Below are 47750 nucleotides of genomic sequence, written 5' to 3' on the forward strand. Positions count from 1 at the left end.
CGGGGGTGGGGGCGTGGGTGGTGAGGGTCATGGCGTCCAGCTCCCGTGCTGGTGGTAGGTGATGTTCCAGGCGATCGCGATCCGCAGCCGGGAGCGGGTCGTGGTCGCCTTCATCCAGTGGGCCTGCCAACCGGGGAAGGCGATCATCCGGCCGGGGACCGGGCAGTAGTGGACGGCTCCGGGGGACGCGGCGCGAGTGACCGCGGCAGGTCGGGGATCGAGCATGTGCAGGTATCCGGCGTCGCTGTCGCCGTCGGGGTGGGGGTCGGGGTCGGTGGCGATGGACAGCAGGCCCGACCAGGCCGAGTCATGACGGGTGTGCGGGCGCAGTGGTCGGCCAGGTCGACAGATCACCGCCCACGCCTCCGTGACGATGTCGTGGTCGTCGATCTCGTCGGCGGCCTCGCCCAGCACCGCGCGGGCCAGCGCCCGGCCCGCGACGGAGATCTGATGGCCCAGCCAGTCGATCGAGGGATGCTTCCAGGTCAGCATGGTCGGGGCTGACTTGATCACGTTGACGGCGCCGGACTGGGCGCCGTTCTTGTCCGCGTCGAGGACCAACTCCCGCAGGGCTGGGAGGTGCTGGGCGGCGCCGGTGCAGTCGGCCTGGTAGACGGGGGTTCGCCACATCTGCAGCACCAGCCGTTCTCCAGGGGGGTCGGCACGGGTACCCGTGTCGTCGGCGGGGAGGGTCTTGGTCACGATCGTGCTCCTTCTTGATGGGGTCCGCTGTGGGGCGACCGGTAACCGGCGGTCAGTCGTTCGTCCAGCTCAGGCTTCAAGGCGCCGCGGCGGGTCTGCACGTGCCCAGCCACGTCGGCCGGTATGGAGGTGGGGGCGGCCGATGTGGCGGGCATGTGCGGGATGCCCACGGTCTCGCCACAACTTCATCGCTCCGTCCCCGCACGAGCAGCGGCACCTTCCGTATGGGAGGCGACGGGGCGTCGCCGAGGACCGGCACCGGGCCCAGCCGGCTCACGGAACCGCGGACTCCGGTGCTCCGTCGAGCGGCCGGGCGGTGCGTACCAGAGTCGTCCGGGCCTCGCCGCGGTCGCCGTCGTCCTCACAGGCGGGTCGGGTCGAGACGGGGTAGGTGGACGTGCACCCGGCCGCCAAGGTCATCCCGTCCCCGGCCTGAAAGCGGGTCAGGTCGGAAATCAAGCTGATCCTCGGCGCCCGGGTGCGAGCGGGGGACGGCCGCGACACCCGCGTCGGCGCGGGCCCGTCGGTCGTCGCAGGGCTTAGACGGGCTCGGTGAAGTCCTCTCCGGGCGCGTCGGTGAGGCGCTGCAAGTAGTTGAGCTCGCCGAGGGACTCGACGAGGCCCAGTTCGGTCTCCAGGTAGTCGACGTGCTCTTCTTCGTCCGCGAGGATCTCCTCGAAGATCCGGGCGGAGGTGACGTCGCCGCGCTCGCGCATCAGCGCGATGCCGGGTCGCAGCCGGGTCACGGTCTCCATCTCCAGGGCCAGGTCGTTCCGGAGTTGCTCGGGGACGTCCTGCCCGATCCGCAGTGCGTTGAGTTTCTGGTAGTTCGGGGTTCCCTCCAGGAAAAGGATTCGTTCGGTGATGCGCTCGGCGTGCTCCAGCTCCTCATGGGCTTCCTTGCGCGAGTGCTTGGCGAGTCGCACGTAGCCCCAGTCCTGCTGCATCTTGGCATGCAGGAAGAACTGGTTGATCGCCGTCAGTTCCGCTGTGAGCTGCTCGTTGAGCAGCCCGATGATCTGGCTGTCACCTTCCATGCAACTGATGCTGGCACGGCCGACAGGTCCTCACCAGCTCTGAAATTTCGAGTTGAATATCCGTCGCCGGACGAATTCATTGCTTGGACTGCACCATCGGAGGCTTCGGCGCCTCCATCTCAGCCAGAAAAGATAGGGCTGAGATTCTCAAAGAGAAGGCCCCAAGATGCGTCGACGGAGCAGCGAAGGCTGCATGAAGACACAGGTCATGACACTGAACGTGCGATCGGCCGCGTGACGATCTCCGGCCGTCCAGTAGATGGACAACTGCCACAACCCCGTTTCACATCGCGACCGACTTTCTAATCTTCTTGGAAGAAGCAAGCCGCGCACCTGCGGTGCAGAACGTTGTATGAGGTCACGGTGTTAGAAACATAGATGATCATGTAAATGGCGACCACCGAGCTATGTGAAAGGATCTCCAAGGCACCTCAATTGCTTAGGTCGACCTTATTTAGGATAGCCTGTCCTTGGCAAGGATAGGCTATCCTAAATTGTTAGAATAATCGAGTTCGCAAGCTCACTAATACGATTCGCTTCGGGTCTTCGTGAAGAACACAATGCAGATTTATGCGCATCTATCCTCCTGTCGGGATCGCGCAGGTCCGGGGTGCCGGAGTACAGAGATCTGATCCGGCTCGTTCATCGGCCGTACCGAACGGCGCGATGCCCCCGGCACACCAGGGACCCCGGAACCGATAGCGGGACGAGGGCGTCTCCCCGAACGGTTGGTCACCTGCTCGCCGGGATGCTCCCGTGGTCACGATGAGGTCAGCCGCGTGTCTCCTCGACGGCCCGGATACCGGTGACCTTGTCGGCGCGGACGGGGATGACGTGGTCCGACTCGTCGCCGATTAAGGGGCGCAGCAGCAGCCGGTGGCGGGCAATGGCGGCGGGTTCCCTGCTCAGGTTCGGTACTGGCGACGATGACGCTTCAGCCGAGATGGCGGACGCTGTCGAAGTCGTCGGCCTCGTAGGCGACCACCGTCCCGCCTGCGGGACGGCATGGGAGAGGAACCGCGCCCAAGCGGTTGCGGATGATGACGGCGTCCTCCTCGACGAGGCCCGGGTGTGACGGGGTCGGATGACACCTCTGCCCCGGTTCCTCCCCTGAAAGTCCACGGCGGGTCCTCATCCGGCTCGGCAGGGTCACCCAGCGGCGTCAGCAGATGCGTGGGAGTTGTTCGCCTACGAGCATGTCGACGACGCGGACGCCGCCGAGCATGGTGCGCATGTGGACGCGGCCGGGGTGCTCATCGGTGAGGCTGCCTATCACGCGGGCGCCGGCGCCTTCGGGGCGGGTGTGCATCGCGTGCAGGACGGCTTCGGCCGCGGTCGGTGCGACGAAGGCGACCAGGCAGCCCTCGTTGGCCACATGCAGGGGGTCCAGGCCGAGCAGTTCGCAGGCGGCGGCCGCCAGGGGCGGTACGGGGACGGCGTCTTCGGTGATGTCGACGCCGATCGATGAGGTCTCGGCGAGTTCGTTGAGTGCGGAGGCGAGTCCGCCGCGGGTGGGATCGCGCAGTGTGTGTACGTCCGGTCCGCCCGCGTCGAGCATGGCGGCGACCAGGGCGTGCAGCGGTCTGCTGTCGGAGGCGATCTCGGATTCGAAGCCGAGGCTCTCCCTGGCGCTGAGGATCGCGGTGCCGTGCAGCGCGATCGGTCCCGACAGCAGGACCAGGTCGCCGGGGCGTCCGTGCGCCGCCGAGGGCGTTGCGTCCGGGTGGCGGACGCCGATGCCGGTGGTGGTGACGTACACGCCGTCGGCGGCGCCGCGTTGGACGACCTTGGTGTCGCCGGTGACGATCGGGACGCCGGCGGTGGCCGCCGCGCGTGCCGCCGACGCGGTGATCGCGCGCAGTTCGTCCAGGGGGAGGCCCTCCTCGACGATGTAGGCGAGGGTGAGCGCGACCGGGCGGGCGCCGCGCATGGCCAGGTCGTTGATGGTGCCGTGCACGGCCAGGGAGCCGATGTCGCCGCCGGGGAAGAACCGGGGCGTGACGACGAAGGAGTCGGTGCTGGTCACCACTTCGGCGGTGCCGGTGTCGACGACCGCGGCGTCCTCGGCGATCGGGTCCGTGCCCAGTTCGGTCGCGATCACGTCGCGGAGCAGCTCGGCCATCAGGCGGCCGCCGGAGCCGTGGCCGAGCAGGACCCGTTCGGTCTCGGCCGCCGGTGCGGGGCAGCTCAGGGCGGTCGGGTCGGTCATCGTGTTCTCCCGGCGTTGTGGAAGGCGGCGCAGGTGCCCTCGCTGGACACCATCGGCGCACCCAGCGGGTGGCGCGGCGTGCACGTCGTGCCGTACGCGGCGCAGTCGGTGGGCAGGCTGGTCCCCCGGAGGATCGCCCCGGCGATGCAGTCGGCGTTCTCAAGGGAGCCGAGCCCGTCGGTGTCGAGCACGGCGGCGCTGAAGCGGCGTTCGGCGTCGTATTCCGCGAACTCGGGGGCGAGCGTCAGGCCGCCGGCGGTGATGGGGCCGATGCCGCGCCAGGTTCGGGTGGTCACCTGGAACACACGGCGCACCGCGTCCTGGGCGGCGGTGTTGCCGGAGCGGCGCACGGCACGGGTGTACTGGTTCTCGACCTGGTGGCGGCCGTCCTCCAGTTGCCGGACGGCCAGCAGGATCCCTTCGAGCAGGTCGAGCGGCTCGAATCCGGTGACCACGATGGGCACCCGGTATCGGGCTGCGATCGGCTCGTACTGGGTCCAGCCCATCACGGCGCAGACGTGGCCCGCGGCCAGGAACGCCTGCACCTGGTTGTCGGGCGAGTCGAGGATGGCGGTGATCGCGGGCGGCACCAGCACGTGGCTGACGAGCATCGAGAAGTTGTCCAGGCCCAGAGCGTGGGCGCGCAGCACGGCCATCGCGTTGGCCGGGGCGGTGGTCTCGAATCCGACCGCGAAAAAGACCACGTGCCGGTCGGGGGCGGCGGCGGCCAGGCGGACGGCGTCGAGCGGCGAGTAGACCACGCGCACGTCCGCGCCCCTGGCCCGCAGTTTGAGTAGATCGCCGCGGCTGCCGGGGACGCGGAGCATGTCGCCGAAGCTGGTGAAGGTCACCTCCGGGCGGGCGGCGATGGCCAGCGCGTGGTCCAGGGTCTCCAGCGGCGTGACGCAGACCGGGCAGCCCGGGCCGTGGATCATGCGCACGTCCTCGGGCAACAGCTCGTCGATGCCCTGCCGGACGATGGTGTGCGTCTGCCCACCGCACACCTCCATGATCGTCCAGGGCCGGGTGGCGGTGGCGTGGACATCGGCGAGCAGCCGCCTGGCCAGGACCGGGTCCCGATACTCGTCGAGGTACTTCATACCGCCCTCCCGGCGTCCCGTGGCGGCTCTTCGCCGCCGGCGAGCTCGGCGCTCAGCACGTCGGGGATGGCGTTGAGCACCGCCATGGTGCGGGCGGCCTCCTCCTCGTCCACCGTGCTGATCGCGAAGCCGACATGGACGATGACGAAGTCACCGACGTCCGCCTCCGGGGTGTAGGCGAGGCAGACCTCCCGGCGGACGCCGTCGAAGTCGATCACACCCATCCGCAGGTCGGCGTCGTCCGCCTCGACGATCCGTCCGGGAATGCCCAGGCACATGCCGTTCAACTCCTCTCCGTTGCGTCCGCGAGCCGCGCCGCCGCGATCGCCGCCTGCCCGTAGCTGATGCCCCCATCGTTCACCGGTACCCGTTCGCCGAGGAAGGCCTCGAACCCTGCCTCGTCCAGTGCGCTCAGGACGGCCGTGGCGAGCGTGCGGTTCTGGAAGACGCCTCCGGACAGGCAGACGGTGCCCACCCCGGCGTCGGCGGCGGCGCGGTCGCACAGTTCGACGGTGACGATGGCGAGGGTCTGGTGGAAGGCGGCGGCGATCCGAGCGGGCGGCTCCCCGTCGGCGCGGGCCGTGAGCGCGTCGCGCAGCGTGGCCGCGCCGTCGTACACCCACAGCCCGCCGCGCCGCACCAGCCGCCAGCCGAGTGGTTCCGTGGTGCCCTGCCCGCCCGCGGCCGCCTCCAGCCGCATCGCGGCCTCGCCTTCGTAGCGGTTGTCATCGCATATCCCCAGCAGGGCCGCAAGGGCGTCGAAGAGCCGCCCCGCGCTGGAGGCCAGAGGGGAGTTCACGCCCCGGTCGATCATGCGGCGCGCGACGGCGACCTCCCGTTCGGGCAGTCGCGCCAGCAGGTCCGCGGCCGGCTTTGTGCCCGGGGCGCGGTCGCCCAGGGGTTCGGCGCCGAACAGGTAACCGAGCGCCATGCGGGCCGGACGCCGTACGGCCGCGGCACCACCGCACAGGGGCGCGTGGGAGAACCGGCCGAGCCGTTTGAACCCCGAGTAGGTGGCCAGCAGGATCTCCCCGCCCCAGAAGGTGCCGTCGTCGCCCAGCCCGAGCCCGTCGTAGGCGACACCGAGGAACGGGCCAGTGACACCGTGCTCGGCGGCGGTCGCCACGACATGGGCGTGGTGATGCTGGACCGGAATCCGGCGCCCTGCGGGCCACCGCGCCGCGTGCTTGCTGGACAGGTACTCCGGATGCAGGTCGTGCGCCACGTACGCCGGTTCGACGTTCTCGACGCGCAGGCAGCGGTCCAGCGACTCCTCGAAGGCCGCGAAGGTCTCGGCGTCCTCAAGGTCCCCGGTGTGCGGGCCGATGATCGCCCGCCGCCCGTTGGCGACGGTGAAGGTGTGCTTGAGCTGCGCGCCCAGCGCCAGGATCGGTTCGGCGGCGGCGACCGGCAGCGGCAGCGGAGCCGGGGCGATACCGCGGGCTCGGCGCACGATGGACGGCCGCCCCGCCACCACGCGGACGACGGAGTCGTCGTAGCGGGCCAGGATCGGCCGATCATGGGAGAGGACGCCGTCGGCGACCGGGCCGAGCCGGCGGCGCGCCGCGTCGTCCTCGGTCACCATGGGCCCGCCGGCATGGTTTCCGCTGGTCACGACCAGTGGCCGGACGAGGTCGCGCAGCAGAAGGTGGTGCAGCGGGCTGTAGGGCAGGAACACCCCCACATCCGGCAGGCCGTCGCACACCTGCGGGGCCAGCGGCCCGCGCGCCCTTGGTGCCAGCACGATGGGGCGAGCGGGCGAGGTCAGCACGCCGACGACGGCGGCGGTCAGGTCGGCGAGCGTGCACGCCGCCGCCATGTCCGGCACCATGACGGCCAGCGGTTTGGCCTCCCTGCCCTTGGCGGCGCGGAGACGTCCGACCGCTTCGGTGTCGGTCGCGTCGCAGATCAGCTGGTAGCCGCCGATGCCCTTGATCGCGACCACCCCGCCTTCGCGGATCGCTTCCGTGGCGGCGGCCAGCGCTTCCTCTCCCTGCCGCCCGCCGGGCTCCCAGGAGAGCCGGGGGCCGCACGCCGGGCACGCGACCGGCTCGGCAAGGAAACGACGGTCCGCCGGGTCGCGGTACTCGGCCTCGCACGCCGGGCACATCGCGAAGGCACCCATCGTCGTGCGTGCCCGGTCATAGGGCAGCGCCTCGATGATCGTCGCGCGCGGGCCGCAGGCGGTGCAGTTCACGAACGGATACCGATATCTCCGGTCGCCCGGATCGAACAACTCCCGCAGACATGCCTCGCAGGTGGCGAGGTCGGGTGGTATGTCGCGGGTGGCCGATCCCGCGGCGGCGCTGCCGAGGACCGCGAACCCCGCCTGGGCGGACGAGCCGTCCAGCCGCGTCGCCGTCACCCCGGTCACCGACGCCGCTTCCGGCGCCTCGGCGACGAGACGGGACGCGAAGTCGTCCAGCACCGGCCCCTCCCCCACCGCCGTGATCACCACGACGCCGCCGCTGTTGCGCACATCGCCGCGGACCCCGCAGGCCACGGCGAGCCGGTACACGAACGGCCGGAACCCCACCCCCTGCACGGTTCCGCGCACCTCGAACCGCCGCGCCTCGGTCATCCCGCCATCCTCGCGAGTCCGCACACCGGTCATGCCTGTCAGCCTTACCCACCGCCGTGGCCCCGGTCAGGGGCGCACGGCACCGAAGCCGGGGACGAAGGTCCCTCGCATCGGCCCGCCCACGCTGCATTCCCACCCGTTTCCCATAGCCGGTCGGCCCCGGCTTCAGAACTCGAAGACCAGCCGGGCGGGCACCCGGCCGCCCAGTACGTCGTCGAAGCAGGCGTTGACGTCGTCGAGGGCGCGAGGCTCAGCGATCATCTCGGTCCGGCCGGCGGCGGCCAGTGCGAACACCTCGGTCAGCTCTTGGCGGGTGCCGGCGACAGACCCGATGACCGACCGGCCGCCGACCACGGTCTCGAAGAAGGGAACGCCGAGGGCGGCGCCGCCCGGGGGAAGTCCCACGCACACCAGGCGCCCGCCCCGGCGCAGCGAACGGTACGCCTGCTCGAACGCCGTGGGCGCGGCCGTGAGGACGACCGCCACATCGGCGCCGCCGGCCTCCCGGAGGGCCTCGACGGGATCGTCGGCGCGTGCGTTGACCACGTGGTCAGCGCCCAGCTTCGCGGCGAGGTGGAGCTTGTTCCATTCGATGTCGACGGCGGTGACGAGAGCGCCCGCGATCCGCGCGTACTGCAGCGCCATGTGCCCGAGGCCGCCGGCGCCGAACACCGCGACCCGCTCCGCGGGCGTGACCCCGGCTACCTTGATCGCCTTGTAGGCGGCCGAACCCGCGCAGCTCAGCGGCGCCGCCTCGAACGCCGGCAGCGCCTCGGGCACCTCGACGATCCCGGCCTCGTGGACGGCGGCGTACTCGGCGTAGGCGCCGTCGACGGAGTAGCCGTTGTTCTCTTGACGCTCGCACAGCGTCTCCCAGCCGGTCAGGCAGGATCGGCAGTGCCCGCACGTCCGCGCGAGCCACGGGATCGCGACGCGCTTGCCGATCCGGGCGGTGGAGACGTCGGCCGCGGCCTCCTCGATGACGCCGACTCCCTCATGGCCGGGGATGAAGGGCGGGTTCGGCTTGAGGGGCCAGTCTCCGCAGGCCGCGTGGATGTCGGTGCGGCACAGCCCAGAGGCCTCCATCCGCACCAGCACCTGTCCCGGTCCGGGCCTCGGGACGAGCAGGTCCCGGATCACCAGTGGTTTGTCGAAGCCGGTGACCACTGCTGCCTTCATGAGCCCTCTTACATCGGTGTGCGCCACGTGATCGCGGTCACATCCGATGATCGGCACACCGGTGGACCGTCCAAAGTGCCCAACGACCCCGGAGAACGGCCCAAAGGTCCCATGGCTCTGCCCGGACCCCACCGGCTCCCAGTATCCCCGGGCTCCGGCATCCCCCTGATCGTCGGCGCGGGGGCCCACGCCCACGGACGACGTGGCGCCACCACGCCCAGCGCGTGTTCGAGGCGGGAGAAGTCCTCCGCCGCTTAGGCAGCGTTTCGAGCTGGACGGTGCGTGGTCGCCCACTTCTCCGTCCCTTTCTGGGCTTCTCCCGCCCTGATGTCATTTCACCGCAGAGGACCTGATGCCGCCAGGGACGAAAGTCCTCGGCATCGGGGGCGCCCCGCCGCGTGTCGGACCGCCGGCGCCTCCAACCCCCGTACCGGTCGAGGTCCTGGTCAGACGCCGCCGGCGCGAGGTCCTCAAAATACCCCCGGGGGTATGTGTCAATCGCTCGATCCGTTGGGTATCGTGCCAGACATATACCCCCCGGGGTATCAACAGGGCCGGTCGGGTCCAGTGCTCGGACGCTCACCGCCGCACATGCGGATGGTGCGCCTGATCCCGCGAGACAGCGCCACCTGACGGATTCGAAGGAGGAAGCCCGATGATCGACGTCCTTGCGATCGACACCCCTTCGCTGGGGGACCGCAGCTACTTGGTGACCGACGGCGAGGTCGCGTTCGTCGTCGATCCGCAGCGCGACATCGACCGCGTGCTGGCACTGGCCGAGGACCACGGGGTAGACGTCGTCGACGTGTTCGAGACCCACGTCCACAACGACTATGTGACCGGCGGGCTCGCGCTGGCGCGGACCACCGGGGCCGCCTATCACCTCAACACCGCCGACCCGGTGACGTTCGAGCGGGCACCGGTGAGCGACGGCGACGTGATCGAGGTCGGTGCCCGGATGCGGGTGCGGGCGCTGGCCACACCGGGGCACACCTTCACCCACCTCGCCTACGTTCTGGAGGCGCCCGGCCGGGTGCCCGCGGTGTTCACCGGCGGTTCGCTGCTCTACGGGTCGACAGGCCGCCCGGACCTGCTGGGCCCCGCCCACACCAGCGCGCTGGTGAGCGCTCAGTACGGTTCGGCGCACCGGCTGGCCCGCGAACTGCCCGACGACGCCGAGGTCTTCCCCACGCACGGATTCGGGAGCTTCTGCTCGGCCACGCAGTCACAGCGACAGGCGTCGACCATCGGAGGGGAGAAGCGCGCCAATCCCGTTCTGACGCTGGACGAGCGGGCGTACGCGGAGTCGCTTCTGGCCGGGCTGGACTCCTATCCGGCCTACTACACCCACATGGCGCCGTCCAACAGCGCTGGTCCGCAGGCGCCCGACCTGTCGGCGCCGCGCCGAGCAGACGCCGCCGAACTGCGCCGTCGCATCGACGCCGGGGAATGGGTGGTGGACTTGCGTTCCCGGACGGCGTTCGCGGCCGGGCACATGGCGGGGACGCTCAACTTCGGGCTGGACGGCGCCTTCGTGACCTACCTCGGCTGGCTGATCCCGTGGGGTACGCCGCTGACACTGCTCGGCCAGACCTCGCGGGAGGTGGCGCAGGCCCAGCGAGAACTGGTGCGCATCGGCATCGACCGGCCGGCCGCGTCCGCCGTCGGCGGCCCGGAGCGATGGGCGGGTCGCGAGCGCGTGGCGAGCGTCCCGGCCGGGTCCTTCGCGGATCTGGCGGCGGTGCGGCACCGCCGCCCGGTCACGGTGCTGGACGTCCGCCGCGACCTGGAATGGCGGGACTCGCACATAGACGGTGCAGTGCATATCCCGCTGCACAAACTGCCCGGGCGCCTGGCCGAGGTGCCGGACGGCGAGGTGTGGGTGCACTGCCAGGCCGGCTACCGCGCCTCCGTCGCGGCCTCGCTGCTGGCCAGCGAGGGCCGGCACGTGGTCGCCGTCGACGACGAGTACGGCTCCACGGCCTGCACCGGACTGCCGCTCGTCACCAAGGCCGCGTGAGGCCGGGCGACCCAAATGACCGCTGGTCCGGGGACCTGCCCGCAACGGACCCCGGACCAGCCTCCCCGCGACCACTCCTGTCCTCTGCGAGGTGAACCCAGATGAGCCCTCTGCCCGCGACACTCGAGGCGGCGGACCTGCGCGCGCTTCTCACCGCCCCCAACCCCCCGCGGATGCTGGACGTGCGCACCCCGGCCGAGTTCACGGCGGCGCACATCCCCGGCTCCTACAACGTCCCCCTGGACCTGCTGCGCGAGCACCGCGCCGAGCTGAGCGCCCATCTGGACGACGTCGTGCTGGTCTGCCGGACCGGCAACCGAGCCGCCCACGCCGAACACGCGCTCGCCGAGGTCGGGATGGCGAACGTGCACGTCCTGGCCGGCGGCATCCTCGCCTGGGAGGCGGCAGGCGCGCCTCTCAGCCGCGGCCGCGCACGCTGGGACCTGGAACGGCAGGTCCGGCTGGTCGCCGGTGCCCTCGTCCTGCTCGGCGTACTCGGCGGCCTGGTCGCGCCGGCGCTGGTGTGGCTGGCGGGCGTCATCGGAGCCGGGCTCACCGTCGCCGCGCTGACCAACACCTGCCTGATGGGGACCATGCTGGCGCGGCTCCCCTTCAACCGCGCCCCGGCCTGCGACGCCGTCGACGTCGTTGAGCTGCTGCGGGACGGGCGGTCGTGATGACGCTCGCGCTGACCCTGGCCGCAGCGCTGACCGTCGGCTTCTCGCTCGGCCTGCTCGGCGGCGGGGGCTCCATCCTCACCGTTCCGATCCTGGTCTACGTCGCCGGGGTCCAGACCAAGCAGGCCATCGCCATGTCCCTGTTCGTCGTGGGCGCGACCGCGCTGGCGGGCGTCCTGCCGCACGCCCGCGCCGGACGCGTCCGCTGGCGGACCGGCCTGCTGTTCGGCGTCGCGGGGATGGCGGGCGCCTACGCCGGAGGACGGCTCGCCGCCTACGTTCCCGGCTCGGTGCTGCTGGCGGTCTTCGGCGTGATGATGGTGGTGACCGCGCTGGCCATGCTGCGCCGCCGCCCCGGCCCGCCCGACCCCGCCCCGGCCGAGCCCGGCTGCCGGGCCGACCTCGTCGACTTGGGTGCGACGGAGCGTCCCGTACTGCGGATCCTCGGAGAGGGCGTCGCGGTCGGGCTGGTCACCGGCCTGGTCGGGGCGGGCGGCGGTTTCCTCGTGGTGCCCGCCCTGGTGCTGCTCGGCGGCCTCTCGATGCCCACCGCAGTCGGCACGTCGCTGCTGGTCATCGCGATGAAGTCGGGCGCGGGCCTGGCGGGCTACCTGCACGCCGTGGAGCTGGACTGGCCGCTCACCCTGTCGGTCACCGGTGCGGCCGTCCTCGGCGGGGTCGCCGGGTCCCAGCTCGCCGGGCGGGTCGCGCCGCAACGGCTCCGGCGCGTCTTCGGATGGTTCGTCCTGGCCATGGCCGCGTGGGTGCTCGCGGCTCAGACCCCGGCCGGAGCGCGCGACGCGCTGTTCACCACGCCCGGCGGCTGGACGGCGCTCGCGGTGATCCTCATGGCGATGACCCTGACCTCGCTCGGACGTTTCCGAAACCGGAGTCGGATCTCGGATCAGCGGACGATCGCGCCGGAGCCGAACCGGCTCCCGTGAACGGCCGCCGCCACGGCCCCGGCTCGGGATCGGCTCACGGCGCGGGCCGGGCGCGGGAATACTGGCTGCCCAGCGCGTGTCTGGATACCGGCAGGGGTATAGCCGCAGTGGAGGCGGTGACGGCCGTTCCCGTCCCCACCTCGGCGATCATCCACGATCATGTGGTGTGCCCGGGCCTGCTGCGCGAGCCGGAAGGATTGGCGGACATGGAACTGGACAAGGACGCGCTGGCCGATGTCGCGGTACGGCTGAGACGCGCACAGGGGCAGATCGGCGGCATCGTCAAGATGATCGAGGAAGGACGCGACTGCGCCGATGTGATCACTCAGCTCGCCGCGGTCTCGCGCGCCCTCGACCGGGCCGGCTTCAAGATCATCGCTACGGGTCTCGAGCAGTGCCTCACACGCGAGAACGCCGGAACCGAACAGGGTGAGATCGACCGCGCTCAACTGGAGAAGCTGTTCCTGGCACTGGCCTGAGATCCCGGTCTTTTTGGCAATAGCTCTCAGTCGTCAGTTGCCGCCGTTGCCGTTGGCAGGTCCTCGCCGGGCCACCGGCTCGCGTTGACTCTCCTTCTCCGCCGAAGGCGGGACGAAAGACCCTTTCTGCCGTGGATGCGCGCCTCGGATAGTCGCTATCAAGAACGCCCTCCAGCCGGGACGGCGGCCTACGTCCGGCCACACCGCCGGGCGAACGGAGAGGGACCATGAGCGACATCGGTGAGCGGGTCCGAGGCGGCGAGGCGCGGGACGTCCTCGCGGTCCGGGCGGTGGGGGTCAGCAAGGTCTACGGTCACGGGGACAATGCGGTGCGAGCCCTGGACGATGTCACGGTCGGGTTCGCGTCCGGGCAGTTCACCGCGGTGATGGGGCCGAGCGGTTCGGGCAAGTCGACCCTGCTGCACTGCCTGGCGGGCCTGGACCGGATGACATCCGGTCAGATCTGGATCGCGGACACCGAGTTGAGCGGGCTGTCCGACCGGCGGCTCACCCTGCTGCGGCGGGAACGGGTCGGCTTCGTGTTCCAGGCGTTCAACCTGATACCGACCCTGACCGCCGCCGAGAACGTCGAGCTGCCGCTGGCCATCGCGGGCAGGCGGCCCGAGCGGGCCTGGTACGACCGGGTGATCGACGCGGTCGGGCTGCGGGGCCGGCTGGGGCATCGTCCAGCGCAGCTGTCCGGCGGCGAGCAGCAGCGCGTCGCCGGCGCCCGCGCGCTGGTCTCCAGGCCGACGATCATTTTCGCCGACGAGCCCACCGGCAACCTCGATTCCCGGTCGAGTGCGGAGATGCTGCGCTTCATGCGCCGTTCGGTGGACGAGTTCGGGCAGACGATCGTGATGGTGACCCACGACCCGAGCGCGGCCGCCTTTTCCGACCGGGTGCTGTTCCTCGCCGACGGCCGCGTCGTCGACGAGATGGCCGATCCGACCGCCGAGAAGGTGCTCGACCTGATGAAGCGGCTGGGCGGCTGATCCCGATGTGGAAATTGACCTTGAAGGGGCTGCTGTCCCACAAGCTGCGGCTCATGCTGACGGCGCTGGCGATCGTGCTCGGGGTGGGGTTCGTCACCGGCACCTACGTGCTCACCGACACCATCAACAAGACCTTCGATGAGCTGTTCACCCAGGTGACCAAGGGTGTCGACGTCGCTGTGCGCACCAAGGCGTCCTTCACCGGCCAGGCCGGCGAGCAGCGGGCGCCGATGCCGGCGCCGCTGCGTGACCGGATCGCCGGGATCCCCGGGGTCAAGGCCGCCGAGGGGTCGGTGAGCGGCTACGCCCAGTTCGTCGGCAAGGACGGCAAGCCGGTGACCACAGGCGGCGCGCCCACCTTCGGCACCTCGCTCGGCACGGTTCCGGAGTTCCAGGCGGCCGGCACGATCCGCGCCGGGCACCGGCCGAGCGGTCCCGGCGAGGTCGCCGTGGACGCCCGCACCGCCGAGCGGGAGGGCTTCCGCATCGGCGACCGGGTGACGATCCTTTTCCAGGGGCGGCCGGGCGAGTTCACCGTGGGGGCGATCATCGGCTACGGCAAGGCCGACAATCTCGCCGGCGCCACCATGGCCGGCTTCGATCTTGCCACCGCGCAGAAGGTGCTCAACCGTCCGGGCGTCTACGACGAGATCGACGTGGTCGCCGCCCCGGGGATCAGCGACCAGGCCCTGCGCGACCGCGTCCAGGCCGCGGTGGGCGGGACGTACCAGGTGCTCACCGGCGAGCAGCTCGCTGAGGAGTACAGCACGCTCATCGCCCAGTTCACCAAGTTCATCAACTACGCGCTGCTGGCGTTCGCGTTCACGGCGCTGTTCGTCGGCTCGTTCATCATCGTCAACACCTTCTCGATCATCCTCGCCCAGCGGACGCGGGAGCTGGCGCTGCTGCGCTGCCTCGGCGCGTCACGGCGTCAGCTGCTGGCCTCCGTCCTCGGCGAGGCGTCCATCGTGGGGCTGCTGGCCTCGGTCGTCGGCCTGGGGGTGGGCGTGCTGATCGCCGTCGCGTTGAACGCCGCTTTCACCGCGCTCGGCGTCGACCTGCCCTCGACCACGCTGGAGGTCCGGCCGCGGACGATCCTGGTGTCGCTGCTTCTCGGCCTGGTCGTGACCGTGGCCGCGTCCGTGCTGCCGGCGGTCCGGGCCACGCGGGTGCCGCCGATGGCGGCCCTCCAGCAGCACATCGTGACGGCGCTCCCGCACAGCGTCCGCCGCCGCGCCCTGGCGGGCGGCCTGATCACCGTGACCGGCGTGGCGCTCCTGCTGAACGGGCTGTTCGCCGGGCAGGGCGACCGGCTGCTGAACGTTTCGGTCGGCGCGCTGGTGGTCTTCCTCGGCATCGCGGTGCTCAGCCCGCTCATCGTCCGGCCGCTGGCCAGGCTGCTCGGCTGGCCGTTCGCTCGCTGGGCGGGCGAACCGGGCAAGCTCGCCCGCCAGAACGCGATGCGCAGCCCGCGGCGGACCGCGTCGACCGCCGCCGCGCTGATGATCGGCCTCGCGCTGGTCAGCTTCGTCGCCATCTTCGCCTCGTCGATCAAGGCGTCGGTCAACAGCACCCTGGACGAGTCGGTGAGCGCGGACTACATCCTCACCGGCCCGTCCGGCGGGCTCGGGTTCAGTCCAGAGGTGGTGAAGCGCCTGGCGGCGCAGCCCGAGATCGAGTCCGCCAGCGGCCTGCGCCTCGGCATGTTCAAGCTCGACGGCCGCACGCAGCAGCTCGCGGGCGTCGACCCGATCGCCTACGGCAGGACCGTCCGGACCGAGACCACCTCCGGTGACCTCGCGGACATGGTCGGCGGCGACATCGCGGTGCGCGAGAACACCGCAGAGGAGCACGGCTGGAAAGTGGGCGACACCGTCGCGATGGAGTTCCCGGTCGGCGGCGTCCAGCGCAAGCAGATCAAGGCGATCTTCAAGGACAACCGGCTCAACAACGCCTACCTGCTGGCGATGACCGACTACACCCGGCACTACACCGACCAACTCGACTTCCTGGCGTTCGTCAAAGCCAAGGAAGGGGTCACCGCGGCCGCCTCCCGCGCCGCGGTCGAGCGGGCCGTACGGGACTTCCCCGTCGTCCAGGTCAAGGACCAGGCCGAGTACAAGCAGGACCAGGCGCGGCAGGTCGACCAGATCCTGGCGCTGTTCTACGTCCTGCTCGTCCTGGCCGTGGTCATCGCCTTCATCGGGATCGTCAACACGCTGGCGCTGTCGGTGCTCGAACGGATCCGCGAGCTGGGGCTGCTGCGCGCGGTCGGCATGACCAGGGGCCAGCTGCGCGCGATGGTCCGCTGGGAAGCCGTGATCATCGCTGTGTTCGGCGCCGTCCTCGGGCTGGCCGTCGGCGTCGTGTTCGGCTGGACGCTCGTGCGCGCGTTGCACGAGCAGGGCATCACGGAGTTCGCCGTCCCGATGGGCACGTTGTTCGGTTTCCTGGTCGCCGCCGCCCTGGCCGGCGTTCTGGCCGCGGTGTTCCCCGGCCGCCGCGCCGCCAGGATCGACATCCTCCGCGCCATCACCACCGAATGACCTGTCCGCGCGGCGCTGGCGGCATTAAGGCGTGACAACGAGAGCATGGACACTGGAGTGGAGAACCCCACGGCAAGGCCCGTCCCTACTTGGAGGTCCAGTGGTCGATCGGCGCGTGCGGCCGCTCAGGCAGCGGTCCCTCCGGCGCGGGGAGCCGGGACGCGAGGAGCAGATCGCCCCCGAGCACATGATGCATCCCCGCCCGGCGAAACCGTACTGGGCCGGCACCGACGGCCCAGTGGACAGCGGCATCTACGTGGAGGGCGTCCGGCGCCGGTCCCCGGCGAGCCTGACCGACACCTACCGCGAGCTGGCGGCGATGGGCGACGGGGCCATGGCCTGGATCGGACTCGACCGCCCGTCGCAGGCCCAGCTGTGGTCGTTGGCCGAGCAGTTCGGCCTGCACGGGCTGGCGATCGAGGACGCGATCGTGGCGCACCAGCGTCCCAAGCTGGAACGGTACGGCGACACCCTGTTCGTGGTGCTGCGCACCGCCCGGTACCTGGAGCGGACTGAGGAAGTCGACTTCGGAGAGGTGCACGCGTTCATCGGCGGGAACTTCGTGCTGACGGTACGGCATAGTGAGTCGCCCGACCTGGCTGCGGTGCGCAGGGAACTGGAAGCCGAGCCCGAACTGCTGGCCCTGGGCCCCCAGGCCGTGCTGTACGCGATCCTCGACGCCGCCGTGGACGGCTACGCACCCGTCATCGCCGGGCTGCAGAACGCGATCGACGAGATCGAGACCGACGTGTTCGACGGCGACCCGGCCGTGTCCCGGCGCATCTACGAGCTCTCCCGCGAGGTCATCGAGTTCCAGCGCGCCGCCCGGCCGCTGATCCCGATGCTGGCCGACGTATCGGCCGAGTTCGAGAGGCACGGCATCGACGAGGAGATGCACCGGTATCTGCGCGACGTCGGCGACCATGCCACCATCGTGGTGGAACGCGTGGACGGCTTCCGGCAGAACCTCCAGAACATCCTGACGGTCAACGCCACCCTCGTCGGCCAGGCGCAGAACGAGGAGATGAAGCGCCTGTCCGAGGCCGGCTACGCGCAGAACGAGCAGGTCAAGAGGATCTCCGCGTGGGCGGCCATCCTGTTCGCGCCGACCCTGATCGGCACGATCTACGGGATGAACTTCCGCCACATGCCCGAACTGCACTGGCTGTTCGGCTACCCGTTCGCGGTGGTCCTCATGGCCGTCGTCTGCGGCGTCCTGTACACGGTGTTCAAGCACCGCGGCTGGCTCTGACGGCACGACCGTCACCATCACCGCCTTGATCCGGGCGGAGCCGACGGCATAACTCACCGCGTACAGCGCCAACGTGGCCGGTCCGCGCCCTACCGAACGGTAAGAGTCTTTCGGCCCTGTGCCGCCGCGCGCCCGGCCGCCACCCTGGAACGAGTACAGGGTCGGGACCCATCCGCAGACAGAGCGGAGCGTGTTGGCGGCGATCCCGGTCCGGTCGGTCGGCCGGGCATCCTGTGCGCCTTAGCGGCCTGCTCACTCCCCTTGGGTGCGCGGGGTCGCACGGACGCCCCGGCCAAGCCGATCCGCAGGAAACCCGCAGTCGCGCCCCCGCACGCCGGAGGACATCGCCCGGTTCGCCGGCCCTCGCGTGAGCACCGGCCCGGACAGGTCCCGGTCTTCGGGTCCGGCACCCACCGCCCTGCGATAGCGCTTCGGTACGCCCAGGGCGTATGCCTGGCGACTATAGATACCTCTCGGGGTATTTGAGGTCAGCGATGGCACGGCTTTCGCCCGACGGCGCGACGCGCCGAGATGTCCCGTCCGGGAGGAAATGCATGCGAGCCGAGTCTGTAGACGCCGCCCGCCCGGCGATGTGAGCGCAGCGCCCGCCCATCCTGTACCGCCAGGGCGTCTCGGTGTCTGGGCGGCTACTCACGTCCGGCTAGTCCTGCTGGCATGGGTGGCGGTCGTGGCCGTGCGGTGCCTTCGCCCCGCAGTTCAACTCCGCGCTGTGCGGCGCCGGGCGGCAGGCGAACGGGTCGCAGTCGGTGGCGGTCCGCGAACTCGCCCAGCGGCACTTCGGCGGATCCGAGCCCGGCGACCAGATCAACCCGGCCGCGGTGGAGGCGATGCGCGAGCGCGGCATCGACATCACCGGCGAGTTCCCCAAACCCTGGACCACCGAGGTCGCCCAGGCCGCCGACGTCATCGTCACGATGGGCTGCGGCGATGCCTGCCCCGTCTTTCCCGGCAAGCGGTACCTGGACTGGACCCTCGACGACCCCGCCGATCAAGACCTGGCCGCCGTCCGCACCATCCGCGACGAGATCGAACAGCGCGTCCGCGGCCTGCTCACCGACCTGGACGTCCCCCTCCGCGCCTAACCCGACCATGACCTGCACACCTGTGGGCCGCCCTGCTGTCGGCGTGGGGCCCGCCACTCGTCCACTAGGCCTTCTCACCAGCAAGGGCTGCCGTCCGTGACCGGCACCCAGTCCGCCAAAGATCCGTCCTGCCACTCGCTGGGAGGAACGATTCGGTGTCGTTGCCGCGCCGGGCCCTGGCCGAGGCGGTGGGCACCGCACTGCTAGTCACCGCGTCCCAGGAGCTCGCGCTCCTGCGCCGCGGCGGCCTGCCCATCTCGCAAATAGGGCAGATAAGTGCACTACCGCATCGACGCCACCGTGGAACGCTCACTCACCGAACTGCATACGGCGTCCACCGCTCCGAGAAGTCAGCGGCTTTTGACGCCGTGGGCGCGGAATCGGGTGTGGACGTGTTCGAGGAGTTCCGCGGAGGGCGGCGGGGTGTCGGCGAGCGGGAAGGGGATGCCGAGGCGTTCGTACTTGGGGGCGCCGAGGCGGTGGAAGGGCAGGACGTCGACGTGTTCGACGTTGGGCAGGGTAGCGACGAAGGATGCGACGGCGTCGACTTCGTCGTCGCCGTCGTTGTGGCCGGGGACGAGCACGTACCGCACCCAGGTGGAACGTCCCAGGTCGGCCAGGCGCCGGGCGAACCGCAGCGTCGGGGCCACGTCGCCGCCGGTCAGGGCGCGGTAGGTGCGGGGGTCCCATGCCTTGATGTCCAGGAGGACGAGGTCGGTGTCGGCGAGCAGGGTGTCGGTGGCGCGGTCGCCGAGGTTCCCGGAGGTGTCGAGTGCGGTGTGCAGGCCGAGGCGGCGGCAGCGGTGCAGCAGTTCGCCGGTGAAGGCGGGCTGGAGCAGCGGTTCGCCGCCGCTGATCGTGACGCCGCCGCCGGCGACCTCGATGAAGCGGCGGTACTTGCCGATCTCGGTCATCAGCTCGTCCACGGTGACCCGGCGGCTGTCGCGCATCCGCCAGGTCTCGGGGTTCTGGCAGTACAGGCAGCGCAGCGGGCAGCCGCCGGTAAAGACGACGAATCGGGTTCCGGGGCCGTCCACTCCGGTGGAGATGTCCCAGGAGGGCACCGCCCCGGTGCTGTTGTCCGTCTCGCAGGGACGGGCGCGGGTCTGCGTGGTCATCGATGCCTCACAGTGATGCGTGGAAGGTGCGGTTGACGACGTCGCGCTGCTGCTCGGGCGTCAGGCGGACGAAGTTCACCGCGTATCCCGACACCCGGATGGTCAGCTGCGGGTACCGCTCGGGGTGCGCCATCGCGTCCAGGAGCGTGGCGCGGTCGAGGACGTTGACGTTCATGTGGAAGCCGCCCGCGTCCACATATCCGTCGAGGATTCCGACGAGGTTGCCGATCCGTTCGCCGGGCGTGCGGCCGAGGCCGGCCGGGGTGATGGTCTCGGTGAGGGAGATGCCGTCACGGGACTGGTCGTAGGGGATCTTCGCGACCGACAGCGCGGCGGCGACCATGCCGTGCCGGTCACGGCCGTTCATGGGGTTGGCGCCGGGCGCGAACGGCTCGCCGGCCCGGCGGCCGTCCGGGGTGTTGCCGGTGTGCTTGCCGTACACCACGTTGGAAGTGATGGTGAGCACCGAGAGCGTGTGCTCGGCGTCCCGGTACGCCGGACGGCTGCGCACCTTGGCCATGAACGCGGTGACCAGGTCCACGGCGATGCCGTCGGCGCGATCGTCGTTGTTGCCGTAGGCGGGGAACTCGCCCTCGATGACGTAGTCGGTCGCGAGCCCTGTCGCGTCACGGATCACGCGGACCCGCGCGTACCTGACGGCCGACAGGCTGTCGGCGGCCACCGACAACCCCGCGACCCCGCAGGCGAGCGTGCGCATGACCGGGTGGTCGTGCAACGCCATCTCGACGCGCTCGTAGGCGTACTTGTCGTGCATGTAGTGGATGACGTTGAGCGCGTCGACGTAGGTGGCGGCCAGCCAGTCCAGCATCCGGTCGTAGGCGGACCGCACCTGCTCGTAGTCGAGGAAGTCGCCGTCCAGCGGGGGGAACGCCGGGGCGACCTGCTCGCCGGTCATCTCGTCGCGGCCGCCGTTGATCGCGTACAGCAGCGCCTTGGCCAGGTTGACCCGGGCGCCGAAGAACTGCATCTTCTTGCCGACCTCCATCGCCGACACGCAGCAGGCGATCGCGGCGTCGTCACCGAGGCGCGGCCGGATCAGGTCGTCGCTCTCGTACTGCACCGAACTGGTATCGATGGAGACCTTGGCGCAGAACCGCTTGAACGACTCCGGCAGCCGGGGCGACCACAGGACGGTCAGGTTCGGCTCCGGCGCGGGGCCGAGGTTGTAGAGCGTCTGCAGGAAGCGGTACGAGGTGCGGGTGACCAGCGTGCGCCCGTCACTGCCCATGCCGCCGATGGCCTCGGTCACCCAGGTCGGGTCACCGGAGAACAGCTCGTCGTACTCGGGTGTGCGCAGAAACCGGACGATCCGCAGCTTGACCACGAAGTCGTCGACCAGCTCCTGTGCGGCCGTCTCGTCCAGGCGGCCTTCATCGAGGTCGCGCTGCAGATAGATGTCGCAGAACGTGGAGGTGCGGCCGAGCGACATGGCGGCGCCGTTCTGCTCCTTGATGGCGGCCAGGTAGCCGAAGTACAGCCATTGGAGCGCCTCGCGTCCGGTGCGTGCGGGGCCTGAGATGTCGTATCCGTAGGAGGCCGCCATGTGTTTCAGCTCGTCCAGTGCACGGATCTGCTCGGCGAGCTCCTCGCGGTCGCGAATCACCTCGGCGCTGGAGGGCAGGTCGTCCAGCGCACGCCGTTCGGCGCGCTTGGCCTCGATCAGACGGTCCACGCCGTACAGCGCGACCCGCCGGTAGTCGCCGATGATGCGCCCGCGCCCGTACGCGTCCGGCAGGCCGGTGATGATGTGCGAGCGCCGGGCCCGCATGATCTCGGCCGTGTACGCGTCGAACACGCCGTCGTTGTGGGTCTTGCGGTAGGCGTTGAAGATCGTCCGTACGGACGGGTCCAGTTCGTAGCCGTAGGCTTCAAGGCCCTTCTCCACCATGCGCAGGCCGCCGTTCGGCATGATGGCGCGCTTGAGCGGCGCGTCGGTCTGCAGGCCCACGATCAGCTCGCGGTCACGATCGATGTAGCCGGGCGCGTGCGAGGTGATCGACGACGGTGTCGAGGCGTCCACGTCGAAGATGCCGCGGCGGCGCTCCTCACCGAACATCGCGGCGATCCGTCCCCAGACCTCGCGCGTACGCTCCGTCGGGCCTTGCAGGAATGAGGCGTCGCCTTCGTACGGCGTGTAGTTCGCTTGCACGAAATCGCGTACGTCGATGTGCTCCCGCCAGGTCGTACCGTGAAACCCGCGCCATGCGGATATGTCGTGCTGGACGTCGTCTAGCCCGATCGCCGTCATCCCCTGCCTCCGATGGTCTCGCTCACTTCGACTATCCCCGAGAGAGGTCTAGACCACCCAGGGCCGGAGGTCCTTGATCGGGTGACCAACGCCCCTTACGGAGGAGTGAACAGCCCTACCCCCTGCTTCCGCTTCCGCGCCGCGACCCCGTCCAGGCGGCACTCCGGTGGTCCGCGTTGGATTCGCCGCCGCGCTCGTCGTCTCCAGGGCGGCTCCAGATGGTGCGCCCGGCCGACGCGTCCACGGCGATCATGAACTTCGTCACCAGGAGGACAGCCGTCACCGCGGTCGTGCACACCAGTCCGAGGCGGGTGGGCAGGCCGAGCCACAGAGCGCCGGTCATCAGCACGAAACCGATGGCCAGCAACGTGCGGTACCGCGGACGCAGGGACCGGGCCGAGACGGCTCCGGCCGGCGATCCGGAACCGTCCCGTTGACCGCTCATGCCGGGCCCGCGAGCTGCGCGATGTCCTCGCTGGCGGCATGGTGGATACGGTCGGCGAGGTCCGCCAGAGCCCGGCTGACGGCGAGCTCGTCGCCGATCTCCGGAACTTCGCGGTCGGCCGGGTTGCGGCGCGCGCGGCCGCGTCCGGTGGACTTCTTCTCGCTGCCGCTGAAAAGGACGGCGTGCGCGACGGTGTCCGTGCCGTCCTCGGTGATGTAGAGCTCCACGCTCCATTCCTTGGCCTTCATGACGGGCCTCCTTCAAATGGCGGTTCACCTCCATCGTCCGAGGCCGGTCGAGCGTCTGGAAGGGCCGGAGGTCCCACGCGCGAAAGGCCAATGACCTGCAATGACGACGTGCCGGGCGACCGCGGTCGTGACCAGGACGGCCCTCCGCGTGCGGGCGGCGGGTGAGGCGCTGGTCATCGACTTCTCCTTCTGCCCACGTCACAGCATCCCCGCAGTCGGGACCATGGCCCACGCGGCGGGTGCGGGTGGCCATTGATCAGGCGAGGACATCGTCCCCCTCCTCTCTCGCGGCCGTCGCTTCCGGGGCCGCGCACACTCCGATCCGGGGCGTCAGCCCGGCGGGTGGGTCACCGGGTGCGCCTGGATGACGGCGTCCGCGGCCGGGAAGTACGTGCTGATGTGCCCGTCGTCCCATTCCACGACGTAAGGAGGCGCGCCGTCACTGCCATGAATTTCGAGGATCAGCGCCTTGCGGGCCGGTTCTCCCACTTGGTGGCCTCGCACGATCACCCAATCGCCGACGTTCGCCTTCATTGGATTCCTCCTGCCATTTTGCGACGTTTACAGCATGCTCGTGCGGCATTTCTTAAACGCCGGGCCGAACGTCCGCGCCAACGTCTTCGGTGACCCGACGGCGGAGGTTGCGGAATTGCCGGTGCTGCATGATGAAATGTGCGGGCTCGCCGAAGAGCCGGGCGACGACGCGGTCGGCCATTGCCGGACTTCCCCGTCCGCGCGTCCGGACGACCAGTCGCGTGCCGCCATCCGGCAGCGGCCGCAGGTGGAACGCCCAGATCCCGTCGGTGTACGCCTTGGGCCTTGGGCCGCGTGGGTCGAACGGCTTACCGGACGGCAGTTCCAGGTCGGCCCGCAGTATCAGCGTCCGGGGCGGATCGAGCATCTCGACCAGGAAGTAGGACGCGCCGCTGGGCACTGTGGGCAGTTGATCGCCGACCGCCGTCTCCTGCCATTCGGAGTGGATGCGGTCGGCGCTCGGCCGCCCGCCGTGGTCGAGCAGGTCCCAGCTGTACCACCCGCCTCGCCCGCAGCCCATCTGCACCAGCCACGGCCAGACCTGCTCCGGCGGGGCGGGCAGCGAGACCGCCATGGTCGACTGGGCTGTCGCGTCCTTCACGAGGTCGTCGCCTGGATACACGGCTGCCGACTCCTCCGCGGTCGCACCCCAGCGCAACAGACGAGGACGAATCAGAGCGGCGTAGGCGCCGGCGGCGAGAACGGGTAGTGCGGCTCTGCGAACGACAGTGCTCATCATCTTCTCCTCCGCAGCATCGGTGTCCGCTTCCACGGTTTCTCCGGCTCCGGCCTCTGCACAGGGGCTTTCGAACCCGGCGGTGAAGGACGTTCGTCCTCTCTACCGCGGCGACTCCGCTCGGGACCTTTGGCGGAACCGGCCGGGACGTCGGTCCGTTGTGGCGGACGTCACCTCGAGTAACGCTGAAAGCAACGCTCTATTTGCCGCACATTGCTGCGCGTCGGAAAGGTAGAGGGGACGCATCCATGAAGTCGCCGAAAGCATGGTCACAGGTAAATCGTTGGCGCCGTCGCTGCGGTTTCGACGACAACGACCTGCGCCGCCCGGTGGATCGGATCCAATGGCTTTCCGGCCTGCTTTTGGTCGTGGCATTTCTGGTCGTCACCCCGGGCCTCTGCGTCCAGGCCGTCCAGCACGCCCGCGATTCGGGGGCACGGGCCGAACGGCAGGAGGCCGCGACGCGGCACCGTGTCGACGCCACGGTGGTGAACGTCGGGCGGTCGCGCAGCGGGCGCGAGGTCACCGTGACGTGGATCGACCGGGATGGAACCCTGCGGTCCGGGCACTACAGAAGCTGGCGCGGCGCCCAGATAGGCGATCACCCTGAGGTCTGGGCCGGGCCTGGTCACCGCGTGAACGACTCGCCGCCGCGCACGCACGCGCGGACGGTCGGCGACATGGCGTCGGCCGGAGCGGCAACCGCCACGGCGGCCGGGCTGCCGCTGCTCGGCCTGTACATGTTGCTCCGCCGCCGATTGGACCACCGCCGCTACCGTGCCTGGGACGAAGCCTGGGCCTCGCTCGACCGCCGCCACCGCCCAGCCTGACAGCCGCCGTCCGGTTGCGGGCGGCCTACCCGGTCCGCCCTATGACGGCGACCGCGCATTCGGCGTGATGGATCACTCCGTGGCTGACAGAGCCGAGCCGGGCCAGACCGAGCGGGCGGCGATGCGCGCCGACCACGACCAGACCGGCCGTCCGCGACGCCTTGGACAAGGCGGACACCGGGTGCCCGACGAGCACCTCGTTCACCACCTCGACCAGCGGATATCGCTCGTGCAGCGGTGCGCAGGCCGCGATGATCCGTGCACGTCGCTCGTCGTTCATCCATTCCTCTTCGACGAGGCATTCAGAGTCGGCCAGGGCCGCGGAGACTTGCCAAGAGTGCACGACCCTCGGGCGACGCGCCCCGACACGTTTCTCGGCTTCCAGCAGGGCGGCGCGACCGGCACGTGTGGCGCTTTCCGGCTCGTCGGGCGGGACGAACCGGCACACCTGGTAGGGCCAGATCTCCGCCGCGTCGACGATGTGCAGCGGTCGGCGCCGCAGCGCTGCTTCCTCGGCCGCCCAGTCGACGGCCCGATCTGCGGCGCCGGACCCGTCCGTTCCCACGACGATCGGTGCGGACATCGGATCCTCCGACGGTCAGGCTTCCCCTGCTTCCTCCTCCAGACTCATGAGGATGGTTCGGCGCGGGCCAGGGACGAAAGGTCCACCCGGGGTGGGACCTTCGGCGGCCGCGATCCCTCGTTTGACCTCCATGTTCTCCGGACCGTCCGCCCGCATCCCGCGGAGCGCCTTATCGCGTGGGCGCCCGAACGCGGGACTTTAAGCCTTTTCGGAGGCGACCTCCGCCCCTGCGGCACCGGGTCCCCGTTGGGCTGCACTGGTAGCGGAAACGCCCCGGACCACAGCCTGCCTCCCAGACGGCGGCGCGCAGGAGGTGCACCATGTTGCCGCTCAACGCCCTGGCCATCGCCCCCGTGCTCGCCGCCACACTGGGCCTCAGCCCCGTTCGAGCCGACCCCGACCCCCTCGACGACCAACCCGACCATCCCGACGACGACACCCGCGGCCACTGTCACCGTCACGCCGTCCTCTGTCGGCGTCGGCGGCGCGGCGGTGAGGGTCGCCGCCGTCTGCAAAGACGGGACCGGCAAGGCCGTCGTCAAGTCCGACGCCTTCACCGAGAACGGCGTGTTCAACGGCACCCCCAAGATCACGGTGAAGACTTCGGCGACCGCCGAGCCCGGCAAGTACACCGTCAGCCTGTTGTGCGGCGGCACCACCGTCAGCGCCGCAACCACGCTGCAGATCACCCAGGGGCGCCCACCACTCCTCCGGTGAGCCCGGCACCGACCGGCCCGATCCCGTCCGGCCCGCCGCAGACCGGCGGCGGTTCGACCTCGAGTCCGAGCCCGCTGCTGTTCGGCGGCGTGATCCTGATCGGCGCCGGGGCCGCGGCCGCCGGCACGGTCACGCTGCGCCGACGCCGCGAGGGCGGTGTCTGAGATGCGCCGATGGGGCGGCGTGTGGCTGCCGATCGCGGCCGCCGCCGTCATCATCGGGGTTGTCCTGGTCGTCTTTGGACTCGATCGCGGCGACGGTCCGCCGGACGTGCCCGGAGACGGCCGGAACGGCCCCACCGGCACCGAGCCAGCCCTGGCTCACCAGCTGGTACAACGGCGGCGCCGCGCCGGGCGAGCGCGGCCCGGCCGCGTTCTACGGCCACGTCGACACCCGCGCCTCCGGCCCCGCCGTGTTCTACGACCTCGGACGGCTCAAGCCGGGCGCCCAGGTCAGAGTCCTGCGCCAGGACGGCCGCACCGCGATCTTCCAGATCACCTCGATCGAACAGGTCCCCAAATCCCGGTTCCCTACCGAGCGGGTCTACGGCCGCACCAACGCGCCGACCATCCGGGTCATGACCTGCGGCGGCGAATTCGACCCGGTCAAGCGCAGCTACAAGGACAACGTCATCGCCTACGGCGTCCTCACCGATTCCACGGACTGAAGGTCTTTGGTCCCGGCATGTAGGTCACTTCGGCCCTGCTTCGGTGGGCGCGCACACGAAACGCTGAGGACATGGCCACCAAGTTTCCGCACCAGAACCTTGCCCGGGTCACCACGAAGAGCAAGACGACCCAGCGGCCCCCAGGCGAACACGAGCACTCTCCGCCTCCGGTGCCGAGCCTCGCGGACCGGGCGTGCTGCTGCCCGGCCATGCCGGTCATGGTCGCGGTCATGCCGATCACCGACCCCGACCCGCGCCGGTTGCTGCGGACCGCTCGCTGACGCGTGCCGCCGGTGGACGAAGGCATAAGGCGGCCGAAGGTGGCTAGAAGGGACTTTGGTCCCTTGGTGCCATTGGCGTGGCGGGGTCTTATGAGGTTGTCGGTCGGCACGACCACCGTTGGAGGTCTTCATGTGCCTGGAGCATGTGAGCCAAGTCGTCCGGATCGGAGACGGCACCGCCATCGTTGCGCTTCGGAGGCGGATTGGCCGTGACCGGGCGCGCGCGGAGCATCGCGTTCGCGTCCGGTACCGCCGCGATCAGCGGCGTGGCGATCTTCCTGAACGCGCGCGGCGTGCATGCGGCCAGCGACGCGGCAGACAACACAGCGGCGAAGAACCTCATCGCGGCGGGAGTGTAGCTGCTGACGGCCGTCCTCATGGGACCGAGTCGTGCCGGGCCGACGCGGCGCGGTGGCGGGACGTTCTTGACCGGTGGTCCCTGTGTGCGAGCCCCATCATGAGAGGAGGTCGGGCCAGGTGAAGGCAACGAACGGCGTCACGGCCGCCAATCTGGCGGAACAGCGCTTCTTCTCCGGCCTGCCCGAGCCGCATCTGGCCGCGCTGGCCGCCACCGCCGAGGCGGTGGAGGTCCCGGCCGGGCATCGGTTCTTCGACGAGGGCGATCCAGCCCAGCGTTTCTGGCTGTTGCGCTCCGGAAAGGTGGCGCTCGACCTGCAGGTCCCCGGCCGGGGCGCGGTGGTGGTGGAGACCTTGCCCGCCTCCGCGGTGCTCGGCTGGTCGTGGCTGTTCCCGCCGCACCGCTGGAGATTCGGCGCCGTCGCGTTGGAGCCGGTGACAGCCTTCCGGTTCGACGGGCCGCGTGTGCGGGAGCGGTGCGCCGCCGACCCCAGGTTCGGGCACGATGTGGCGCTGCGGTTCGGAGCGGTGATGGGCGACCGGCTCGAAGCCACCCGCGTCCGGATGCTGGACCTGTATGCGCATCCCGAGGAACTCCGATGACGGCGGACGCGGCCCCGGCGCCCATGGCGCCCGTCCCGTACCGGGTGACGGGCCGGCGCGCCGAGACGGCCGACACGGTCACGCTGACCTTGGAACCTGTCGGGGTGTCCATCGCGGAGCCGCTCCCGGGGCAGTTCACCATGATGTACGCGTTCGGCATCGGCGAGGTGCCGATCTCCGTCAGCCGCATCGGACCGGGACGGGTGCGGGAGCAGACCGTCCGGGCCGTCGGCGCCGTGACCCGGGCCGTGTGCGCGACGAAGCCGGGCCAGGTGGTCGGGCTGCGCGGCCCGTTCGGCGTCGGCTGGGGGCTGGAGTCGGCGCGCGGCCGCGATCTGGTCATCGCCGCCGGCGGGATTGGTATGGCCCCGCTGCGGCCGGTGGTGCTGCGCGCGCTGTCCGAGCGGGAGGCCTTCGGCCGGATCACGGTCTTGATCGGCGCCCGGACGCCCGCGGATCTGCTGTTCACCGACGAGCTGGACGTGTGGCGGGCCCGCGGTGCCCGGGTCGAGGTCACGGTGGACCGGCCGGCCCCGGGCTGGAGCGGTCACGTGGGCCTGATCACGGCGCTGGTGGGCTCCGTGGACGCCGATCCGGTCCGGGCCGCGGCGTTCGTCTGCGGGCCGGAGGTGATGATGCGCGTCACCGCGGAGGCGCTCATCGGGCTGGGGATGCCCGCCGTCGACGTCCGCGTCTCACTGGAGCGCAACATGCGCTGCGGGCTCGGGTGGTGCGGGCACTGCCAGCTCGGGCCGTTGCTGATCTGCCGGGACGGGCCCGTCGTGCCCTACGGGCACGCCGTCCCGCTCATGACCGTCAGGGAGCTGTAGTGATGGGACGACCGACGTTGGCCGTGTGGAAGTTCGCCTCCTGCGACGGCTGCCAGCTCACCCTCTTGGACTGCGAGGACGAGCTGCTCGCCCTCACCGGGCGGATCGAGATCGCGCACTTCCTGGAGGCGACCAGCGCCGCCGGGGAGGGCCCGTACGACGTGTCGCTGGTGGAGGGGTCGATCACGACGCCCGCCGACCTGGAACGCATCCGGCACGTGCGGGCGGTGTCTCGCAAGCTGATCACGATCGGGGCGTGCGCGACCGCCGGGGGCGTCCAGGCGCTGCGGAACTTCGGTGACGTCGAGGAGTTCGCCTCCGTCGTCTACGCGCGTCCCGACTACATCGCCACCCTCGACCGCTCCACTCCCATCTCGGCGCACGTGCCGGTGGACTTCGAGCTGCGCGGCTGTCCGATCGACCGCCGCCAGCTGCTGGAGGTGCTGACGGCCCACCTCACCGGGCGCAGGCCGGACGTCCCCGGGCACAGTGTGTGCTTCGAGTGCAAGAGCCGCGGGAACGTGTGCGTCATGGTCGCCCGCGGCACGCCCTGCCTGGGCCCGATCACCCACGCGGGCTGCGGCGCGATCTGCCCCGCGTACGGGCGGGGCTGCTACGGCTGCTTCGGCCCCTCCCCCAACTGGAGCGGCGCGCGGCCCAACACCCGCGGGCTGCTGCCGTGGCTGGACATGACCGAGGACGAGACGCACCGGGTGCTGGCCACTTTCAACGTCTCGGCGTTCCGCGAGGAGCAAGGGCCGGAGCCCTTGGCTGAGGAGGCCAGCGATGACGCATCGCAATGATCGGACGCTGAAGGTCGGGGCGCTCGCCCGGGTGGAAGGCGAGGGCGCGATGTACGTCCGGGTGCGCGGCGCGGACGTCGAGGAGGTGCGGCTGGACATCTACGAGCCGCCGCGGTTCTTCGAGGCGTTCCTGCGCGGCCGCGCCCACACCGAGCCGCCCGACATCACGGCCAGGATCTGCGGGATCTGCCCGGTCGCGTACCAGATGAGCGCGTGCCAGGCGATCGAGGCGGCCTGCGGCGTGACCGTGGACGGCGTCCTGCGCGACCTGCGGCGGCTGCTGTACTGCGGCGAGTGGATCGAGAGCCACGCGCTGCACATCTACCTGCTGCACGCCCCCGACTTCCTCGGCTACCCGGGAGCGGTCGAGCTCGCCCGCGACCACCGCGCACTGGTCGAGCGGGGCCTGCGGCTGAAGAAGGCGGGCAACACGCTGCTGGAGGTGCTCGGCGGCCGGGCGATCCATCCGGTGAACGTCCGCGTCGGCGGCTTCTACCGGACGCCGGCGCGCACCGAACTGGCCCCGCTCGCCGAGACCCTGCGGCGGGCATTGGACGACGCCCTGGCCACCGTGGAATGGGCGGCGGGGTTCGAGTTCCCCGACTTCGTCCACCACCACGAATACCTCGCGCTGTCGACCGACCGGTATCCGCTGGAGGAGGGCACCCTCCGCAGCAGCGCGGGACGCGCCTTCCCCGCCGCCGATTTCGAGGAGAACATCGTCGAGGAGCAGGTGCCCCACTCGACCGCGCTGCACGCCCGCTTCACCGACGGCGGCATGTACCTCGCCGGGCCGCTGGCGCGCTACTCCCTCAACCACGACCGGCTGTCGCCGCTGGCGCTGGAGGCCGCCGCCCGGGCCGGGCTCGGCGCCGAATGCCGCAACCCGTTCCGCAGCATCCTGGTCCGCGCCGTCGAGATCGTCTACGCGGTGGACGAGGCGCTGCGGATCATCGACGCCTACGAGCCGCCGCCCCGCCCGTCGGTGCCCGTGCCGGCCCGGGAGGGCACCGGGCACGGCGTCACCGAGGCGCCACGTGGCCTCCTGTACCACCGCTACGACCTGGGCCCGGACGGCCTGATACGGGCCGCGCGGATCGTTCCGCCGACGTCGCAGAACCAGGCCGCCATCGAGGACGACCTGCGCCAATTCGTCACGACCCGCCTGCACCTGGACGACCACGACCTGACCCACCACTGCGAGCAGGCGATCCGCAACTACGACCCCTGCATCTCCTGCTCCACCCACTTCCTCGACCTCACCGTGGACCGGTCATGACCATCGTCATCGGCGTCGGCAACGACTTCCGCCGCGACGACGGCGCCGGACCCGCGGTGGTGCAGGCCCTGCGCGGCCGGGTGCGGGCGACGCTCGCGGCGACCGACGGCGAGCCGGCGCGGCTCATCGGGCTGTGGGCCGGAGCGGACCTGGCGATCGTCGTGGACGCGGTCCGCGCGGAGCCGCCCGACCCCGGCCGGATCCACGACCTCGGCGCCGAGACCGCGGCGCTCGCCCAGCGGCCCGTGACCGGCCACGCTCTTGGGCTCGGCGAGGCCGTCGCGCTCGGGCTCGCCGTCGCGCAGATGCCCGTCCGGCTGCGCGTCCTGGCGATCGAGGGGCTCGACTTCGGCTTCGGCCGCGGACTGACCCCGAGGGTCGCCGCCGCCGTCACCACCGTCACCGACCGGATCGCCGCCTCACTCGCATCGCACGTCTCACCGAATCCGTCGCCTGTGAGAGAAAGCCGACCGTCATGAACACTTTGGAACTGACCGGGCTCGGTCCCCTGTACGACGCGCTGCGCCGCGCCGGATACACCGTCATCGGCCCGACCGTCCGCGACGACGCCATCGTCCTGGCCGAGCTGGACTCGATCGACCATCTGCCCTACGGGTGGGGCGTGCGGCTCGCACCCGGCGGTTACCGGCTGCGCCGCAGGGACGACGGCGCCGCCTTCGCCCACGCGGCCGGGCCGCAGTCCTGGAAGCCGTTCCTGCACCGGCCGCGCGTCAAGGTCTGGGAGGCGGACCGGACCGACGACGGCTTCGAGGTCAAGGACGCAGCGCCCGAACCCGGCCGGCTGGCACTGCTCGGCGTCCGCCCGTGCGATCTGCGCGCCATCGCCATCCAGGACCGCGTGCTGACCGGTGGCCGCCACGTCGACCCGTCCTACGCGGCGCGGCGCGACGGCGCCTTCATCGTCGCCGTCAACTGCACCGAGCCCGGCGAGACCTGCTTCTGCGTCTCGATGGGAACCGGCCCGCAGGCGGGCCCGGGATACGACCTCTCGCTCACCGAACTGACCGGCGAGGACAGCCTCCGCTACGTCGTGGACGTGGGCACCGAGGCGGGCGCACGCGTGATGGGCGACATCCAGGCCGGTCCGGCGGAGCCCGCCGTCGTGGACCGGGCCCGCGCCGAGGTGACGGCGGCGGCCGACCGGATGGGCCGCGAGATGCCCGCGCTGGGCCTGCGCGACCTGATGGCGGGCAGCCTGGAGGCCGAACGCTGGGACGAGGTCGCCGAACGCTGCCTGAGCTGCGGCAACTGCACGATGGTGTGCCCGACCTGCTTCTGCACCAGGGTCACCGACACCACCGATCTCACCGGCGACCACGCCGAGCGCTGGCAGCTGTGGGACTCCTGCTTCGACCTGGACTACTCCCACCTGCACGGCGGCGACGTCCGGTCGTCCCCCAAGAGCCGCTACCGGCAATGGCTCACCCACAAGCTCGGTACCTGGCACGACCAGTTCGGCTCGTCGGGCTGCGTGGGCTGCGGCCGGTGCATCGTGTGGTGCCCCGTCGGCATCGACCTCACCGTCGAGGTCGCCGCACTACGCGCCGAGACCGCGCAGGACGGTGCCGGCTGAGCCGTTCACGGGCTAAAGGCCCTCCCGGAAAGGGCTGTTCGACCCCGATCACGAACCCTGGGCCGGGCGAGCATGAAGGCAGGCGCGGGAGGTGCGCGATGAAGCAGACCTTCAAGCTCGGGACGATCCTCGGCATCCCGGTCGGGATGCACTGGTCGGTTCTGGTGATCACGGCTCTGATCGCCGACATCCTCGCCAGAACGGTACTGCCCGCTGCCGATCCGGCGGCGTCCGCCGGTACGCGCTGGGCGGTGGCGGCGCTTGGCGCGGTGCTGTTCCTCGCCTCGCTGGCCGCGCACGAGTTCGCGCACGCGCTCGTCGCCCGCCGCCACGGCGTCCGGGTCGGCTCGGTCACGCTGTGGATGCTGGGCGGCGTCGCGGAACTGGACGACGAACCGCCCGACGCTCGCGCGGACCTGCGCATCGCCGGTGTCGGCCCGCTGACCAGCGCGGCGGCCGCCGTCCTGTTCACCGGGGCCGCGGCGGCCGGCGCCGCGCTGGACGTCGCGCCGGTCGCCACCGCGTCACTGAGCTGGCTGGCGGCGGCCAACGCGCTTATCGCCGTGTTCAACCTCCTGCCGGGCGCGCCGCTGGACGGCGGCCGCATCCTGCGCGCGCTGCTGTGGCGCCGGCGCGGGGACCGGACGAGCGCGAGCCACGCCGCCGATCGCGCCGGGACGACACTGGGCCACGCCATGATCGGCGGCGGGCTGGTCATCATGCTGCTGGTGAGCTGGTTCAACGGACTCTGGCTCGCGCTGGTCGGATGGTTCATCGCCGGCTCGGCCCGGGCCGAGGGACGCTGGACGGACCTGCGCGCCGCCGCCGCGGGCCTGCGCGCCGCCGACATCATGACGCCCTACCCCGACCACGGCTGGTCCTGGCAGCCCGCGGGCCCGTTCATCGAGGGCGTCGCGGCCCGGTCGCGGCAGTCGGTGTTCCCCGTCCTGGACGTGACCGGCGACCCGGTCGGCGCCGTCACGGTGGACCGGCTGTCACGCGTCCCGTCCCAGAAGGCCGGAGCCGCCCTCGGAGACCTCAGCGTCCCGCTGCCTCCCGACCGGGTCACCGGCCCCGACATCCCCGCGATCACACTGCTCCAGCTGCGGCCCATCGCGGGCGACCTCCTCGCGGTCGTGGCCGCCGACCACCGGCTGCTCGGCATCATCACCACCGCCGACGTCCAGCGGCTGCTCCGGCACGACCGGCTCCGGCGAAGCCGCCGTGCCACCCCCTGAACGCGCTGGTCACAGCTTTCACACCTGGGAAGCCTTGAGAGCGGACGGTTCCGCATTGGCGACGCGGTCACGCAAAGCACGCAAGCGCGGGCTGGTGCGCGGTGCCGCCACGAACGTCGCGTCCCGGGTGGACGCCGCGTGCCTCAGCCAGGCCAGGTCGGCGCGGCTCCGAACGCGGGCCTCGGACACCGGACCGGCCGCCGGCTCGGACGGCCTGAGCGGACGCCCGGCGAGCATGACCAGTTCCAGCAGCGGACGGTGACCGGCGGGGCACCTCTCGCCTCGGGTCACCAGCAGGTCTCCCCGCTCTCCCCGATACACCTGTTTGCTCGCGGGCAGCAGCCCGGGGTCCGAGCCGGGCTGAAGCACCGGGACTCCCCGGTGGACGACCAGGCGCGACACCATCTCGGGGTCACCGCCCGCCGCTCCCGCCCCGGCCGGGTCGACGACGAAGCCCTCGATCGGCGCCTCCGAAGCCGACAGAGCGGCGATCGCGTGCTCGTCCAGGCGTCCGCCTACGAACACCGGCACATACCGCATCCCCGCACCGTCGAGCCGGCGCCGTGCCTGGACGCAGCGGCGCATCAGATCGCCGCCTGACACCGCGACGCCCACCCGGGCCCGCATCCGCCGCGAGTGCACCCAGGCCAAGGCCGACCGCACCAGGTCGGTGTCCGCCTCGCCGATGCTCTCGACCAGCAACGCCACCACGCCCGCGTCAGCGGCGAAACCGGCGGTGAGCCCGTCGGTCAGGACGGCTCCGGGCAGCGCCGCCCGCCGGGCCGCATCAAGATCACAGGTCGCGTCGAAACCCCCGATCACCGCCGAGCGGGCCTCGACCGGACTCCGGACCTCACGTCCGGACTCCGGACGGTGGATCAACCGGGCCGCACCGGCCGCCCGGACGATCCCGGCGGCCCGCGAGGCCATCGCGGTCTGGAACCGGAGGCGGCGCAGCAGTTCGGCCTGGACGAGAAAGGCCACCGCGTGCGGCGCGGTCACCTCCAGCACGGGCTCGCCGGCCAGGACCACCCGCCCCTCGGGCACGGCCCGCACCTCACCGGTGAACCGCACCCTGCACAGCGAACGCGCGGTCGCCCGAGAACAGATCCCCGCCTCGGTGAGCATCCCGACATGGTCGCCGCCCAGGCGGAAGTCCAGCAGGTGGCGCAGGCCGTCGCCCAGGCCGGCCGCGACCGCCAACGGACGGTCCAGGCCCTGGACGACCGTGAGGCTGTAGGTGGCCGATGCCATTCCGGCCTTGTGCAGGCGGGCCGCGCTGGCGTCGTCGTCGCCGGTCCGCATGTTCGTTCCTCGCACGGGTTCAGGCCATCGGGACGACAGCGACCGGACTTTGCGCGTGGTGGATGACGCCGTGGCTGACCGACCCGAGTTGCGGGGCGTTCCAGCGCCGGTCGTGGGCGCCGACCACCAGCAGGCGGGCGTTGCGCGAGGCGGTGGACAGCGCGGTCACCGGATGCTCCAGGAGGATCTCGTCCACGACGTCGACCCGCGGGTACTTGGCCCGCCAGGGTTTGTACGCGGCGATGACCGCGTTGCGCAGGTCGAGTTCGATCTGCTCGTAGTCGAAGGCGTAGCCGGCCTCGACAAGGGTGGCGAACGTCTGCCAGGCGTGGACCACCCGGAGCCGGGCGCCGTGAATCATCGCGGCGTCGAAGGCGTACTCCAGCACCGCGTCGGCCTCGCGGATCAGGTCGATGCCCACGACGATCTCGCCGCGGTCGGCGGCGTCCCCGCGCACGATCACCACCGGGACGGTCGGGTGCCCGGCCGCGCGCAGGCTCACCGAGCCCAGCAGCAGGCTGGCGAACCCGCCCCGCCCGCGGCTGCCCAGTACCAGCTCGAACGCCTTGTCCGACTGCTCATGCAGGGCTCGCGGCACCTCTCCGGTGACCAGGGCGGCCGTCGTCACCAGGTCCGGCCACCGCTCCCGGACGCGCTCCCGGGCAGCGGCCAGAACCTCATGCCCGGCACGGTTCAAGTAGTCGGGCGTCTCGGGTGGCACGAACACAGGCGCCCGGTACTGCCGGATCTCCACGGCATGGACGATGTGCAGCGGGCGGTCGCGCAGGACGGCTTCGGCAGCGGCCCAGTCAAGGGCACGGCCGGCTTGGTCGGATCCGTCGGTGCCGACGACGATCGGCTTGGACATCGGGTCCTCCTCTTCGCGGCAGTCGGCTGGTTTCCGTGCGGCCCCGCACGTCAGGCGTGTCCCGGTGGGCACGGCCACCGGTCCCCACGCTTCATCACGGAGTGCCGCATCCGTAGGGCCGAAAGTCCCCCCGCCGGGCGGCCACCGGCCCTCGGAAAACGGGCCGATCGGCAGTTCTCCGGCGTCCCATCGCCTCTGGGAGACCCACCTCATGACCGGCGAGCGTGGGAAAGGCCTGCAGACCCGGAGGGCGGCGAGATGAACGTACGGAGCACGATCATGCGGCACGGTCACGACGTGCTCTTCGCCGTGACCGGCGGAGGACTTGCGGCCGGTGCCGCGCTGCGTTGGGCGGTCGGCACGGAGGCCGGCGACGTCGTCTGGATGCTGGTGACGGTGCTCGCACTCGGTCCGGCGGTGTGGTGGGTACTCGCCGGCCTCATGCACCGCAGGTTCGGCAGCGATGTGATCGCGGTGCTCGCGCTGGCCGGGACCATGGCCGTCGGCGAGGCCCTCGCCGGCGCCGTGATCGCCGTGATGCTCACCGGCGGCCGGCTGCTGGAGGAACGTGCCGGACGCCGCGCCCGCCGCGACCTCGGCGCCCTGCTGTCGCTGGCGCCCCGCGTCGCGCACCGCCGGACCGCCGCCGGTCTGGACACCGTCGACGTCGGCGAGGTCCGGCCCGGCGACGGGCTGCTGGTCCGGGCCGGTGAGACCGTGCCGGTGGACGGGCAGGTGGAGTCCGGGACCGCCGTCCTGGACGAGTCCACGCTGACCGGGGAGCCGCTGCCGGTGGAGCGTCCGGCCGGTGATGCGGTCCGCGCCGGGACGGTCAACGCCGGCGGGCCGTTCGGGCTGCGCGCGACCAGCGACGCCCGGTCCAGCACCTACGCGGGGATCGTCCGGCTGGCCGAGGAGGCCGCCGCCGAGAACGCGCCGTTCGTGCGGCTCGCCGACCGGTACTCGGCGGTCTTCCTCCCGCTCACGCTGCTGCTGGCCGGGGCCGCATGGCTCGCCTCCGGAGATCCGGTCCGGGCCGTCGCGGTGCTGGTGGTCGCCACCCCCTGCCCCTTGATCATCGCGGCGCCGATCGCGTTCGTCTCCGGCCTGTCGCGGTGCGCGCGCCGAGGTGTCGTGGTGAAGGGCGGCGGCACGCTGGAGCGTCTCGCCCGCGCCCACGTGCTGCTGTTCGACAAGACCGGCACCGTCACCACCGGACGTCCCGCGCTCACCGAGGTCGTCCCCGCCCGGCCCGCGATCGCCGCGGACCCGCTGCTGCTCGCCGCCTCCCTCGATCAGGTCTCCCCGCACGTGCTGGCCTCGGCGATCGTGCGCGGCGCCGCCGAGCGCGGGCTGCGGCTCACCGAGCCGTCCGACGTCACCGAGACCCTCGGCCAGGGTGTACGCGGCACCGTGAACGGCCACCGGGTCAGCGTCGGCAAGGCGACCTGGGCCGGGCACGCCGACGCCGCCTGGCTGGAGCAGGTGCGGAGCCGCGCCGCCGCCCGCGGCGCGATCACCGTGTTCGTCGGCGTGGACGGGCGGATCGCGGCCGTGCTGCTGCTGCGCGACCGCCTCCGCCCGGACGCGCCGCGGACGTTCCGGCTGCTCCGACACGCAGGCATCGCCCGGACGGTCATGGTGACCGGCGACCGCGCGGACGCCGCCGGCCCGATCGCCGAGCTGGTCGGCGCCGACGCCGTCCACTCCGGGCTGACACCCGCGGGCAAGGTCGCAGTCGCCCGCGCCGAGAGCGCCCGGACGGCGACCGTGATGGTCGGCGACGGCGTCAACGACGCCCCCGCTCTGGCCGCCGCCGGAGTCGGCGTCGCGCTCGGCGCCCGTGGCGCCACGGCCTCGTCGGAGGCGGCCGACGTGGTGATCACCGTGGACCGGCTGGAGCGGCTGGCCGAGACCCTGGCCATCGCGCGCCGCACCCGGACGGTGGCGCGGCAGAGCGTCCTGGCGGGCATGGGCCTGTCCATGGCGGCGATGGTCGCGGCGGCGTTCGGGCTGCTGGCCCCGGCGGCGGGCGCGCTGCTGCAGGAGGGCATCGACGTCGCCGCGATCCTGTCCGCGCTGCGCGTCCTCGGCCCGGGACGCGACCGCGCCCCGCGCCTGCGCGGCGACGAGGCCGACCTCGTCCGCCGGCTGGACGAGGAGCACCGGGCGCTGTGGCCGCGCATCGAGCGGCTGCCCGCCCTGGCGGACGCGATCACCGCCTCCCCCGGCCGGGAACGCGACGCGGCGATCGACACCCTCACCGGGTTCCTGACCGACCTCGCCACCCACGAACGCAAAGACGAACGGCTGCTCTACCCCGCCGTCGCGCGGGCGCTGGGCGGCTCCGACCCGACCGGCCCGATGAGCCGCGGGCACACCGAGATCGCCGAGCTGACCCGGCGCATCGGCGCGCTCATCACCGAACTGAAAGCGAGCCCCGCATCACCGGAAACCACCAGTGACCTGCGGCGGAGCATCCAGGAGCTGTACGCCGTCCTCCGGCTGCACTTCGCCCAGGAGGAGGAAAACTACTTCGTCCTGGCCGACGTCCACGATCCGGCCGCGCACTGACAAGTCCGGGCAGGGCGCGGAACTCGAGCCCTTCAGCACGCGGCGGAGGACCTTCGTCCACTGCCCTGGCCAAGCGCGGCGGAGGACGCTGAAAGCCCACGAAGGACGGTGAACCGGTCGCCGGACTGAGCAGAGGCTCCGGAAGGAGAACGCCGGTGACGCCGACCGTCGAGCAAGTTCCCGCCGACTTGCGTACGCCCCGCGGCGGGACGGGCCGGGGACGTGCCCGGACGTGGTCCGGGCGCGTCTTGGCGCTGCTGGTCGTCGCCGCGATCTTCGGCAAGGTGCTGCCCGGTCTGGTGGATCTGGAGACTGTCGCCGAGATCCTGCGGACGCGGGTGAGCGCGTCCGAACTCGTCCTGCTGTCGGCGCTCACGGTCTTGTCGGTGCTCGCTTCGGCGGCGGGTCTCAGCGCGGCGCTTCCGGGCCTGAAGATCGTCCCCGCGTCGGTCATGAACGTGGTGACCACCGCGCTGTCCTACGCGCTGCCAGGCGGCGGGGCGGCCGGGGCGGCGTTGAATGTCACGATGTGCCGGGAGCTCGGTTTCCGGGCAGGCCCGATCGCGTTGCAGGTGCTGGTGACCGGCCTGTGGAACGTCCTCACCCGGCTGACCCTGCCGCTGCTCGCACTCGGGCTGCTCGCGCTGGCGTCGGACGTGCCGCCGCAGGTGCGCGGCGCGGGAGTGCTGGGGCTGGGGCTGGCCGCCGTGGTGGTCGCGCTGACGGGCTTCATGCTCTGGCATGATCGCGCGGCGTCCGCGATCGTGGCCGCCGGTACCCGCGCGGCGCGTCCTCTCGCACGGATGCTGCACCGCAGGGTGGACGATCACGCCGGTGATGTGGCGCGGTTCCAGGCCGGGGCGCGTGAGCTGATCCGTGGCCGATGGCCTGCGCTGACGCTGTCCACGGTCGGCTACCAGGTGTGCGTGTTCGCGGTGCTGTACGTGTCGCTGCAGGCGACGGGCGCGACCCGGGTGGGGGTGCTGGAGGCGTTCGCCGTCTACACCGTCGCGCGGCAGGTGACCGTCATTCCGCTCACGCCCGGCAGCGCGGGCGTGCTCGACCTGGCGCTGATCGGCGGGCTGGACCTCGCCGGGGCCGACCTGCCCGCGGTGACGGCGGGCGTGCTGTTGTTCCGGTTCTTCACCTACCTGCTCTACCTGCCGGCGGGCGGGCTGTTGTGGCCGTGGTGGCGGTGGGCCCGCCCGGCGGCCGCCGCACGCCCGCGCGAGGAGGTGTTCCGCCACCCGATGGACGCCGTCCGGCTGGTGCTCGCCCTGGCCTCGCTGGCGGTGCTGGCCGTGGCGAGCCGGGGCGTGCCCGGCTGGGACGCCGACCTGTTCCGGCTGGTGAACGACCTTCCCGACACGATCGAGCCGCCGATGTGGCTGCTGATGCAGGCGGGCTGGATCGGCGCCGCCGCCCTGGCCGCACTCGCCGCCGTCCTCCTGCGCAGGTTCCGCCTGGCCGTCACGCTGTGCGGAAGCGGGACGCTCGCATGGATCGCGGCCAAGATCGTCAAGGACGTGTCCGGACGGCCGCGCCCCGCAGCGCTGCTGGACGGCGTCGCACTCCGGGCGGACGCGACCCCCTGGGGCACCGGCTTCGCCGCCGGGCACACGGCGGTGGCCGCGGCACTGGTCACGGTCGCGGCCGCCTACCTCCCCCGCCCGTACCGGCGCGTCCTGTGGCTGGTCGTCGCCACCGTCGGCGCGGCCCGGGTCTACACCGGAGCGCACTTCCCGCTGGACGTGCTCGGCGGAGCGGCGCTGGGCTGGTCGGCGGGAGCGGCGGCGCTGCTCATCGCCGGGACGCCGCGGCACCGGCCCCGCCTCGCTGCGGTGCGCGAGGCGCTCACCCGCCACGGGCTGACGACGGTGACGGACGTGCATCGCGTGCCGGGCGATCTGCGGCACGCCGTCCCGTTCGCCGCGGACACCTCGGCCGGGCGGCTCTTCGTCAAGGTGATCGGACGCGACCAGCGCGACGCCGACACGCTGCACCGCCTGGGCCGATTGTGGCGCCGCAGGCCGGGCGAGCCACCGTTCGCCACCGCCAAGCATCTCGCCGAGCATGAGGGCTATCTGCTCATGCGCGCCCGGCGGGCCGGTGCGCGGGTGCCGGCCGTCCGGTTCGTGACGGAGGTCGGCGCGGGCAGCTGGGCCCTGGTCATGGATCACGTGGACGGGCGTCCGCTGGACGGGCACGGCGAGCCGGCGCGGGACGCGCAGGACGCCGTGGACGTGGTGGGTGCGGTGGACGACCTGTGGCGGCAGAGTGCGGCGCTGCGCCGCGACCGCATCGCCCATCGCGACCTCGCGCCGGAGAACGTCCTGGTCGACGGGCAGGGGCGTCCCTGGATCGTCGGCTGGGGGCGGGCGGAGACCGATACGACACCAGCCCTGCTCGACGACGACGCGGCCCGGCTGCTCACCATGACCGCCTCGGCCACGACGCGCGCACGAGCGCCGGCGGCCGCCCGCCGCGTTCTCGGCCCTGACGCGACGGCTCGGCTCACCGCACGGTCACGAGACCACGCCGGGCAAACGCCTTCGGGTTCCCTCCGCAAGCGATGGCCTCGTCGCCGCGGCCTCCCGGTGCGCCGCTTCGGGCTGTTCCCGCCGGGGGCGCCCGCCACGGCTCGGCATCCCGGCGACGTGATCCGGGTCGTCGCCGGGCTCGGTCTGTGCCTCTGCCTGGCCCTTTTCGCCGCGGACGGGTTGCTGCTGGGCCCGGAGGCCGGCGTGTTCCGTGTCGTCAACGGCTTGCCGGGCTGGCTGTTCCGGCCGGTCGAGATCGTGATGCAGACGGGCGCGCTCGGCGCCGTCGCGGTGACCGCGGCGGCGGCGCTGGCCGTCCGCCGGGTCCGGCTGGCCGTCGACCTGGCTCTCGGCGGTTCGCTGGCGTGGCTGCTCGCCAAGCTGGTCAAGGACCTCGCCGACCGCGGCCGGCCCGGTGCGCTGCTGTCGGAGGTCGTGCTCCGCGGCGCGCACGAGGACGGGCTCGGGTTCGTGTCCGGCCACGCCGCCGTGTCGGCCGCCTTGGCCACGGTCGCGTCCGCGCATGTCCGCCGCCCGGTCCGGTGGGTCCTTTGGGCGGTCGCGATCGCCGTGCCGGTGAGCCGCGTCTACGTCGGCGCCCATTTCCCGCTCGACGTCGTCGCCGGGACGGCGCTCGGCTGGGCGGTCGGCGGGGCGGTCCACCTGGTGCGCGGCACGCCGAACCACGTTTCGTCACCGGACCAGGTCGCCGCGGGTCTCGCCCGCTGCGGCCTGGCCGGCGCCGAGGTCGCTCCGCTCAAGGCCGACGCCCGCGGCTCGGTCCCCTTCACCGCCGTCACCGGCGACGGGCGCGCGGTCTTCGTCAAGGCGCTCGGCCGTGACCAGCGCGACGCGGACCTGCTGTTCAAGGCCGCCCGGTTCCTGCTCTACCGCGAGGTGGAGGACGAGACACCCATGGCCACCCCCAAGCGGCAGGTGGAGCACGAGGCGTACATGCTCATGCGCGCGGCCGAATCGGGCGCCCGCGTGCCCGCCGTCATCGGCGTGGCGCCCGCCGGGCCCGGCACCTGGATCCTCGCCGAGGAGGCGATCGAAACCGGCGACGCTCCCCTCGCCCTGCACGACGACGCCCGCCTCCGCGAACTGTGGTCACAGGTCGCGAAACTCCACACCGCGCGCATCGCCCACCGCGACCTGCGGCTGGCCAACGTCCTCGTGGACGCCGCAGGGCGTCCCGTACTCGTCGACTTCGGTTTCGCCGAGGACGCCGCCGGCGACGGACGGCTGGCCCAGGACGTGGCCGAACTCCTCGTCTCCACCGCCCTGGCCGCCGGGCCACGGCGGTCCGTCCAGGCCGCGGTCGACGTACTCGGGCTTCCCGCCGCCGAGGCCGCCGTGCCCTACCTGCAACCCCTGGCGCTGGCGGGATCCACCCGGACGGCACTCCGCGACCACCCCCACCTCCTGGACGAGCTCCGCCGCGAGCTGACCGGTGCGGGCGCCACCGGCATCGTGCCCCGGCCGCTGTCGCGGATCCCGTCGCGGCCCTGGTTCCTGCTGCTGCTCGTCGCCGCCGGCTACGTCACCTACCACGGGCTCATCGGCGTCACGGGTCTGCGCTCCCCCATGACGGTCCTCGCGGACGCCCACACGCGCTGGCTCCTCGCGGCCGCGCTGCTGGTGGCGGTCTCCTACGCGGCGGGCGCGGTCGCCTTGATGGGCGCCTCCCCACGCGATCTGGCCTTCGGACGCACCTGCCTGCGCCAGGCCGCCGCCTCCTACGCCTCCCGCCAGCATCCGACCGGCCGGGGCGGCGACGCCGTCCTCGGCGCCTACCTCCGCGACCACGGGGCCGGACCGCACGAGGCCGCCGCGACCGTCGCGCGCACCAGACTGACCGGCGCGCTCGTCCACCTGATCGCCCTGGCCCTGGCCCTGGCCTCAGCCGCGGCGCGGGGATGGGGAGCGGCGCACCCGCCCGGCTGGGCCGAGCCGCTGATCCTGATCGTCGCCGCGGTCGCGGCGCTCGGCACGGTCCTGCTGTGGCGCCGCAGGGCAGAGATCCTCCCGCCACTACGCGCCGCGGCAGCCGGGCTGCCTCAACTGCTGCACCGTCCCAAGCGCCTGATCGCGCTGCTCGCGGCCAGCTCCACGGTCACCACCTGCTCGGTGCTGGCCTTCGTGACCGTGGGCCACGCACTGAACGTGCCGATCTCGCCCGCCGCCCTGGCGGCGGTCTTCCTGCTGCTGATCCCGCTACGCCTCCTCGGTCCCCTCCCGGGCGGCGTGGGGGTCGTCGAACCTGTCCTCGTCCTGGCCCTGGTCACGTTCGGGACCGGGCCCACCGAGGCCGTCCTGACCATCCTGCTCTACAGGATCCTCAGCTTCTGGCTGCCGATCCTTCCCGGCGCCCTGATCCTGCACGCCCCGGCCGGAAACCGGCGGCCGTTCAGTCGCCGGTGAGGTCGCGGCGCTCGAAGAGCAGGCACCCGGCGGCGGCGAGGACCATTGCCGAAGCGGTCATGACGAGCGTGCCGACGAGCTCGAACGGTTCGGCCGGGACTGCCGCCAGGTGGTGGAACGGGGACACGGCCAGCACGAGGTCCGGCCAGTCCAGCGCGGGCCCGATCGTCTCGATCAAGTAGGCGGCGACGGCCGCCGCCGCCGAGCCGGGGACGGTCAGCCGCGGCCGCGCGCCGAGCAGGACCACCGCCAGCCCCGTGGCCAGGGCTGCCACCGGCAGCGGGTTGAGGGTGGCTGCGAGCGTGTCCGCCAGGCCCACGCCCGCGCCGGTCGCGGCGGCGCCGGCCCACATCGCGGCAGCGGAGGCCAGCGCGAGCAGCAGCGCCGACGCCAGGGTCAGCAGGATGTGGCCGCCGAGCCAGCGGCGGCGCGTGACGGGCCGGGTGAGGACGTGGTCGAGGCGGCCGGCGGCCTCCTCGGCGCGGGCCGCGCCGATCCGCCAGCACGCGTACAGGGCGATCAGCAGACCGATGAGGACGCCCATGATGCCGACGAAGCCGTCGGCGACGTCGCCCGCGTCCCAACCGAGCGACTCCAGGATCCGCTGGTAGTCGGGGTCGTCGGCAGCGTAGTCGACGACGGTCGCGATCAGCGTCCCGGCGACGAACGCGTACCCGGCGATGCCGAGCAGCCAGCCGGTCAGCATGCCACGGTTGCTGCGCCAGGCGAAGGCCGCGGGCCCGCCGAGCAGCCGGAGCCGGGCGCGGGCGTGGTCGGGTTCACCGATCAGCGCGTCCGCGGTGTCGCGGCGGGTCCGCAGCGCGACGGCGACGCCGCCGACCACGGCGGGCATTGCCAGCGTGACGGCGAGCACCGCCCAGTTCGGGTCCCGGTAGGGGTGCAGGTCGTCCAGCCAGCCGAACGGGGTGAACCAGCGCAGCCATCCGCGCGGGTCCGCGCTGTTGGCGGCCATCCGGAGCAGGAACAACGCACCGAAGACCGCGGCCGAGGCCGCGGTCGCGCGGCGCCGCACCTGGAACAGCTGCGCGAGCACCGCCGCCACCGCCGCGAACGTCGCGGCGAACCCGGCGAGCCCGAGCCCGAACAGCGCCGAGCCCGCCGCGCCGGTCCCCAGCAGCGCCAGCGGGGCGGCCACCGAAGCCCCCGCCACCAGCGCCGCGCCGCCCAGGACGCCGCACTGCACCAGCACCACGCGGGTCGGACGAATCGGCGCGGCCAGGACGAGCTCGGCTCGGCCGGACTCCTCCTCACCACGCAGGAGGCGGCCCGCCGTCAGCAGCGCCCACAGGCCGGCGATCGCTGCCAGCATCCAGCCGGCGTCCCACACGACGTAGCCGCCGGTCGTCTCGGCCGCGTGCGGGACGCCCTGCAGCATCCGCACGGCCGGGTCCTTCGACAGCGCCGCGAGCTTCTGCCGCGAGGCGGCGTCGGGGTAGGTCCGCTCGTAGGTGACGACCTCGACCACGACGTAGCAGGCGAGGGCCAGCGCCAGCCAGCCCGCGCCGCGCCGGATCAGCCGGACCGTCATCCACGCGACCCCCGCGCCGACCGGAAGGCGCCCCGCCGGGCGCGACCCTGCGGCGGTCCGTACGGGCATGGCCCTGGTCATTTCTCCGCCTCGTAGTAGCTCAGGAAGATCTCTTCCAGCGTCGGCTCGTGGCTGCGGACCCGGACCAGCGGGCAGGCGCTCAACCGGGCCAGCACCGCAGACGGCGACCCGGTGATCGACACCCGGACGCCGCCGTCGATCGGTTCCACCCCGGTCACGCCGGGCACCCCGGCCAGGTCGGGGACGGGGCCGTCCACGATCGCCTCCAGCACCGTCCCGCCCAGTGCGCGCAGCTCCTCCAGCGCGGCCACCTCGATCAGCCGGCCCTCCCGCAGGATGGCCACCCGATGGCAGAGGTCCTGGACCTCATCCAGGATGTGGGAGGAGAGGAAGACCGTCTGCCCGCGTCCCGCGGCCTGCCGGGCCAGTGCCTGGAACTCGGCCTCCATCAGCGGGTCCAGGCCGGACGTCGGCTCGTCCAGCAGCAGCACGTCGGGCCTGGTCATCAGCGCGGCGATCAGGGCGAGCTTCTGGCGGTTCCCCTTGGAGTAGGAGCGGGCGCGCTTCCCGGGGTCGAACCGCAGCCGTTCGATCAGCTCGTCCCGGAACGGCACGTCGACGCTCCCGGACAGATGCCCGAGGTAGGTCAGCGTCTCCAGCCCCGTCAGCTGCGGCCAGAGCGCTACGTCGCCGGCGACGTAGCCCACATGCCGGTGGGCCCGCTCGACGTCTCCCACAGGCACGTCCATGATCCAGGCCCGGCCGGCCGTCGGCCGGGCGAGGCCGAGCAGAAGCCGGATCGTCGTGGACTTTCCAGCGCCGTTCGGCCCCAGAAAGCCGAAGATCTCCCCGCGGCCGACCTTTAGGTCCAGACCGTCCACCGCGACCACCCGCCCGAAGCGCTTCGTCAGGCCCTCGGTCCGTATCGCCCACGCGACCACGGCGCACCTCCTCCATCTTCCGCGATCGACGCTAGGCCGCTGATCGGCGCCTGCCAGCGGCCAAAGGTCCTGAATCGCCCGCCGGCCGGCACGGCGTGAACCGGCGGGACGTTGGTGGCCGGATGCCGGGACGTAGGTCCCTACTGGTGCCGTAGGCGACGTCAGAGCCTTGGAGTGACCAGAAGGCCCAGGGGAGGAGCCGTCATGGGCACGCACGTCACCCGGCAGGACGCGTCCGCACACCTCGTCACGTCGCTCGACGACGATGACGATGACGATGGTCCGCCACGTGTGCTGATCACCGGCGAGCTGGACATGGCCTCGGCCCCCGTGTTCGGCGCCCACCTGGCCCAGCTGATCGGCGACCGGGGTCCAGACGTCGTCATCGACGTCTCCTCCCTGACCTTCTGCGACGCGCAGGGGCTGGCGGCGTTCATCGCCGCGGACGAACTGGCCCACCGCCGCGGCGGCGCCGTCACGCTGGCCGGGGTCCGGCCGCAGCTGGCGAAGATCCTGCGGATCACCGGTCTCGACCGGCGGTTCAAGGGCGCCCAAGCGGCGACGCTCGGCGACGGGCTTTCCGGCCCGGTCAGCCCGGCGGACAGGGACGGCCGCGGGGGGTGAGGGCATGACCATCCTGGTGGGTTACGCGACCGCGCACGGTTCCACCCGCAGCATCGCCGAACGGATCGCCGCCGTGCTGATCCGGCACGGCGTCGACGCCGAAGCCCGCCTCATGGACGAGGTGAACGACGCCGGCGGATACGAGGCGTTCGTGCTCGGCAGCGCGGTCCACGGCCACGCATGGCTCACCGAGGCGATCGACTTCGTGACACGTCAGCACGACGTTCTGGCAGGTCGCCCGGTATGGCTGTTCAGCGTCGGCATGCCGGCCGCCCTGCGCGGACCTTGGCGCCGATACGGCCCCCAAGAGGAGGCGCTCCTCGCGGACGAACTCCACAAAAGACTCGGCGCCCGCGATCACCGGCTCTTCTCGGGCGTATTTCGACGCGAGCACGTGCCCTTCACCGGACACGTAATCTGCAAGGTCCTGGGCTTGCGCTACGGCGACTACCGGGATTGGACGGAGATCGAGACCTGGGCCGCGGCCGTCGCTCGAGAACTCGCGGCCGGCAGACCGGCGTCCGCGCAGGGGGGCGGACGGTGAAACGGATGAACGCGCTGGACGCGGGGATGTTCTTCGCGGAGAACGACACCAGGCCGCTCCAGATCGGGACCGTGACCGTGTTCGAGGGCCCGGCGCCCGAGTTCCCGGATCTGGTGCGGGAGATCTTCGCCCGGCTCCGGCTCGCGCCGCGCTGCCGGCAGCGCGTCCGGACCGTCCCGTTCCACCTCGCGCACCCCGTCTGGGTGGACGACGCGGCTCAGGGGGCCCGGGGCGTCCAGGCTCAACGGTCCGACCGGCCCACGCCGCCGATGGGCGCGGCTAGACATCCCACGGGTCGTAGGTGTCAAGCTGCTTGGTCGGTGTGGTGGGTTTGGGGTGTCCAGGCGGTGGTTTCGCTGTAGGTGGTGTGGGTGCGTAGGCAGCCGTGGAGTGTGCCGACCAGT

At 71.8% G+C, this 47750-nt stretch carries 44 protein-coding genes; 26 read left to right on the forward strand and 18 right to left on the reverse strand.

Annotated elements, in window-relative coordinates:
• Positions 1-27: 27 nt before the first annotated feature.
• From ETD83_RS08950 to ETD83_RS08980, 7 genes are all read right to left on the reverse strand, one after another.
• The gene (locus ETD83_RS08950) at positions 28-702 is read right to left on the reverse strand and encodes a putative 2OG-Fe(II) oxygenase (RefSeq protein WP_138644598.1); all 675 of its coding nucleotides are present in this window, start codon (positions 700-702) and stop codon (positions 28-30) included.
• A 539-nt stretch (positions 703-1241) separates the two neighbouring features.
• Complete coding sequence (gene bfr, locus ETD83_RS08955; protein WP_138644599.1) at positions 1242-1739, reverse strand: bacterioferritin; 498 nt, start codon at positions 1737-1739, stop codon at positions 1242-1244.
• A gap of 1162 nt (positions 1740-2901) precedes the next feature.
• A complete protein-coding gene (gene hypE / locus ETD83_RS08960; protein ID WP_138644600.1) occupies positions 2902-3948 on the reverse strand; it encodes a hydrogenase expression/formation protein HypE in 1047 nt (348 codons plus the stop codon).
• A complete protein-coding gene (hypD, locus tag ETD83_RS08965; RefSeq protein WP_138644601.1) occupies positions 3945-5048 on the reverse strand; it encodes a hydrogenase formation protein HypD in 1104 nt (367 codons plus the stop codon). The genes hypE and hypD overlap by 4 nt, the downstream gene beginning before the upstream one ends.
• Complete coding sequence (locus ETD83_RS08970) at positions 5045-5326, reverse strand: HypC/HybG/HupF family hydrogenase formation chaperone (protein ID WP_138644602.1); 282 nt, start codon at positions 5324-5326, stop codon at positions 5045-5047. The genes hypD and ETD83_RS08970 overlap by 4 nt, the downstream gene beginning before the upstream one ends.
• A 5-nt stretch (positions 5327-5331) precedes the next feature.
• Positions 5332-7629, reverse strand: coding sequence for a carbamoyltransferase HypF (hypF, locus tag ETD83_RS08975; protein ID WP_138644603.1), 2298 nt, complete (start codon positions 7627-7629; stop codon positions 5332-5334).
• A 165-nt stretch (positions 7630-7794) separates the two neighbouring features.
• Entirely contained in the window at positions 7795-8808 is a 1014-nt protein-coding gene (locus ETD83_RS08980; RefSeq protein WP_138644604.1) for an alcohol dehydrogenase catalytic domain-containing protein, read from the reverse strand.
• A 655-nt stretch (positions 8809-9463) separates the two neighbouring features.
• On the opposite strand from ETD83_RS08980, the gene ETD83_RS08985 reads away from it, so the two are divergent.
• The 8 genes from ETD83_RS08985 to ETD83_RS09020 all read left to right on the forward strand — a co-directional run bounded on the left by ETD83_RS08985 (position 9464) and on the right by ETD83_RS09020 (position 18824).
• Positions 9464-10828, forward strand: a complete 1365-nt coding sequence (locus ETD83_RS08985; RefSeq protein ID WP_138644605.1) for an MBL fold metallo-hydrolase — start codon at positions 9464-9466, stop codon at positions 10826-10828.
• A 101-nt stretch (positions 10829-10929) separates the two neighbouring features.
• A complete protein-coding gene (locus ETD83_RS08990; RefSeq protein ID WP_138644606.1) occupies positions 10930-11505 on the forward strand; it encodes a rhodanese-like domain-containing protein in 576 nt (191 codons plus the stop codon).
• Positions 11505-12449: a sulfite exporter TauE/SafE family protein gene (locus ETD83_RS08995; protein ID WP_171064096.1), complete on the forward strand. Its 945-nt coding sequence runs from the start codon at positions 11505-11507 to the stop codon at positions 12447-12449. Before ETD83_RS08990 ends, ETD83_RS08995 begins: the two co-directional genes overlap by 1 nt.
• 206 nt (positions 12450-12655) lie before the next feature.
• Positions 12656-12928, forward strand: coding sequence for a metal-sensitive transcriptional regulator (locus ETD83_RS09000; RefSeq protein WP_138644635.1), 273 nt, complete (start codon positions 12656-12658; stop codon positions 12926-12928).
• 227 nt (positions 12929-13155) lie between these two features.
• Positions 13156-13923 (forward strand): ABC transporter ATP-binding protein, encoded by a 768-nt coding sequence (locus ETD83_RS09005; RefSeq protein ID WP_138644608.1) that lies wholly within the window; start codon positions 13156-13158, stop codon positions 13921-13923.
• A 20-nt stretch (positions 13924-13943) separates the two neighbouring features.
• Positions 13944-16469, forward strand: coding sequence for an ABC transporter permease (locus ETD83_RS09010; RefSeq protein WP_171064097.1), 2526 nt, complete (start codon positions 13944-13946; stop codon positions 16467-16469).
• A 100-nt stretch (positions 16470-16569) separates the two neighbouring features.
• On the forward strand, positions 16570-17721 hold the full coding sequence (locus tag ETD83_RS09015; protein WP_230420771.1) for a magnesium and cobalt transport protein CorA: 1152 nt from the start codon (positions 16570-16572) through the stop codon (positions 17719-17721).
• Between the two features lie 767 nt (positions 17722-18488).
• Positions 18489-18824: an arsenate reductase/protein-tyrosine-phosphatase family protein gene (locus ETD83_RS09020; protein WP_230420772.1), complete on the forward strand. Its 336-nt coding sequence runs from the start codon at positions 18489-18491 to the stop codon at positions 18822-18824.
• A 350-nt stretch (positions 18825-19174) separates the two neighbouring features.
• Here ETD83_RS09020 and pflA read toward each other — a convergent pair whose 3' ends face one another.
• The 6 genes from pflA to ETD83_RS09050 form a co-directional block, all read right to left on the reverse strand.
• Positions 19175-19942 (reverse strand): pyruvate formate-lyase-activating protein, encoded by a 768-nt coding sequence (gene pflA, locus ETD83_RS09025; protein ID WP_138644610.1) that lies wholly within the window; start codon positions 19940-19942, stop codon positions 19175-19177.
• 7 nt (positions 19943-19949) lie between these two features.
• The gene (gene pflB, locus ETD83_RS09030) at positions 19950-22211 is read right to left on the reverse strand and encodes a formate C-acetyltransferase (RefSeq protein WP_138644611.1); all 2262 of its coding nucleotides are present in this window, start codon (positions 22209-22211) and stop codon (positions 19950-19952) included.
• 115 nt (positions 22212-22326) lie between these two features.
• Positions 22327-22656: a hypothetical protein gene (locus ETD83_RS09035; RefSeq protein WP_138644612.1), complete on the reverse strand. Its 330-nt coding sequence runs from the start codon at positions 22654-22656 to the stop codon at positions 22327-22329.
• The gene (locus tag ETD83_RS09040) at positions 22653-22904 is read right to left on the reverse strand and encodes a DUF1876 domain-containing protein (protein WP_138644613.1); all 252 of its coding nucleotides are present in this window, start codon (positions 22902-22904) and stop codon (positions 22653-22655) included. The genes ETD83_RS09035 and ETD83_RS09040 overlap by 4 nt, the downstream gene beginning before the upstream one ends.
• Positions 22905-23234: 330 nt before the next feature.
• Positions 23235-23438, reverse strand: coding sequence for a DUF1918 domain-containing protein (locus ETD83_RS09045; protein ID WP_138644614.1), 204 nt, complete (start codon positions 23436-23438; stop codon positions 23235-23237).
• 52 nt (positions 23439-23490) lie between these two features.
• Positions 23491-24210 carry a hypothetical protein gene (locus ETD83_RS09050; RefSeq protein WP_138644615.1) on the reverse strand — a complete coding sequence of 240 codons (720 nt, stop codon included), beginning with the start codon at positions 24208-24210 and terminating at the stop codon, positions 23491-23493.
• 212 nt (positions 24211-24422) lie between these two features.
• Here ETD83_RS09050 and ETD83_RS09055 point away from each other — a divergent pair, with 212 nt between their 5' ends.
• Complete coding sequence (locus ETD83_RS09055; protein WP_456236746.1) at positions 24423-25004, forward strand: Rv1733c family protein; 582 nt, start codon at positions 24423-24425, stop codon at positions 25002-25004.
• Between the two features lie 25 nt (positions 25005-25029).
• Here the strand turns inward: ETD83_RS09055 and ETD83_RS09060 are convergent, their stop codons facing one another.
• On the reverse strand, positions 25030-25587 hold the full coding sequence (locus tag ETD83_RS09060; protein WP_138644617.1) for a universal stress protein: 558 nt from the start codon (positions 25585-25587) through the stop codon (positions 25030-25032).
• Positions 25588-26079: 492 nt separating this feature from the next.
• Here ETD83_RS09060 and ETD83_RS09065 point away from each other — a divergent pair, with 492 nt between their 5' ends.
• The 12 genes from ETD83_RS09065 to ETD83_RS09110 all read left to right on the forward strand — a co-directional run bounded on the left by ETD83_RS09065 (position 26080) and on the right by ETD83_RS09110 (position 33956).
• Entirely contained in the window at positions 26080-26304 is a 225-nt protein-coding gene (locus ETD83_RS09065) for a hypothetical protein (protein ID WP_138644618.1), read from the forward strand.
• Positions 26301-26468: a hypothetical protein gene (locus ETD83_RS42315; protein WP_171064098.1), complete on the forward strand. Its 168-nt coding sequence runs from the start codon at positions 26301-26303 to the stop codon at positions 26466-26468. The genes ETD83_RS09065 and ETD83_RS42315 overlap by 4 nt, the downstream gene beginning before the upstream one ends.
• Before the next feature lie 74 nt (positions 26469-26542).
• Positions 26543-26971 (forward strand): sortase domain-containing protein, encoded by a 429-nt coding sequence (locus tag ETD83_RS09070; RefSeq protein WP_230420773.1) that lies wholly within the window; start codon positions 26543-26545, stop codon positions 26969-26971.
• 71 nt (positions 26972-27042) lie between these two features.
• A complete protein-coding gene (locus tag ETD83_RS09075) occupies positions 27043-27252 on the forward strand; it encodes a hypothetical protein (RefSeq protein WP_138644620.1) in 210 nt (69 codons plus the stop codon).
• Between the two features lie 209 nt (positions 27253-27461).
• Positions 27462-27611, forward strand: coding sequence for a hypothetical protein (locus ETD83_RS42320; RefSeq protein ID WP_171064099.1), 150 nt, complete (start codon positions 27462-27464; stop codon positions 27609-27611).
• A 118-nt stretch (positions 27612-27729) separates the two neighbouring features.
• Positions 27730-28212, forward strand: a complete 483-nt coding sequence (locus ETD83_RS09080) for a Crp/Fnr family transcriptional regulator (protein WP_205717565.1) — start codon at positions 27730-27732, stop codon at positions 28210-28212.
• On the forward strand, positions 28209-29042 hold the full coding sequence (locus ETD83_RS09085; RefSeq protein WP_138644621.1) for an FAD/NAD(P)-binding protein: 834 nt from the start codon (positions 28209-28211) through the stop codon (positions 29040-29042). The genes ETD83_RS09080 and ETD83_RS09085 overlap by 4 nt, the downstream gene beginning before the upstream one ends.
• A gap of 2 nt (positions 29043-29044) precedes the next feature.
• Positions 29045-29845, forward strand: coding sequence for an NADH-quinone oxidoreductase subunit B family protein (locus ETD83_RS09090; protein WP_138644622.1), 801 nt, complete (start codon positions 29045-29047; stop codon positions 29843-29845).
• Positions 29829-31124 (forward strand): Ni/Fe hydrogenase subunit alpha, encoded by a 1296-nt coding sequence (locus ETD83_RS09095; protein WP_138644623.1) that lies wholly within the window; start codon positions 29829-29831, stop codon positions 31122-31124. Before ETD83_RS09090 ends, ETD83_RS09095 begins: the two co-directional genes overlap by 17 nt.
• Positions 31121-31603, forward strand: coding sequence for a hydrogenase maturation protease (locus tag ETD83_RS09100; RefSeq protein ID WP_138644624.1), 483 nt, complete (start codon positions 31121-31123; stop codon positions 31601-31603). The genes ETD83_RS09095 and ETD83_RS09100 overlap by 4 nt, the downstream gene beginning before the upstream one ends.
• Positions 31600-32718, forward strand: coding sequence for a 4Fe-4S dicluster domain-containing protein (locus ETD83_RS09105; protein WP_138644625.1), 1119 nt, complete (start codon positions 31600-31602; stop codon positions 32716-32718). Before ETD83_RS09100 ends, ETD83_RS09105 begins: the two co-directional genes overlap by 4 nt.
• A gap of 98 nt (positions 32719-32816) precedes the next feature.
• Complete coding sequence (locus tag ETD83_RS09110; RefSeq protein WP_138644626.1) at positions 32817-33956, forward strand: site-2 protease family protein; 1140 nt, start codon at positions 32817-32819, stop codon at positions 33954-33956.
• Between the two features lie 18 nt (positions 33957-33974).
• Here the strand turns inward: ETD83_RS09110 and ETD83_RS09115 are convergent, their stop codons facing one another.
• Both ETD83_RS09115 and ETD83_RS09120 read right to left on the reverse strand, forming a co-directional pair.
• On the reverse strand, positions 33975-35261 hold the full coding sequence (locus ETD83_RS09115; RefSeq protein ID WP_138644627.1) for a beta/alpha barrel domain-containing protein: 1287 nt from the start codon (positions 35259-35261) through the stop codon (positions 33975-33977).
• A 19-nt stretch (positions 35262-35280) separates the two neighbouring features.
• The gene (locus tag ETD83_RS09120) at positions 35281-36129 is read right to left on the reverse strand and encodes a universal stress protein (protein ID WP_138644628.1); all 849 of its coding nucleotides are present in this window, start codon (positions 36127-36129) and stop codon (positions 35281-35283) included.
• Between the two features lie 258 nt (positions 36130-36387).
• On the opposite strand from ETD83_RS09120, the gene ETD83_RS09125 reads away from it, so the two are divergent.
• Positions 36388-38703, forward strand: a complete 2316-nt coding sequence (locus tag ETD83_RS09125) for a heavy metal translocating P-type ATPase (RefSeq protein ID WP_138644629.1) — start codon at positions 36388-36390, stop codon at positions 38701-38703.
• Between the two features lie 155 nt (positions 38704-38858).
• The gene (locus ETD83_RS09130) at positions 38859-43667 is read left to right on the forward strand and encodes a lysylphosphatidylglycerol synthase domain-containing protein (RefSeq protein ID WP_138644630.1); all 4809 of its coding nucleotides are present in this window, start codon (positions 38859-38861) and stop codon (positions 43665-43667) included.
• Here the strand turns inward: ETD83_RS09130 and ETD83_RS09135 are convergent.
• Positions 43654-45285, reverse strand: a complete 1632-nt coding sequence (locus ETD83_RS09135; protein ID WP_138644631.1) for an ABC transporter permease subunit — start codon at positions 45283-45285, stop codon at positions 43654-43656. The two genes, ETD83_RS09130 and ETD83_RS09135, sit on opposite strands and share 14 nt — an antisense overlap.
• Before the next feature lie 8 nt (positions 45286-45293).
• A complete protein-coding gene (locus ETD83_RS09140; protein ID WP_205717566.1) occupies positions 45294-46178 on the reverse strand; it encodes an ABC transporter ATP-binding protein in 885 nt (294 codons plus the stop codon).
• A 204-nt stretch (positions 46179-46382) separates the two neighbouring features.
• Between ETD83_RS09140 and ETD83_RS09145 the strand changes: the two genes are divergently transcribed.
• The 3 genes from ETD83_RS09145 to ETD83_RS09155 are packed head-to-tail and all read left to right on the forward strand — an operon-like array spanning position 46383 to position 47708.
• On the forward strand, positions 46383-46802 hold the full coding sequence (locus ETD83_RS09145) for an STAS domain-containing protein (protein WP_138644632.1): 420 nt from the start codon (positions 46383-46385) through the stop codon (positions 46800-46802).
• Between the two features lie 4 nt (positions 46803-46806).
• Positions 46807-47346, forward strand: coding sequence for a flavodoxin domain-containing protein (locus ETD83_RS09150; protein ID WP_138644633.1), 540 nt, complete (start codon positions 46807-46809; stop codon positions 47344-47346).
• A gap of 5 nt (positions 47347-47351) precedes the next feature.
• Positions 47352-47708 carry a wax ester/triacylglycerol synthase domain-containing protein gene (locus tag ETD83_RS09155; protein ID WP_138644634.1) on the forward strand — a complete coding sequence of 119 codons (357 nt, stop codon included), beginning with the start codon at positions 47352-47354 and terminating at the stop codon, positions 47706-47708.
• The last annotated feature ends 42 nt before the right edge of the window (positions 47709-47750 follow it).

The sequence above is a fragment of the Actinomadura soli genome (assembly GCF_005889715.1).
Taxonomy (GTDB): domain Bacteria; phylum Actinomycetota; class Actinomycetes; order Streptosporangiales; family Streptosporangiaceae; genus Spirillospora; species Spirillospora soli.

What these genes read in the sequence shown, in the direction of transcription:
- bfr (WP_138644599.1), bottom strand. Translation starts at nt 1,739, where the DNA reads ATGGAAGGTGACAGCCAGATCATCGGGCTGCTCAACGAGCAGCTCACA.
- hypE (WP_138644600.1), bottom strand. Translation starts at nt 3,948, where the DNA reads ATGACCGACCCGACCGCCCTGAGCTGCCCCGCACCGGCGGCCGAGACC.
- hypD (WP_138644601.1), bottom strand. Translation starts at nt 5,048, where the DNA reads ATGAAGTACCTCGACGAGTATCGGGACCCGGTCCTGGCCAGGCGGCTG.
- ETD83_RS08970 (WP_138644602.1), bottom strand. Translation starts at nt 5,326, where the DNA reads ATGTGCCTGGGCATTCCCGGACGGATCGTCGAGGCGGACGACGCCGAC.
- hypF (WP_138644603.1), bottom strand. Translation starts at nt 7,629, where the DNA reads ATGACCGAGGCGCGGCGGTTCGAGGTGCGCGGAACCGTGCAGGGGGTG.
- ETD83_RS08980 (WP_138644604.1), bottom strand. Translation starts at nt 8,808, where the DNA reads ATGAAGGCAGCAGTGGTCACCGGCTTCGACAAACCACTGGTGATCCGG.
- ETD83_RS08985 (WP_138644605.1), top strand. Translation starts at nt 9,464, where the DNA reads ATGATCGACGTCCTTGCGATCGACACCCCTTCGCTGGGGGACCGCAGC.
- ETD83_RS08990 (WP_138644606.1), top strand. Translation starts at nt 10,930, where the DNA reads ATGAGCCCTCTGCCCGCGACACTCGAGGCGGCGGACCTGCGCGCGCTT.
- ETD83_RS08995 (WP_171064096.1), top strand. Translation starts at nt 11,505, where the DNA reads ATGACGCTCGCGCTGACCCTGGCCGCAGCGCTGACCGTCGGCTTCTCG.
- ETD83_RS09000 (WP_138644635.1), top strand. Translation starts at nt 12,656, where the DNA reads ATGGAACTGGACAAGGACGCGCTGGCCGATGTCGCGGTACGGCTGAGA.
- ETD83_RS09005 (WP_138644608.1), top strand. Translation starts at nt 13,156, where the DNA reads ATGAGCGACATCGGTGAGCGGGTCCGAGGCGGCGAGGCGCGGGACGTC.
- pflA (WP_138644610.1), bottom strand. Translation starts at nt 19,942, where the DNA reads ATGACCACGCAGACCCGCGCCCGTCCCTGCGAGACGGACAACAGCACC.
- pflB (WP_138644611.1), bottom strand. Translation starts at nt 22,211, where the DNA reads ATGACGGCGATCGGGCTAGACGACGTCCAGCACGACATATCCGCATGG.
- ETD83_RS09035 (WP_138644612.1), bottom strand. Translation starts at nt 22,656, where the DNA reads ATGAGCGGTCAACGGGACGGTTCCGGATCGCCGGCCGGAGCCGTCTCG.
- ETD83_RS09040 (WP_138644613.1), bottom strand. Translation starts at nt 22,904, where the DNA reads ATGAAGGCCAAGGAATGGAGCGTGGAGCTCTACATCACCGAGGACGGC.
- ETD83_RS09045 (WP_138644614.1), bottom strand. Translation starts at nt 23,438, where the DNA reads ATGAAGGCGAACGTCGGCGATTGGGTGATCGTGCGAGGCCACCAAGTG.
- ETD83_RS09055 (WP_456236746.1), top strand. Translation starts at nt 24,423, where the DNA reads ATGAAGTCGCCGAAAGCATGGTCACAGGTAAATCGTTGGCGCCGTCGC.
- ETD83_RS09060 (WP_138644617.1), bottom strand. Translation starts at nt 25,587, where the DNA reads ATGTCCGCACCGATCGTCGTGGGAACGGACGGGTCCGGCGCCGCAGAT.
- ETD83_RS09075 (WP_138644620.1), top strand. Translation starts at nt 27,043, where the DNA reads ATGGCCACCAAGTTTCCGCACCAGAACCTTGCCCGGGTCACCACGAAG.
- ETD83_RS09085 (WP_138644621.1), top strand. Translation starts at nt 28,209, where the DNA reads ATGACGGCGGACGCGGCCCCGGCGCCCATGGCGCCCGTCCCGTACCGG.
- ETD83_RS09090 (WP_138644622.1), top strand. Translation starts at nt 29,045, where the DNA reads ATGGGACGACCGACGTTGGCCGTGTGGAAGTTCGCCTCCTGCGACGGC.
- ETD83_RS09095 (WP_138644623.1), top strand. Translation starts at nt 29,829, where the DNA reads ATGACGCATCGCAATGATCGGACGCTGAAGGTCGGGGCGCTCGCCCGG.
- ETD83_RS09100 (WP_138644624.1), top strand. Translation starts at nt 31,121, where the DNA reads ATGACCATCGTCATCGGCGTCGGCAACGACTTCCGCCGCGACGACGGC.
- ETD83_RS09105 (WP_138644625.1), top strand. Translation starts at nt 31,600, where the DNA reads ATGAACACTTTGGAACTGACCGGGCTCGGTCCCCTGTACGACGCGCTG.
- ETD83_RS09110 (WP_138644626.1), top strand. Translation starts at nt 32,817, where the DNA reads ATGAAGCAGACCTTCAAGCTCGGGACGATCCTCGGCATCCCGGTCGGG.
- ETD83_RS09115 (WP_138644627.1), bottom strand. Translation starts at nt 35,261, where the DNA reads ATGCGGACCGGCGACGACGACGCCAGCGCGGCCCGCCTGCACAAGGCC.
- ETD83_RS09120 (WP_138644628.1), bottom strand. Translation starts at nt 36,129, where the DNA reads ATGTCCAAGCCGATCGTCGTCGGCACCGACGGATCCGACCAAGCCGGC.
- ETD83_RS09125 (WP_138644629.1), top strand. Translation starts at nt 36,388, where the DNA reads ATGAACGTACGGAGCACGATCATGCGGCACGGTCACGACGTGCTCTTC.
- ETD83_RS09135 (WP_138644631.1), bottom strand. Translation starts at nt 45,285, where the DNA reads ATGCCCGTACGGACCGCCGCAGGGTCGCGCCCGGCGGGGCGCCTTCCG.
- ETD83_RS09145 (WP_138644632.1), top strand. Translation starts at nt 46,383, where the DNA reads ATGGGCACGCACGTCACCCGGCAGGACGCGTCCGCACACCTCGTCACG.
- ETD83_RS09150 (WP_138644633.1), top strand. Translation starts at nt 46,807, where the DNA reads ATGACCATCCTGGTGGGTTACGCGACCGCGCACGGTTCCACCCGCAGC.
- ETD83_RS09155 (WP_138644634.1), top strand. Translation starts at nt 47,352, where the DNA reads ATGAACGCGCTGGACGCGGGGATGTTCTTCGCGGAGAACGACACCAGG.